Origin of the sequence: Dactylosporangium sp. NPDC050688 (genome assembly GCF_040654515.1) — a bacterium.
Taxonomy (GTDB): Bacteria; Actinomycetota; Actinomycetes; order Mycobacteriales; family Micromonosporaceae; genus Dactylosporangium.
Genome location: NZ_JBFAIC010000062.1, coordinates 1 through 57671, shown reverse-complemented (window position 1 = coordinate 57671; position 57671 = coordinate 1). Strand labels below are relative to the sequence as shown.

Here is a 57671-nt window from a genome sequence, read left to right as displayed (position 1 = left end):
GTCCTGCCCGGCGGCGACCTGCGCGGCGATCTCCCGGGTCACCGCCGCCTGGCGGACGTGGTCCTTGCCGCTGTTGCCGTGGCTGGCGTCGACCACCAGCCGCTGCGGCAGGCCCGCCTTCTCCAGCCGGGCGAGGGCGTCGCCGACCCCCTCCGGGCCGTAGTTCGGACCCGAACGGGCACCGCGCAGGATGACGTGGCAGTCGGGGTTGCCGGTGGTCTCCACGACCGCGGCCCGGCCGTCCTCGTCGACGCCGAAGAACACGTGCCGGCTGGCGGCGGTGGTGCAGCCGTCGATGGCGACCTGCACGTCGCCGTCGGTGGCGTTCTTGAACCCGACCGGCATCGACAGGCCCGACGCGAGCTGCCGGTGCACCTGGCTCTCCGGGGTCCGCGCGCCGATCGCGCCCCACGACACGGCGTCGGCGATGTACTGCGGGCTGGTCGGCTCCAGGAACTCGCACCCGACCGGCAGCCCCAGCCCGAGCACGTCCAGCAGCAGCCGGCGGGCCAGCCGCAGCCCAGTCGGCACGTCGAACGTCTCGTCGAGCCCGGGGTCGTTGATGAGCCCCTTCCAGCCGACCGTGGTGCGCGGCTTCTCGAAGTACACCCGCATCACGACGCACAGGTCGGCCTCGTGCTCGGCGGCCGAGGCCGCGAGCCGGCGCGCGTAGTCGACGGCGGCGACCGGGTCGTGCACCGAGCACGGCCCGACCACCACGAGCAGCCGGTCGTCGGCGCCGGTCACGATCGCGTGGACCTCGTCCCGCGATCGTCGCACGACCTCGGCGCGGACGTCGTCCATCGGTAACTCCGACTGCAGCTCACGCGGCGTGACGAGCGGCCGGTACCCGGTGACGCGCAGGTTGTTGGTGTTCATCGCCGTCTCTTCCTTCAGGTTGAGGCGGGCCCGGTGGTCCAGCCCGCCGTGTGACACGACAAAGGGCAGAGACGTTGGTCTCTGCCCTTGCTGGCTCCGGGTGAATTCAGGTCAGCGCAAATGACCGCCGGCTCCACCCGGAGCCACGGTAAAACGCCGATAACCCTGCATCACGCGGCCATCGTACGCCATCCGCGCGGCTTGTCCACGTGACGGTTGCCTCACAGTGCGCGAAGCTCGACCAGCGTCACGTCCGGCGCGGCGCCGACCCGCACCGGCGGCCCCCAGAACCCGGCACCGTTCGTCACGTACACCGGCATCCCGCCCACCTCGCCCAGGCCCGTGATCACAGGCTGGGACATCCGGGTCACGTAGTGGAACGGCCACAGCTGCCCGCCGTGCGTGTGCCCGGACAGCTGCAGGTCCACGCCCCGCTTCGCAGCCTCGTGCGCCTGCACCGGCTGGTGCGCCAGCAGCACCACCGGCCGCCCCGTGTCCCGCCCGGCGAGCGCCAGGTCGTAGTCGGGCGGGTCGCCGACGGTGCCGCCGGTCGCGTCGTTCACCCCGGCCAGGTCCAGCCCGTCGATCTCCACCCGGGCGTTGCGCAGCACCCGCAGCCCGAGCGTGCCGATGTGCCCGATCCAGTCCTCGTGCCCGGAGAAGTACTCGTGGTTGCCCGTCACGAAGTACGCCCCTCGCCGGCTGCGCAGGCCCCGCAACGGCTCCGCCGCCGCGGCCAGGTCCCCGACCGTGCCGTCGACGAGGTCCCCGACCATCGCCACGATGTCGGCGTCGAGCGCGTTGACGGCGGCCACGACCCGCTCGGTGTGCGCCCGCCCGCGCAGCGCCCCGAGGTGTACGTCCGACACGAGCGCGATCCTGGTGCCGTCCATGCCGCGGGGCAGCTTCGCCAGCGGAATCCGGACGCGCCGCGTGCTGGGCGGCCCGAGCGCACTGACCATGCCGGCGGTCGTGACGCCGGTCGCGGCGAGCCCGGCCACGATGGCGGCGCCGCGCGCGACCAGCAGCCGCCGCTGCCGGTCGACCCCGTCGCCGTCGGCTGCCGCGATCTGCGGGGCAGGTGCACGCCGCCGCACCCGGCCCGCCAACCACCTCGGCAGTTCCAGTGCGACCAGCGCCAGGACGAGGTACGCGACGACGGCCAGCCACACGTACCCGGGCCAGCCGACGATCCGCTCGAGGACCGGCTCGTACCGGCGCGGCAACGCCCGGTTGCCGATCGCCGTCACCACCGCGAGCAACCCGAGCGCCCCCGCCACCCACACCCCGGCGCGCCGCACCCGCCGGCTCGTGCTGGTGTCCCGGACCAGCCGCAGCCAGGCGTACCAGTGCAACACCCCGACGCCGAGCACCACCAGCACCGCGAACAGCATCGGCCGATCATGTCAACCCTCGGCAAGGCCGGTTCACGGGTACGAGCCCCCGCTGCGGCTGGTCGGCGTGGCCGTTCCGCGGCGGCGGGTCCATCGGACAGGCCACCGTGGCGTGGACCCAGCCAGCAGCTATCGCGCCGGCAGGTCAGCGTTGATCCGGCGGGCGACGGCCGGGTCGAGCGGGAACGGCCGCTCCGCCGGCAGCAGCCGCTGCGCCTCGGCGGTCCGTCCCGTCTGCACGAGTGCCGCGATCTTCCGCACGGTCGGCGTGAGGTCGGTCAGTGCGACGACCCAGTCGGCGGCGTACTGGCGGATCAGCTCCCGGCCGATGCCCACCTGGATGCTGTAGTGGTTGAGCGCGGCGCCGCGCAGGGAGCGCTCAGGGTCCCACTGCACGTGGACCCGCGCCTGGGCGAGCGCCGGGTCGCTGGTCAGCACCGCCTCCGACAACGCCCGGTCCCAGCCGTCGCGGGTGATCCGCACCGCCAGGATCCGCTCCTGCCCGGCCTTGCGGCCCCAGTTGCTGCGGTGCATGAGCCACAGCAGCGACGGCTTGATCCACGTCATCCTGGTGAACGAGAACGGCGCCACGAACGTCCCGGCCGCGAGCGCCGCACCGGCCACCGCCGGCGAGTACGCCTGGTACACCACGATCGTGGCCGCGTCGTAGCTCGCCCGGACCTCGCGCATGGCGGTCATCGCCCACCTCCCACCGTGGACGATCGCGCCCGCCGCAGCACCCCGGCAATCCGATTCCCGCCGCCTCGGCCGCGCCTCGAGGCCGCGTCGACCGCGCTGCGCCGCGCGGACCCGTGTCGTGCCGTGCGTCGACCGTGCCGCGCCGCGAGGCCCCGCGCCGCGACCGTGCCCTGCCGCGCCGCGACCGTGCCCTGCCGCGCCGCGACCGTGCCCTGCCGCGCCTCGACCGTGCCCTGCCGTGCCTCGACCGTGCCATGCCGTGCTGTGCATCGACCGTGCCGTGCCGCGCGGCCCCGCAGTGCCTCAGCCGGTCGGCACGAGCTCCTTGGGAGCCGCGCCGCGACCGTGCCCTGCCGCGCCGCGACCGTGCCCTGCCGTGCCGCGACCGTGCCCTGCCGTGCCGCGACCGTGCCATGCCGTGCTGTGTCTCGACCGTGCCGCACGGCCCCGCGCCGCGCTGCGACCGTGCCGCGCCGCGCAGCCCCGCGCCTCGGCCGCCAGCCGCTGGCAGGTCCGACGGGCCCGGTCGCGGGCAGGCAGCCCTGCCCGTGGGGGCTGGTCAGCAGCAGGAGCTCAGGTCGCGGAGCAGTTCGGACGCTGTGGCCGGGTCCAGCACCGAGAACGGCACGGTGTGCTGGCGGGACCACTGGTCGCCGCCCGCCGGGCAGATCCAGACATCCTGCAGCGACTGCTCCGGATACTGGGCCGGGACGCCCATCGCGATGCCCGGGTCGAGCTCGACGATCAGCACCGCCCCGCCGGGCAGGTCACGCTCGACCCGGATCTGGTGACCGCCGTCCTGCCCGGACCGCTGCCAGCCGCGTCGCTCCAGGGCAAGGAGCTTCACCGTCAACGCCTTCCGCCCGTCGAACCGCGCCAGCCGCGTCGCGCCGAGCTCCTGCGGCGTCAGCGCGTGCACGTCGCGGGCGAGCTGCCGGAACGGTTGCAGGATTTCGTAGTCGGCGAACACCTCCGTCCACGCCGGCACGTCGAGGTGCACAGGATGCGCCACCGACACGACCGCGTCGTCGGCCAGGGCGACCGGCAGGTCGTCGACCCCGGCAAGCGTCCGGTCCTCCGCCAGCCGGACCGCAACACCGGCCCCGCGACCGCCCCCGCCGCCGTCAAAGCCGCCGTTGCCCGCGTCGCTGCGACCGTCGAAGCCGCCGCCGTCGAAGCCGCCGCTGGCCGAGCCGCTGCCGGCGCCGTCGAAGCCGATGCCAAGGTCGCTGCCGATGCCCGGGGCGTCGGTGGGCGTGGTCGGGGGCGTGACGAGCCACACCACGCGGCGGGCGATCGGCCACAGCAGCGGGTGTTGCAGGAACACCCGGCGGAACTCGGCGCCCGTCCATCGGCGGCGGGTCACCATGGCCCGCTCCAGTCGCTGCACCTGCTCGGTCGAGACCTTCCGCACGACCTTCTTCATAGTGGTGAAGCGTTGCTGCGCGGCAGGCGCGAGGCGCGGGTCGTCGCTCGCCGCAGGGGCGGGCAGGTCCTTGCGGCGGGCGCCGGTGTCGTCCAGGACATACGCCTTGAGCTGCTCGTCGAAGCCGACCGTGAACCGGCGCGGGCCGTAGTCGAGGGTGAGGGTCGCGTCCGGGGCCAGGTCCAGGTGCGGGACGAGCCGGTCGGCGAGCTGGTCGGCGGTCAGCTCCAGGGTTTCGGCGACCTCGCGCAGTTTCAGCTCGGCCCGGCTCCTGACCGCCTTCGCCTTCATCTTCGCGGCGATGTTCTGCAACTGGATCAGGGCTGCGTCGGTGCCGAGCTGGGCGAGCACGTCGAGGCCGGCGGCGGCCCGCTTGTGGGCTCCCTCATACGGCCACAGCCGCACAGCGGCGGCCAGCTTGCCGGCGGTCTCGTCGTCGCCGAGCACGGCCTGCGCGTCGAGGGCCCAGCTGCCGGCCGGTGGGGCGTCGGCGCTCTCCCACCGCTGCAGCAGCGCCCATGCGAACCCGGCCAGGTCGGACGGCTCGCAGGCGGCCCGCACGTGGGCGATCCCGGCATAGGGGTCGCCCAGCTTCGACAGCATCAGCATCGTGACCAGGTGCCGGACGGCGTCGGCCGGCAGGACGCCGGCCGAGTCGCGCAGCCGGACCGGCGGCAGGATGATCGGGTCGGCCCAGATGGGTGCCGCCGGGATGCGGGGCGGCAGCACGTCGAGCGGGTCGGTGTCGAGCAGGTCGCGGATCGCGGTGCCGGCGGCCGGCCCGTAGCCGTCGGCGGCGGCGAGGACCGTGTCGTGGTGGCCGGCGGCGGCGAGCGCGAGCAGGGCCTGCCCGGCGTGCCGGCGGCCGGTCCCCGGCTTGGCCAGCGCGGCAGGGACGAGCGCCCGCGCCGCGGCCGCGGGATGCCGGCGCAGCCAGTCCAGCGCGATCGTCCGGGCCGCCTTCAGCCGCCCGTGCCAGTCGGCCGCCAGCAGCGCCACCTCCGGCGCGGTGAACAGCAGCAGGTGCGGCCCGCCGTCCAGCGGGCTGCGTCGGGCGATGCGCAGCACGAGCGGCAGCGCCTCAAGCCCGAACCGGGCGACGATCCTGGGCAGCCAGTAGGACGCGCCGGACAGGCGGTCCGGATTCCACACCGGCAGCAGCGGCCGCACGATCTCCTCGGGGCCGTCCTCGAAGAGGTCGGCGGCGACCCAGTCGCTGATCGTGCCGTCGCGCACCTGCCTGGCCAGCTCCTGCGGGTCGTGCCTGGGCGACAGGGTGGCGTGCCGGGCGAGCAGCCGCTCCCGCTCGCCCGCCGGCCAGACGACGGCCGGCTCGTCGGCGCACCGCAGGTCAGCGAGCACGACGGGCTTCACCGCCGCGCGCCGCACCGTCCAGGGCGGCGTCACCAACACTGTCGGCAACAGCCCAGCCGGAACCCCAGCCGGGGAAGCCGTGCCGCCGCAACCGTCCGCTGTGTAACCAGCTGGTGCCAGCTCGGGATGCCGGGCCACGTGCCGCCGCAGCAGCTCGGCGACCCTCGGCCGGTCGGCGGACGCGGCCAGCAGCCGCACGGCCAGCTCCGGGAACCGCTCGGCCGCGGTCTCGACCGCCGCCTGCGCACCCCTGACGTCGAGGCCGCGCAGCAGCTCCTGGAACGCCCGGTCGGTCGGGATCGCCGCGAGCGTGGCCAGCATCGACCGCTGGTGCGCGGCCGAGCCGAAGCCCCGCTCCCGCCAGCGGTTGTAGACGTCGAGGAGGCCGTCGCCGAGGCCCTCCGCGATGGTGTGCATCATGGTCGGGCTGCTCAGCGACCACCAGCCGCCGTAGTCCTCGACCCACGGCCGGATGAGCGCCACCTGCGCCGCGGTGTGCGCCGCCGCCATGAGCAGCTCCGCGTCCTGACGGTCCGTGCGCTGCCGGGCGAGCTCGGCGGCGTCGGCGTCGACCCAGGCGGTCTGCGTCGGGTCGAGGAACGACGTCACGATCCGCCGCTGCAGCGTGCCGGCACGATGCGCGGTCAGCGCCTCGACGACGGCGGCGTGGACATTGTCGGGGGCGGTCGCGATCGCCGCGCGGACCCTGCCCAGCACGGGATCGGGGTGGACGGCCCAGCCGCGGTCCGCGGACGCGCCGCTCGCCCGCTGGATCGACGAGTGCCCCTCGCAGTGCCGCTCGCCGCACTCGCCGTCGGGGACGGGCTCGGGGCCGCGCCGGACGGGGCAGCTGCGGCGGGTCACCATCAGGTCGCTGGCCTCGACCGCCGCGGCCGCGGCGAACGGCAGGCCGAAGCGGGTGATCCAGCCGTCGGCGACGGCCTGACGCTCGAAGGGCGGCGCCTCGCCGGCGCGCAGCAGGATCGTGCCGACCGCCGCGGCTCCCAGCGGGGTCGGCGCCCCGTCGAGCGCAGCCAGCCCTGCGGCGGCGATGCCGGCGTCGGTGCCCGGGTCGGACAGCACCGTGCGGGTCCCCGGCCAGTCGGGCACCTCGCCGGTCACCGGGACCCACGGGACCCGGACGCCGCCGCGTCGAGGATGAATGCTGCGCCGCCACGAGTCGGGCACGGCCATCGCCACTGCTGTCACGGCCGACACACTAACCAGACCCACCGACATTTTCGGCCGCCTCGATGTCCAGGGCGACATCCAAGAGGCCAGCCGCCTCGATGTCCAGGGCGACATCCAAGAGGCCAGCCGCCTCGATGTCCAGGGCGACATCCAAGAGGTCAGCCGGCGCGGTCAGGCGAAGACCGGCGGCTGGCCGGTCGCCTCCAGTACCGACATCCACAGGTCGCCGTCCGGGTCGACAAGGTTGCGGGAGCTGATCGCCAGCGCGATCGGCACGTGCACGAAGCGCCCCCGCCACCGCCCGACGACCATCTCGGTGCGCCCGGCCATGGCGGCGTGCACCGCGGCGTGCGCGAGGCGGATGCAGTACACGCTGTCGTAGGGGTTCGCCGGCACGCTGCGGATCGTGTAGCTCGGGTCGATGTACTTGAGGTTCGCCTCGACCCCGGCGGCGGCGAAGTCGTCGGCGATGCGGTGGCGCAGGTAGCGGCCGAAGTCCTGCAGCCGCACGTTGCCGGAGGCGTCCAGCGTCGTCGCCGAGTCCAGCAGGTACTCCTGCCCGGCGCCCTCCGCCACGACGATCATCGCGTGCCCGCGCTCGACCACGCGGGCCCGCAGGTGCGCCAGGAAGCCGCCGGGGCCGTCGAGGGAGAACGGCACCTCCGGGATGAGCACGTAGTCGGCGTCGTTGTTGGCCAGGGCCGCGTAGCATGCGATGAACCCGGAGTGCCGGCCCATCAGCTGCACCAGGCCGATCCCGTTCGGAAACGCGGTGGCCTCCACGTGCGCGGCCCTGATCGCCTCCGTCGCCTTGGCGAAGGCGGTCTGGAAGCCGAAGGAGCGCTCGATGTACGGGATGTCGTTGTCGATCGTCTTGGGCACCCCCACGACGGCGATGCGCCGCCCCCGCTCCGCGACGACCTCGGCGATCTTCAGCGCGCCGCGCATGGAGCCGTCGCCGCCGATGACGAACAGGACGTTGACCGACAGCTGCTCCAGGCAGTCGACGATCTCGTTCGGGTCCTGGTTGCCGCGCGACGTGCCGAGGATGGTGCCGCCGTACTCGTTGATGCCGGCGACCGCCTCGGCGTCCAGGTCGACGACCTCCCGGCCGTAGCGGGCGGTCATGCCCTGGTACCCGTTGCGGAAGCCGAAGATGCGCCGCACACCGTAGTGGTTGGTCAGCTCCAGGACCAGGGCGCGGATGACGTCGTTGAGCCCCGGGCACAGCCCGCCGCAGGTGACGATCCCGACCCGGGTCTTCGACGGGTCGAAGAAGATCTTGCGGCGAGGGCCGCCGGGCTCGAAGCCGGGCAGCTCGTCGACGGGCACGCCGCGGGCCGCGACGAGCGAGACGGTGTCGTCCAGCAGGACCCGGTCGGACTCGTCGACGTAGTGCTGGGTGGTGTGCCCGGTGCGCAGCAGCGCGGCCAGTGGCGAGTCGATGCGGCTCTCGCCGAGCGTCTTGACCTCGAGCTGGGCCCGTTCGTCGACCATGGCTCCATGCTGCTGGACCCTCGTTTCGTACCGGTGAAATCGGTTGAGCGGGCAGTCGCCGCGGTGGATGGTGGAGCGATGCGAGTCACCTTCCACCGGTTGCCGGACCATCAATGGGCCGACGTGCTGATCGAGCGCGACGACGGCGTGGTCTACCGGATGCACGCCGGTCCGGTGACCGCCCACGCCCCGCACGACCTGGTCCACTTCACCGTCGAGGACGCCCTCGGCATGTCCGACGGCATCTGGGGCGCGATCGCCGGCGGCGTCGTGTTCCGCAGCATGACGCACGTGTCGGGGCGCCGGCCGCCGCACGCCGCCGAGCGGTCCGCGGAGCTGATCCGCGCCAACCGCGACCGGCTGCAGCGCGCCGAGCTCATCGGCGGGTTCGTCGAGCGGGCCGCCGCCGTGCCGGACGCGGACCTGGACCGGCTCGCGGCGCAGCAGGGCGCCGACCCGTTGAGCGGCACCGGCAAGGTCGCGGTCCGGCGGGCCGTCGCGGCGCTGCGGGCCGCGCAGGAGACGTGGGCGGCCCTGCCGGTGGGGGCGCAGCTGACGCTGACCTGGCCGCGGCACCGCCGGATGGTCCCGCTGGAGCGCAAGGTGCAGCGCCGCGGCCCGACGCTGCGGCGGGCGTCCTAGGTGTACGTGCCGGTGTAGCCGACGCCGCGGCACAGCCACAGCAGTGCCAAGGCGAGCAGGAACGAGATCGCCAGCGTCCACGCCGCCCGGCGGGCCACGCGGGTCTGCAGGTCCTCCGGGCCCGCGGTCTTGACCGGCCGCGGGTCGGCGGCGGGCCGGCTGCCGTCCAGCGGGTCGACCCAGCGGGCGGCCTCGGTGGCGAAGCGGTCGCCATACGCGGCGTGGTCGGCGGGGATGCGCCCGGCGAGGCGGACCGGCAGGGCGTCGAAGTCGCCGCCGTCGCCGACGACGATCACCGAGCCCGGCACCTGCCGGCGGTCGAGGGCCTCCAGGAAGAGGACGGTGTGCCCGGTCGCGTCGGCGTCGGTGCCGGTGACCACGACGACGGGCGCGCGCACGGCGGTGGCCAGGTCGGCCACCGTCCAGCCGGCGCCGGACGGGGTGACGACCCAGGCGTCGACCAGCACGACGACCCGGTGGTGGCGGGCGCACAGGTCGGTGACGACCGCGGCGACGGCGTCCAGGCCGGTCCCGGCGGGCAGCTCCACGACCTCGGCCGCGTGCGTGTGGAGCAGCTCGGGCACGGCGCCGAACACGACCGCCGCCGCGGGGCCGTCGGCGGTCGCGGCGAGCGCGGCGGCCGCCACCACCCAGTCGACCGTCGACGAGGTCGGGGTGACGACCCAGGGGCCGCGGACAGGCAGAGACATCGAAAAGGATTCTAGGACCGGGGCGGCGCGGTCGAGCCCCGCACCACCAGGTGTGTGGCCAGCTCGACGTGCAGCGCGTCGAGCTGGTGCCGCTCCAGCAGCCGCACCAGCAGCGACACCGCCATGCGGCCCATCTCCGGCAGCGGCTGGCGCACCGTGGTCAGGTCGGTGGCCTCGGCGAGGTCGATGTCGTCGAAGCCGGTGACCGACAGGTCGTGCGGAACCCGCAGGCCGCGCTCCGCCGCCGCCTGCATCGCGCCGACGGCGGCCTTGTCGTTGAACGCGACCAGCGCCGTCGGCGGCTGCGGCAGGTCCAGCAGCGCGCCGGCCGCGCGGCGGCCCTGCCCGGTGGTGGGCTCGATGGCCCGCAGCAGCTCGCCGTCGGGCAGCACGCCCACGTCGGCGAGGGCGGCGTTGTGCCCGGCCAGCCGGGCGTCGCTGGCCAGCCACTCCGTCGGGCCGCCGATGACGCCGATGCGCCGGTGGCCGAGGCCGACCAGGTGCGCGGTGACCTTGCGGGCGCCGGCGAAGTGCGCCGCCGACACCGACACGATGTCCGGCGGCAGGGTGGTGCGCGGGTCGACGACCACGAACGGGATCCGGCGGCGCTGCAGCTCCACCAGGTCCGAGCCGGGTTCCGGCGGCAGGATCACGATGACTCCGCCGATGCCGTCGTGGCGGTCCAGGTCGCGTAGCAGCGGGGTGCGCTGGGCGGCCTCGCCGGCGGTGAGCACCAGCTGGCGGCCGTGCAGTTCGACGGTCTCCGCGATCGACGACACGATCAGCCCGAAGTAGTCGGTGAGCACGTACGGGCAGCGCAGGTACACCCGGTCGCCAGCCGGGCGGGTGCCGCCGTCGGGCCGCTCCGCGCCGAGCCGCTCCGCCGCATGGCGCACCAGGTCGCGGGTGTGTGGGGCGACCGTGTCGTGGTCGTTGAGCGCGCGGGACACCGTGGCGATCGACATGCCGGTCGCCGCCGCGATCTCCCTGACCGTCACCTTGCGCATCCGTTCCGGTCCCCGTTCCGAAGTTTCTGTGAAGACTCTTGACAGTTCGACGATCCTGGCTGTTCCATGGTTCCCGGCGATGTTACACGGCTCGTTTCATTTGTTACATCCGCTCATCGTGGTCGCGCGCGGCGGCCTGGATGGAAAACCGAGGGACCGGGTCCCGTGACGGCGCCGGTGGGGTGGTCGTCCGGGAGCCGGACGGGTGGGGCGGCCGGTCGGGGCCGGCCGTCCCGCCAGCGGGGGTACGTTGACGCTCGTGCTGTTCATGGTGATCGAGCGGTTCAAGGACGGGCAGCCGCGCCCGGTGTACGAGCGCGCCGCCACCGGCCGCCTGATGCCCGACGGCCTGCGCTACGTCGACAGTTGGGTCGAGGCGAACTTCGCCCGGTGCTTCCAGCTCATGGAGTGCGACGACCTCACGCTGCTGATGACGTGGATCGCCAACTGGTCCGACCTGGTCGACTTCGAGGTCGTGCCGGTCGTCACCAGCGCCCGGGCGGCCGCCGCGCTGCCGCCGGCGGGCCGGTAGGGCTCGCATTGCGACAATGCACGGCATGTCCGATGTGTCTTCGTGACCTCGGTGCCGAGGGCTTGCGGTAGCGTACGGAAGGTCATCCGCGTGTCGTCGTGATCACCTCCGGTGAGGATGCGTACATTGTCGCGCAGACCCGTGTCCGTCCCGCTCGCAGTCGCCGTGGCCGGGGTGTTCGGGGCCGTCGCCCTGGCCGGCTCGGGACTGCTCAGCCCGTGGTGGTCGCAGTTCGTCGACGACCTGGCGCAGTTCGGCGCCGGGCTCGCCGCCACCCTCACGTGCTGGATCACCGCCCGCCGGCACACCGGCGCCCAGCGCCGCTGGCGGCTGTGGATGGGCACCGGCGCCTGCGGCTGGATGATCGGCCAGTTCATCTGGTCCTGGTATCAGCTCTTCCGCGACGACGCGCTGCCCTCGCCGTCCCTCGCCGACGCCGGCTACCTGACCCTGCCGGTCTTCGCGCTGCCGGCCCTCATCGCCCTGGCCGGTGACCGCCCGCCCGCCGAGGGCGGCCCGCGCAGGCTCGCCGCGCAGCTCGTCATGGTCCTCGACGGCCTCATCGTCGTCGGCGCGCTGTTCGTGCTGACCTGGGCCACCTCGCTTGGTGCCGTCGTACGGGCCGGCGCCGGGACCCCGTTCGCCTACACCGTCGCGATCGCCTACCCGGTCACCGACGTGCTGCTCACCGTCATCGTCATCCTGCTGCTGGCCCGCTCCGCCGCGGTCAACCGCCGCCAGTTGTCGATCCTTGGCATCGGGCTGTTCTGCCTGTCGTTCTCCGACAGCGTCTTCGCCTACCTCGTCGCCGCCGGCGCCGAGCGCATGCCGCCGCTGGCCGACGCCGGGTTCATCGCCGGGCAGGCCCTCGTCGCCGTCGCCGCCGCGACCCCGACCCGCGAGCCGCCGCCCGAGTCGCCGAGGCCGCACCACCGGTGGGGGCACCTGCTGCTGCCGTACGTGCCGGTCGCCGGCACCGGCGTGCTCTTCATGATCCAGCTGGCCCAGGGCCGCACGATGGACACCTTCGAGATCGTCGCGGAGACGGCCGTCATCTCGCTGCTGATCATCCGGCAGGCGGTCACCCTGGTCGAGAACGCGGTGCTGCTCGACCGCCTCTCCGAGAGCCAGGCCAGGCTCAGCCACCAGGCGTTCCACGACGGCCTCACCGGGCTGTCCAACCGGGTGCTGTTCCAGGACCGGCTCGGCCACGCGCTCGCCCTGCACCACCGTGACGAACGCCCCCTCGCCGTGCTCTTCCTTGACCTCGACGACTTCAAGGCGGTCAACGACCGCTACGGCCACCACGCCGGCGACCTGCTGCTGCGCCTGGTCGCCGACCGCCTGCGCGGCGCGGTCCGCGACGGCGACACCATTGCCCGCGTCGGCGGCGACGAGTTCGCGGTGCTCCTGGAGGGCGGCGGCGACCCCGGCGTCCCCGCCGAGCGGATCATGACCGCGCTGCGCGAGCCGTTCGACCTCGACGGTGCCACCGTCACCGTCGCGGCCTCCATCGGCCTGGTCGAGGCCGGCACGCACGGCCCGGTGCACACCGCCGACATGCTCCTGCGGCGCGCCGACGCCGCCATGTACGCCGGCAAACGCCAGGGCAAGGGCACCCTCGTGCGGTACCGGGTGGACCTCCCCGACGGCACCGGCAGCTCCGATCTCGCCGAAATGCTCGCCGACACCCTGCGCGACGGGCGCGGCCTGGACGTGCACTACCAGCCGATCGTGCGGCTCAACGACGGCACCGTCGTCGCCGTCGAGGCCCTCGCCCGCTGGACCCACCCGAGCCTCGGCCCGGTCTCGGCCGACATGTTCATCGCCACCGCCGAGGAGATCGGCCTGATCCGCCTCGTCGACGACTTCGTGCTCGACCGGGCCTGCCGCGACGCCGCCGCGTTCCGCGGCCCGTGGGCGAGCATCGCCGTGCACGTCAACACCTCCGCGGCCCGGCTCGGCCGGTCCGAGCACGAGGAGACCGTCCGCGCCGCGGTCCTGCGCCACGGCCTGCCCCCGCACCGGCTGCTGCTCGAGCTCACCGAGACCGCGCAGCTGCCGGACCTGTCCGCCGCCGCCGGCGCGGTCCAGCGCCTCGGCCGCTTCGGCGTCCGCTTCGCCCTCGACGACTTCGGCACCGGCTACAACGCCCTCGCCCAGCTGCACGCCATGCCGGTCGACGAGGTGAAGCTCGACCGCAGCTTCACCCTCGCCGACGGCGGGCGCAGCGAGGCCATCTGCCGCTCCATCGTCTCGATCTGCGCCGGCATGGGTGTGACGGTCGTCGCCGAAGGTATCGAAACCGATCGGCAGGCGGCCACCATGGCCGCGCTGGGCTGCAGATACGGCCAGGGCCACCGCTTCGGGCTCGCCGGCCCGCTGCACGAGGTCGCGCCCCCCGGCGCTCTGGACCCCGAAAACAGTCTGGTGTGACGTAAGGTCCTCTACGTGTTGGGCCTGATCGTCGCCGCGCTGCGGGCCCGGCGTGCCGCCGCGGTCGTCATGTTCGCCCTCGCCGCACTGACCATGGGCGCGGCCGTCGCCGCCGGCACCGTCGCCGGCCGTGCCGAGCGGGCCGCCGCCACCGCCAGGGTCGCCGCGGCCACCCCGGCCGAGCGCACCCTGAGCGTCCGCGGCGCGGTCGCCCTCGGCACCCGGCCCGACGACATCGTCGGCAGGTTCCGCTCCATGATCACCGGCGTGGTGGCGGACCGCACGGTGCTCGGGGTCCGCTACTCCGGGATGCTGCGCGCCGGGTCGCTGCGCCTGGCGGCCGAGCTGCGCGCCGTCGACGGCTTCTGCGGCAACGCCACCATGCTGCAGGGCCACTGCCCCGAGGACGACGGCGAGATCGTCCTCGGCCCCGACGTCGCCCGCCAGCTCGGCCTCACCGTCGGCGACGAGCTGCTGCAGGACGGCGGCTCCGGCACCACCCAGGTCCCGCTCACTCTGGTCGGGCTGTTCGAGCCCGCCGAGCCGCTCGGCTGGTTCTGGTCCGGGCTCGACGGCGTCGCCGCGTACACCACCCGCGGCACCGTCGCCAAGCCCGGCGGCACCGCCGTGGCCACCTACGACGCGTTGCTGCCCGAGGAGGCGTTCGACGACCCGGCGGCGCTCGACGCGACGATCGCCCGGCTGCGCGGCGGCTCCCTCGAGGTGGTCTCCGGCGCCCCGGCCCTGGCCGCCACCGTCGCCGCCGACCGGCACGGGGTGCGCCGCGGCCTGCTCCTCGTCGAGCTGCAGGTGCTGCTGTGCGGCGGCCTCGCGATCGCCGTCGCGGCCGCCTACGCCGCGCAGGAGCGCCGCGCCGACGCCGCCCGCATGGCGATCCGGGGGCTGCCGCCGTGGCGGATCCTCACCGGCACCGCCGGGCAGAGCCTGTTGCCGCTGCTCGCCGGCGGCGCCTGGGCCGTCGCGGTGCGCCCCGCGCTGTGGCCGGCCCTCGCCGCCGGGGTGCTGATTGTCGTCGCCGCCGAGTGGCCGGCGACCCGGGCCGGCGTGCCGGCGCTGCTGCGGGTCGTGCAGCCCCGCCGGCCGCTGGTCGCCGCGACGCTCGAGGTGTGCGTCCTCGCCCTCGGCGCCGCGGCGGTGTTCCAGCTGGCCGCGGAGCCGGCCGCCAACGTGCGCCGGGACACCGGGTTCGGCCTCGGGCAGGCGGCGCCCCTGCTCATCGCGTTGGCGGCAGGTGTACTGGCCACCCGCGCGCTGCTGTCCGCCGCAGGGCTCGCCGGCCGGACCGCGCTCGCCGGCGGGCGGGTCGGCGGCGCCCTTGCGGGGCTGACCCTGGGGCGGCGGCGCACCGCGTACCGGATCGTGCCCGTGCTGGCCGCCGCCACCTGCGTGCTCGCCGTCGCGGCGCAGGACTGGGCCGGCGCCGCGGGCGCCCGCACCCAGCGCGCCGCCGTGGAGGTCGGCGCCGAGCGGGTCCTGCGGATCGCGCCGGTGGACCGGGAGCGGCTCCTCACCGCGGTCCGCGCCGCCGACCCGGGCGGCCGCGACGCGATGGCCGTCGCCATCGGGGGCGGCAGCAGGATCCCGGTCATCGCGGTCGACGGCACCCGGCTGCGCGCGGTCACCGGCACCGACCTGCCGTCGCTGCGCGCCGAGGCGCCCGCGCCGCTGACCGTCACCGGCAGCACGCTGAGCCTGCGGTCGGTCTCGGCGGGCTCCACGGTGACGCTGCTGCTGGCCGGCGCCGCCGAGCGGGTCACCGCCGTCTTCAGACCTCCGGGCGCCGCCCCGGCCGGCCCCGAGCCCGGCGCCGCCGGGGAGCCCAAGGAGTCCACGGTGGACGTCGCGGTGCCGCAGTGCGCCGGCGGCTGCCGGCTCGTCGCGGTCGAGGTGAACCGCGGGCCTGTCGACCTGCTCGAGCTGCGCGCCGACGGGAAGGTCGCCGTCGACGGTGCCACGTTCGGCGACCCGGCCCGCTGGCGGACCACGCTCGGCCGGGCGGTCAGCACCGTCCTGGCCGGCCACCGCGACGGCCGCCTGCGCCTGCAGGACGCCGACCCGCCCAGCGAACGCCCCCGCGACAACCGCCTCTACGTCGTGGACACCCCCGTCCCGCTGCCCGCCGTCGTCGCCGGCAACCCCGTCCTCACCGAGGACAACGACCTGCCCCGGGTGCGGCTCTTCGGCGCCGACCTGCCCGTGACCCCGCACGCCGTCGCCTCCGTGCCGCGCGGCGGCGCCAGCGGCGTGCTCGTCGACCTCGAGTACGCCGCCCACATCGCCGGCCCCTCCGGCGGGCCCGCCGCGGGCGCCGCCGAACGCCTCGAGGTGTGGCTGGGCCCGTCCGCCCCCGCCGACCTGCCCGACCGGCTGCGGGCCGCCGGGCTCACCGTCGTCGGCGACGACAGCGCGGCCGCCGCGGCCACCCGCGCCGGGCGGCTCGCGCCGGCCGTGACCCTGCTCGCCGGGCTCGCCGGCGGCGTGATCGCGCTGCTGCTGGGCGCGATCACCGCCGCCGTCGTCGCCGCCGTCGACCGCCGGCAGCGCGGCGCCGAGCTCGCCGCGCTGCGGCGCCAGGGCCTGCCCGCGGCCACCGCCCGCACCGTGGGCCGGTGGACCTCGGCGGCGCCCGTGCTGGTCGCCGTGCCGGTCGGGCTCGCCGCGGCGGTACTGCTGCGGCTGCTGGCCCCGGCACCGGTACGCCCGTTCGCCGACCGCTGGCCCGTGCCGGTGGCACCGGTGCAGTGGCTCGCCGTCCTCGCCGCCGCCGTCGTGGTCCTCGCCGTGCTGCTGCCGCCCGCCCTGTGGTCCCGCAGCCCCGCCGGCGGCCCGGCCCGTACCAACTCCAACAGCAACGGCGCCCGCGCAGCCTCCCGGACCGGCGGCGCCCGCTCCGGCGGCGCGGCAGCCGGTGATCCAGGCGGCGACCCCGCCGCAGCGGGCCGCGCCGGCGACCCGGACGCAACGGGCGCAGGGAGGTCGCGGTGATCGGGCTCGTCCTGGCGATGCTGTGGTCGCGGCGCGGCCGGGCCGCGACCGTCATGCTGCTCACCGCCCTGGCCACCGCCGGCGCCCTCGCCGCCCCGGTGTACCTCGCCCGCGCCGACGACCGGATCGTGCGCACCGAGGTCGACGCCGCCGCACCGGCCGAACGCACCGTGCTCATCACCGGCGAGGTCCAGTCCTCCGGCGGCGGGGGCATGGCCAAGACGTTCGAGAGCCTCGCCGGCGGCTGGCTCGACACCCCCGGGTACGCCACCGTCTTCTCCGCCCAGTTCACCGTCCAGCCCGCCGAGCTGGAGCAGGCGACCGCCGCCCAGCTCGGCACCGTCGTGTACCGCGAGGGCATCTGCGGGCACGTCCGGATCGTCGCCGGCCGGTGCCTGATGGGCACCGGCGACACCGTCCTGACCGAACGCACCGCCGGGCGTCTCGGCCTGCGCCCCGGCGACACGGTGCCCCTCGCCGGCTCCCGGTACGACTCCGCCAGCGGCCGGTACCTCCCGGCGGGCGCACCGACGTCGCTCACCGTCGTCGGTATCGTCGTGCCCCGCGACGGCGCCGAGCCCTACTGGGGCCGCGCCGGCGGCGCCCGCGACGCGTTCCAGGTCGACCGGCGCACCCTGGACACGTTCGCCCGGCCCAGCGAGCTGCAGTCCTTCGACGCGTACCCGCTGCCCGGCGCCATCACCGTCGAGACCCTCCCGGCACTGCGGGAGTGGGTCACCGCGGCGCAGCAGCGCAGCAGCGACGGTGCGCGGCTCAACACCGACCTCGACGTCATGCTCGACCGCATCGCCGCCCGCCGCGCGGAGGTGCGCGAGACCGTGCCGTTCGCGGTCGCGCCGGTGCTGCTGCTCGCCTGGGCCGTCATCACGCTCGCCGTGTCCACCGTCATCCGGGCCCGCCGCTTCGAGCACGGGGTCATCGCGCTGCGCGGCGTCGCGCGGCCCGGCCGGTGGTGGCTGGCCACGGGGGAGACGCTGCTGTCCGTGCTCACCGGCGCGCTGCTCGGGTTCACCGCCGCCGGCGGCTGGCAGACGCGCGACGCGTGGCCGTACGCGGCGGTCGCGGTCCTCGGCGCCTTCGCCGTCGCGGTCACCGTCGCGCTGCGCACCGTCTCCGCGCCCGTGTCGGCGCTGCTGCGGCAGGTCGACCGGCACACCGCCCGCTGGCGCGGGTTCGCCCTGGAGGGCCTGCTCGTGGTGGCCGCGGTCGTCACCGTCCTGCAGGTCCGCGGCCGCCCCGGTGGCGTCGCGCTGCTCGCGCCGGCCCTCGTCATGCTCGCCGTGGCCGTCGTCGCGGGCCGGGCCGGGCCCGTCCTCAGCGGCCTGGTCGCCGGCCGGGCGCTGCGCCGCCGCGCCCTCGGCCCGGTCCGGCTCGCCGGGGTCCTCGCCGGGTTCCGGCTGGCCCGCCGGCCGGTCGGCGCCCGGCTGCTGGTGCTGCTGACCCTCGCCGTCGGGTCGCTCGCGTTCGCCGCCGCGGCCACCGCCGCCGTCGACCAGCGCCAGCAGCAGCAGGCCGAGCTCGACACCGGCGCGCCGGTCGTGCTCACCGTCGACGCGACCAGCCGCGTCCAGCTGCTGCGGGCCGTGCGTGCCGCCGACCCCGACGGCCGCTCGGCGATGGCCGTCGTGCCGATCCGCCCCGCCAGGGACGGCGCCACCGCGGCCGTCGCCGTCGACGCCTCCCGCCTCGCCGCCGTCGCGCTCTGGCCCACCGGCGCCGGCGCCGCCGCCGACGTGGCCGCGCGCCTGCACCCGCCGTCGCCCGGGACGCCGGTCATCCTCACCGGCGCCGCGCTGACCCTCGACGTCACCGCCGGCCCGATCGACCGGCCCGACATCGTCCTGGCCGCCACGTTCGCCCCGCTGGACGGTCGGCCGACCACCATCGTCGAGCTGGGCACGCTCGTATCGGGGCGGCGGTCGTACACCGCGCCGACCCCGATGTGCACGGGCGGCTGCCGGCTGATCGAGATCGCCGTGCGGTTGCCGTCGTACGTCGGACCGACCGTCGTCGTCACCCTGCACTCGCCGCCGACGACTGACTGGCGCGTCGCCACCGGCGCGAGCGCGACACCCGGCGCCGGCGGGATCACGTTCAGCCTGCCGATGACGACGCAGCCGGACGCCGGCGTCCTGCGCCCCGCCGGCGGTCTCGACCAGCTTCCCGTCGTGACCACGACGGCGGCGCCGGACGGCGTGTTCAAGACGTTCGGCGGCAGGCCCGTGCCCGCGGCGCTGTCCACGGCGACCCGCCTGCCCCGGGTCGGCACCGCCGGCGCGCTGGTCGACCTCGAGTACGCCGACCTCCTCGCCGCCGACGACGGCCGCGCCGACGAGGCCGAGGTCTGGCTGTCGGCGACCGCGCCACCCACCGTCGTCGACGCGCTGCGGGCCCAGGGCCTCACCGTCACCGGCCGCCGCGCCGTCGCCGACACCCGCGCCGCGATCGCCGCCGGCGGCACCGCGCTCGGCCTGCGCTTCTACCTCTTCGCCGGCGTGCTGTCAGTGACCCTCGGCGCGGCGGGCCTGGCCGTCGCGGCCATCGGCACGACGACCACCGACCTGCGCGCCCTGCGGGTGCAGGGCCTGCGCCGTGCTTCCGGGACCCTGGTGGAGCCGCTGGTGGTGGTGGCACTGGTGGCCGCCGCGGGGCTGGCCGGGGTGGTGGCGGCCGGGGTGGCGTGGGCCGCGGTCGGCGGGACGCTGCCCGGGCTGGCGGGGGTGGGGGTGCCGCCGCTGGGGATGCCGGCGGCGACGGTCGCGGGGACGCTGGTGCTGCTGGCCGTCGCGGGTCTCACGGCCCAGGCAACGGCCGCGCGCCGCTGACCGCGTGCCGGCCACGCTGGGAACAGCGCGACACCCCGGCGCCGCCGGCCGCAGGCCGCATGCCCGGTGCGGCCTCCGGAGATGCCCGGTCAGGCAGGGAAGCGGCCCGCGGCCCGTATTGCGGTGCCACCCCGTGCCCGGCCCCGCCAGCAGCGGGGCCGGGCACGTGCGGTCACAGGTAGGCGATGGTGTAGCCGGCGATTTCGGTGTTGGACGGGCAGCGCGCGATCGACGTGGCCCGGCCCGGGCCGGGGACGATCGAGCCGTTGACGGTGAACTGGGTCTGGTTGTAGCGCTCGCAGGTCAGCCGCAGGTACCAGGTCTCGGTCAGGGACGTGCTGCAGGTGGCTGACATCTGGTTCAGCGAGAGGTTCCAGCCGTACACGCAGTTAGTGACGGCGGCCGCGGCCGGCTGGGCGGTGAACGCGAGCACGCCGGCCCCGACCAGCAGTGTGGCCGCGGCGGCGGTGCGGATGCGATGCGCAATTCCCATTGGTCCTCCTCGATATGGCGGTGAAGGTGAGCGTAGCGACCGCGGTGGGTGGCGGAGTCTCATCCAGGTCTCAGCAATCACCGAGAAGATCGACAAGTGTTGGTATGGTGTCCGGCATGCCGACCGCGTTACCCGACGCGCGCCGGATGCTCGCCGGGCTGCTCCGAGCCGCCCGGCCGGCATCGCCGCCGCGGGTCGTCAACCTCGTGGGTCCGCTCGGGATCGGCAAGTCGAGGCTGCTGGCCGAGGTGGCCGCGGCCGCGCCGCGCCGACCGTGGATCTTCGACGGGGCCGACAGTGAGCCGCGGATCCGGGCCGCGCGCCGCCGATTACGTGCCGCCCCGCCCGGCACGGTGATGGTGGTCGCGGCGCGCCGGGCCCTCGCGTCCCGGCCGGCGTGGGGCGGGCAGGCGGCGATCCTGGTCGAGCTGTCGCCGTGGCCGGAGGGCGAGATCCGGGCGCTGGCCGCGGGGCTCGGCCTCGCCGGAGCGGCGGTGGACGTCGTCGCGCGGCTGGCCGGCGGGGTGCCACTGCTGGCCGGGGTGGTCGCGGGGGCGCTGTTGGCGGGAGCGGACCCGGGGGCGCCCGGGGCGCTGGCCGACGCGGCCGCAGCCGTCGTGCTGCGCCGGCTGCGGGTTGAGGCGCCGGGGCTCGATCTCGAGCCGCTCCCCATTCTGTCCACTGTGGATGGTGCAGATGAGGAGCTGCTGGCCGCGCTCGTGCGGGTGCCCCGGGGCGGCTTCGACGGGCTGGCGCGGCTCAGCGTGGTGCGGGCGGAGGCGCACGGGCTCGGCGTCGTCGAGCCGTTCCGGACGGTGCTCGACCTGGCGTACCGCTGGCGGCGACCCGACCAGCAACGACGACTGGCCGCGAGGGCCGCAGCGCGTCGCCACGGGCAGGTCGCGCTCACCGGCGACGCGCGGCTGCGGGCCCGCCTCGCCGAGCAGGTCCTGTTCCTGTCCGCCCGGCCGCACCTGCGCGACGACCTGTTCACCGAGGGGCCCGGACCGATGCGGGTGCGGCCCGCGGCCGCGGACGACGCCTCCGACATGGGGCGCCTGACCCGGCAGTGGTCGGTGACCGAGGGCCTGGACGGCGGCCGTGCCGACCGGATGCTGCAGCGCTGGCTCGACGGCGCAGAGCACGGCTTCCACCTGCTCGTCGACGGTGACGACCGGGCCGTCGGGATGGTCAATCTGACGCCGCTGGACGTCGGCCCCGCGCCGGTGCTCGACTCGTTGCTGCAGCAGCACGCCTCGGCGGTCGTGAACGCGGGCGGGGCGGTGGTGGGGATGATGGCGGTCCAGGAACGTTACGCCCGCTTCCAGCCGCTGCTGGTGCGGCAGATCATGACCCAGGGCATCGCGCGGGGGCGGCTCGTCGTGTCGACGCCGTGGCTGCCGTATCAGCAGATGTGCGCGCGGTTCGGGCTGCGGCGGCTCGGGCAGACGCGCGACGACCTGTACCGGTGCGGGCGGGCCAACGCGGTCTGGGCACGGGCGTTCCGGCCGGCGCAGCTGCCCGGGTGGTTGGGGCGGCTGCAGGCGCCGCCACCGCCGGCCGCCGAGCCGCCGGTGGACACGGTGCGTGCCACGCTGGAGCAGGTGCGGGCCAGGCGTGGGCCGGCGCCGGTCGACGACCGTGTCGTGGCCGCGGTAGTGGCGCTGGGCGGGTCGGCGTCGCCGGTGGACCGCGAGGCGGCGGCAGTGCTCAGCGAGTACTACCTGCGCGGCGCCCGTGGGCACGACCTCGTCGCGTATCGGCTGCACCTGAGCCGGGCAACGTACTTCCGCCGGCTGCGCCAAGGGCTGCTGCGGGTGGCCGAGCTGTTGGATTAGCACTCCGGCCCCAGGGCCGTGCGGTGCGGACGGTGGCGGGAAGGGCACAATCGGTCGGGTGCGGATCAGGGTGCTGGGCCCCCTCGAGGTGCGGGCCGCGACCGGCGCGCCCGTCGAGATCGGTGGCGCGCGCCTGCGGCTCCTGGTCACGCTCCTCGCGCTGGAGGCCGGGCGCACCGTCACCCCCGGCCGACTCGCCGCCGGCATCTGGGGCGACACGCCACCCGGTGACGCCGGCAACGCGCTGCAGTCGCTGGTGTCGCGGCTGCGGCGGGTCCTGCCGGACGGGATGCTGGCCGCCCGCCCGGGTGGGTACCTGCTCGATGTCGCCGCCCGCGACGTCGACCACCTGCGCTTCGCCGAGCTGGTCGAGCGGGGCCGCGCGCTCCTGCCGCAGGACCCGGCCGCCGGCGCCGGGCTGTTGCGCGAGGCCGAGACGCTGTGGCGCGGGCCGGCCCTGGCCGACGCCGGGGACGCGCCGTTCGCGCTGGGCTGGCGGGCCCGGCTGGACGAGCTGCGGCTGGCCGCCGCCGAGGACCGCATCGACGCGGAGCTCGGTCTCGGGGTGCGCGCCGTGGCGGAGCTGGAGGCCATGGCCGCCGCGCACCCGCTGCGGGAGCGGCTGGTCGCGCTGCTGATGCGGGCACTGCACGCCGAGGGGCGCACGGCCGACGCGTTGCGCGCGTACGAGCGCTGCAGGAAGCGCCTCGCCGACGAGCTCGGCGCCGACCCGTCGGCCACGCTGACCACCACCCACCTGGCGATCCTGCGCAACACCCCGGCCGGCCCGCCGGCCCGCGCAGCTCACCCGGCACCCGGGGCCGAGGCGGCGGGGGCGCCGCGGCGGGGCAACCTGCGGGCGCCGCTGACCAGTTTCGTGGGCCGCGACGACGAGGTGCGCGCGGTCCGCGCCCTGGTCGGGCAGGCCCGGTTGGTGACGCTCGTCGGGCCCGGCGGCGCCGGCAAGACCCGGCTGGCCACCGAGGTCGGCCGAGGCCTGCCGGACGCGCCCGACGGCGGGGTGTGGCTGGTCGAGCTCACGAGCGTCACCGGAGGTCCGGCGAGCGGCCGGCGTGACCCCGGCGACGTCGTGCAGGCGGTCTGGACGGCGCTCGGCCTGCGCGACCCGGCCGGCGCCACCGGTCCGGGCCGCCGCGTGAGCGGTCCGGAGCGTAGCGGAGGGGCCGCGAACCATCGGGCTCAGTCCTGGATCACGGCGGCGCCAGAGCGTAGCGGAGGTGACGTCGTGAGCGGTCCGGAGCGTAGCGGAGGGGCCGCGAACCATCGGGCTCAGTCCTGGATCACGGCGGCGCCGGAGCGCAGCGGAGGTGACGTCGTGAGCGCCCCCGACGGGTCGGTGGGGCTGGATCGGTTGGCGGACGCACTGGCGTACCGGCGGATCCTGCTCATCGTGGACAACTGTGAGCACGTCGTCGGCGCCGCGGCGGCGCTCGTGGACCGGCTGCTCGGTGACTGCCCGCACCTGCGCGTGCTCGCCACCAGCCGGGAGCCGCTCGGCATCACCGGGGAGGTGCTGGTGCCCGTCGGGCCGCTGCCCGGCGACGCGCTGGACTCGCCGGCGGCGCTGCTGCTGTCGGATCGTGCGGCCGCGGTACGGCCAGGCTTCCGGCTGGACGGCTCAGCCCTGCGGATCTGCCGGGCGCTGGACGGCATGCCCCTGGCGATCGAGCTGGCCGCGGCCCGGTGCCGGTCGATGACGGCCGCGCAGGTCGCCGACCGGCTCGACGACAGGTTCCGGCTGCTCACCCGGGGCAGCCGCACGGCGCTGCCGCGGCACCAGACGCTGCGGGCGGTCGTGGACTGGAGCTGGGACCTGCTCACCGGCGCGGAGCAGGCGATGCTGCGCCGGCTCGCGGTCTTCCCCGGCGGGGCGACGCTGGAGGCTGCCGCGGCCGTCTGCGACCCCGACGGCACGCTCGGCGATCCCGTCGAGCTGGTCGCCGCGCTGGTGGACAAGTCGCTGCTGGTCGAGGTCGACGGCCGGTACCGGATGCTGGAGACCATCCGCGCCTACGGCCTGGAGCGGCTCGAGGAGCAGGGCGAGACCGCGCGGCTGCGGCGGCGGCACGCGACCTGGTTCCTGGCCCTCGCCGAGCGCCTCGAGCCGGCCCTGCGCACCGCCGATCAGCTCACGGCGCTCGCGCTGCTGTCCGCCGAGCACGAGAACCTGCACGGGGCGCTGCGCCGGGCCGTGGCCGACGGCGACGCCGACCTGGCGGTGCGGTTCGTGCTGATCCTCGGCTGGTACTGGTGGATGCGCGGGCACCGGGTCGAGGGCACCGGGCTGGCCGTCGCCGCGCTCGCGCTGGACGGGCCGACCGACCCCGACGCGCGTGCGATGGCGTGCGGGGTGGCCGCGGTCAACGGCTTCGACGGCATCGGCGACGCCGCCCAGCTGGACGCCTGGTTCACCGAGGCGTTCGCGTACCAGGGCAGCCACCCCATGTTCCGGCTGTTCCGGGCGGTCTCGATGCTGTTCCGCGAGGGCTCGACCCGGGCCACCCTGGACCACATCGGCGTCCTCGCCCGCGACCCCGACCCGTGGCTGGCGAGCCTCGGCGAGCTGCTGCTGTGCCACGCCGAGATGAACCTCGGTGTCCCGTACGACGCCGCGGCGAGCCGCTTCGCCAAGGCCCTGGCGGGGTTCCGGCAGATCGGCGAACGGTGGGGGATGGCCGCGGCGCTGCAGTCCCTCGCCGAGATCCTCGCCCGCCGCGGCGACTACGCCGAGGCCGTCGAGCACCTGGAGGAGGGGCTGCGGCTCTTCGCCGAACTGGGCACGACCGAGGACCGCTCCGCCGCCGAGGTGCGCCTGGCCCAACTGCACGAGCTGCTCGGCCGCCCCGAGCAGGCGGAGCTGGTGCTGGCCGCGGCGCGGCGCACGGCGCTGCAGGTCGGGCTGCCCGACGGGATCGCGTTCGTCGAGTACGTCTACGCCGACCGGGCGCTGCGGGCCGGCCGGCTCGCCGAGGCCCGCCGGCGCTTCGCCGAGGCGAGCCGCGTCCTGGCCGGGGACCGGGCCTCGTCGCAGCTGCTGGCGGCCGTCCACGGTGGACTCGCGGTGGTGCTCGCCCGCGAGGGGAAGCCGGACGAGGCCCGTACCATGGCCGCCGCCGCACTCGAACATGCCCGCGGAGCGTTCGACGGACCCGTCGCCGGCGCGGTGCTCGAGGACGCGGCGGAGGTCATGCTGCTGGACGGCGCCGCCGCGACCGCCGTGACGCTGCTCACGGCCGCCGAGCAGATCCGTGGTGGCCCGGACCGTACCCGGCCGCACCTGGTCGCGCTCGCGGATGCCGCACACGCCGCATTGACGGATGCGCAGCGTGCCGCCGCGGTCGCGCGAGGTCGAGCGACGACGATCGAGACGGCCGCCGATCTTCTGTAAATGGTTTGAAAATGCCCCGGGTCACGGCGCAGTCTGAGAAGCCGCCACAACGATCCGGGGGGATCCCACCATGCGCCTGCTCCGTGACCTCTGGGCCACGTCGCCGCGCCGCACCGGGCTGGTGGTGTTCCTGGTCATCCTCGGCGCCGCCGGTCAGGCCGCCGCGGCAGGTGTGGCCGGATCGGTCCTGATACATCGATCATGGACAATGTTCACGGTCCTCGCCGTGGCCCTCGTCGCTGCCGTGCTCACCGACCTCGCCGTCGGGCTCATCATGGCCAGGCTCACCGCCGACTGGTCCGCCGACGTGCGCCGCCGGCTGTGCCGGGTCGCGTTCGGCCAGGACCTGCCGACGCTGGAGACCACGCCCGTCGGCGAGCTGCTCGACCGCATCGACGGCGACGTCTACCAGGTCGCCTCCGAGGTGCGCGGCAGCGGCGTGCGGATCGCCCAGTCCCTCGCGTTCGGCGTGCTGTCGATCGGCACCACCATGTACGTGTGGTGGCCCGCCGGCATCGCCATGATCGTGCTCGTCGCCGGCCTCACCGCCGTGCTGCGCAAGCCGACCGCGAAGATCGGCACCGCCCGCATGGCCGAGGAGGAGGCATGGTCCGACCTGGCCGCGGTGATGGAGGAGTCCATCCACGGCCAGGACGACGTGCGCACCAGCCTCGCCCGGCCCTACGTGCTGCGCCTGTTCGCCAACCGCGCCAGCGTCGTGCTCGCCCGCGGCCGCCAGGTCTGGACCCGCTCCGGCGCGGTCACCGCCGTGGCTGCCGGTGCCGTGCGCGCCGGCATCGCCGTCATCGTCCTGGCCGGCCTGTGGGCCATGGCCGACGGCCGCATCGACGGCGCCCGGCTCACCGCGGTGTGGCTGCTCGCGCTCGGCTTCGGCGCCACCGTCGAGCACACCAGCCGGATGGTGCCCGAGCTGCAGTACGCGCTCGGCGCCTGGGGCCGCGTCCAGCTGCTGCGCGACTCGCCGCAGGAGCCCACCGGCGGCCTCGAGCCGACCGGGGGCGACCTCGTCGTGCGGGACCTCACGTTCCGCTACACCAAGGGCGAGCAGGACGCCGCCCGGCGCCCCGCGCTGCGCGACGTCAACCTGACCTTCGCCCGTGGCCGCTCCTACGCGCTCGTCGGCCGTACCGGCTCGGGCAAATCCACCCTGGCGAAGGTCCTCACCCGCGCCGTCGACCTGCCGCGCGGCACCGTCTTCCTCGGCGGCGTCGACCTGCTCGACCTCGACGTGGAGGCGCTGCGCCGGTGGATCGCAGTCGTGCCGCAGCGCACCGAGATCCTCGCCGGCACCCTCGCGGAGAACATCGCCCTGTTCGACCCGGCCCTGATCGAGCGCGCCGGGCAGGCCATGGAGGAGCTCGGCCTCACCTCGTGGGTCGCCGAGCTGCCCGACGGCATGCAGACGAAGCTCGGCGAGGGCGGCCACGTGCTGTCCGCCGGGCAGGAGCAGCTGGTCGCGTTCGCCCGCATCGTGGTGCGCGACCCGCAGGTCGTCATCCTCGACGAGGCCACCGCGCGGCTCGACCCGGTCACCGAGACCCAGGTGCAGCGGGCCACGGACCGGCTGCTCGTCGGGCGCATCGGCATCATCGTCGCGCACCGGCTGTCCTCGGTGCGCCGCTGCGACGAGGTCGTGGTCCTCGCCGACGGCGCCGTGGTCGAGGCGGGCCCGCTGTCCTCGTCGTCCCGGTTCGCGGAGCTGCTGGCGGCATCGTCGGTACGGGTGCCCGTCGCGCCCTCCGGCTCCTCCGTCGCCGTGCTCGAACCGGCCCCGCTGGAGGGCTCGCTCGTCTCGTCCCTGGCGGACAAGACGGACCCGCCCCCGCTGCCGAAGCTGCCCAGGGCCCGCACGCTGTGGAACATCTACAAGCTCGCCACCAACGACGCGCGGTACGGCCTGGTCGCCGTCGCCATGTTCTCCTGCATGGTGTTCCTCGGCCTTGACGGCTCGGTGCTGCCGTGGCTGTGGGCCGACCTGGTCGACGGCACCGGCGGCACCCTGTGGCCCGCCGTCGGCATCGTCGCCGGCCTGCTGCTGCCGTTACCGCTGCCGTACTACACCGGCAAGTGGTTCCCCGAGTGGTGGGTCCGGCAGCTGCTGCGCATCAGCCTGCGCCTGGTGCACGGCCAGACCGGCCCGCGCCGGGTCAGCACGCACACCCCCGCCGAGGTCGTCGCCCAGGGCGGCGACACCGAGCGCGTCGTCGTGCTCGCCGACAACCTCATCGACCAGTGGATCTGCGCGTTCGTCCTGGTCACCATGACCCTCGTGTCGGGCTCGCTGGTCCCGGCCGCGTTCATGGCCGCCACGATCGTGCTGTCCGGCCTCGCCGCGTCGCTGTTCGGCCCCGTGCTGAAACGCTCCGCGACGAAGACCGTGGCCGCCCGGGCCGCGTTCGCCACCTCCCTGGTCTCGTCGCTGTCCGCGGCCCGCACCGTCAAGCTCGCCGGCGCGACCCGCCCCGTCCTGGACCACCTCGCGAACCTCGACGCCATCCGCAGCGCCCGGCAGCGCTGGGAGATCTCCATGCAGGTGTGGGCCCGCTCAACCCCCGCGATCGCCAGCGGCCTGCTGCCGATCGGCGCGTGGGCGCTGCTGCTCACCGGCAACCTTTCCGCCGGCGCCACCCTCGTGGCCGTGTCGACCCTCGGCTCGGCCCGCTGGTTCGCGTGGACGACCGCGTCGCTGGTCTCGCAGCTGCCCTCGGCCCGCGTCTGGACCCGCCGCACCGTGGCGATGACCGGCGAGGCCGAGTACGCCGCCGCGGTCCCCGGCGTCGACCTGTCCGAGGGCGTGGCACCGGCCCCGGTGACCCCGCCTCGCCGCCCGCTGCGCCGCCTCGACCTGGACGGCTTCACCGCCGTGCACGAGGACGGCACCGTGGCCGTGCGCGACCTTGACCTCACCGTCTCCCGCGGCGAGCTGGTCCTGGTCGTCGGCCCGGTCGGCTCCGGCAAGTCCTCGCTCCTGCGCGCCCTGGCCGGCATCGTCCACCACACCGGCGCCCTGCGCTGGAACGGCGAACCCGTCACCGAGCCCGAGATGTTCCTGCGCCCCAACCAGATCGGGTACGTCGCCCAGCTGCCCCGCGTGCTGTCCGGCACCGTCGCGGACAACATCCGCCTCGGCCACGAGGTCGACGCGGCCGACGCCGTCTCCACCGCCCAGCTCACCCACGACCTCACCGCCGCGGGCGCCGGCCTCGGCCTGCTCATCGGCCACAAGGGCACCCGCCTGTCCGGCGGCCAGCTGCAGCGCCTCGCCCTGGCCCGCGCCCTGGCCCCGCGCACCGAACTGCTCATCGCCGACGACGTGTCCTCGGCCCTGGACGTGACCACGGAGCTGGCCCTGTGGCGCGCCCTGCGCGACCACGGTGTCACCGTCATCGGCTCCACCTCGAAGCGCGCCGCTTTGACCCAGGCCGACCGCGTCGTGGTCCTGCTCGACGGCACGGCCGCCGCCCAGGGCACCTGGCGCGAGCTGGAGGACCGCTGGGGCCACCTCGCCGGCTGACCCGCACCCGCGCAGGGTGCGGAACCAGCAGCCCACGCCAGGGCAGACCCGCGCGCGGCCCGCGCGGGTCTGCGCCGGTCTGTGGAACCGGCGGCCCGCGCGGGTCTGCGCCGGTCTGTGGAACCGGCGGCCCGCGCTGGCGGCCGGCGCTGCCCCGTGCTGGCGGCCGGCGCTGACCGCGCCGGCGGCCCGCGCTTGCCCGCGTCGGTCTGCGCTGGCCTCTCGCGTTCGCCCGGGTCCGCCCGGGTAACGGTCACTCGCCTGCTGGCCCGCGCCCGCCGCCCGGTGATCGAAGTCGTCGGGTGGTCGTCGGGGTGACCATTCCTGTCCTTGGATCACGAGAGTTGCCCGCGGTCCGGCCTGCTCGCGCCGGTCCGGTCGGCCCGGTGCCTGCCTTGGTGCGGTTCGGTTGTCGGCCCGCGCCGTCGCCCGGTGATCGAAGTCGTCGGGTGGTCGTTGGGGTGGCCATTTCTGTCCGTGGATTACCGGGGGCTGCCCGTGGTCCGGTCTGCTCGCGCCGGTTTGGTCTGTCCGGTGCCTGCCTTGGTGCGGTTCGGTTGTCGGCCCGCGCCGTCGCCCGGTGATCGAAGTCGTCGGGTGGTCGTTGGGGTGGCCATTCCTGTCCTTGGATCACGCGGGCACGGCGGCTGGCGCACGACTTGCGCCTGCCGGACGGTGGTCGGTGTCGGTCGGTGGTCGGTCGGGTGGCCGGATTGGGACTTCGATCATCGGGGCGGTGTCCACAGGATGCGGTTTGAGCTTTGCGTGTGGGCGGGTGTGCGGCAGCGTTGTCGGGGTGGGGGACGGTGGGGTCGAACGGTTCACGAGGGCGCAGCACGGACTGGTCACCCGGGGGCAGCTCACCGCGGCGGGGGTGACCAGGTCGCAACTGCGGTGGCGGCTGCGCACCGGGCGGTGGGCGGTCGTGCTGCTGGGTGTGGTCGCGACGTTCAGCGGGGAGCTGAGCCGTACGCACCAGCTGACCGCGGCGTTGCTCTACGGCGGCGGCGAGGCGTGTCTCACCGCGGCGGCGGCGCTGGGCCTGCACGGCTTCCGCAACGCGCCGGACGAGCGGTGTGTCCGGATCGTCGTGCCGTCCAACCGTAGGGTGCGGTCGACCGGTTTCGTGCGGGTGCACCGTACGTCGCGGGCCGACCCGTTCGTGCGGCTCGTCAGCTCGCTGCGGGTCTCGTCGCCGGAGCGGTCGGTGGTCGAGGCGGCCCGGCGGTGCGCGGATCCGCGGCGGGTGCGGGCGCTGGTTGCCGAGGCGGTGCAGGTCGGGCACTGCACGGTCGAGGATCTGGTTCGTGAGCTCGGCGTCGCGCCGCGGGCCGGGACCGCGGTGTTGCGCAGTGCGGTCGGCGAGGTCGTCGCCGGGGTCCGGTCCGTGGCGGAAGGTGAGGCGCGGGACCTGCTCGCCGGGTCGGCGGTGCTGCCGGGGCTGCTGTGGAACCCCCGGCTGACCGGTGCCGCAGGGGAGATCCTTCCCACGCCGGACGGATGGATCGCCGAGGTCGACGTGGCCTTGGAGGTGGACTCGCGGGCGTACCATCTGTCGCCGCAGGACTGGGAGCGCACCATGCGGCGGCACCGGCGGCTCACCGAGGCCGGTGCGCTGGTGCTGCACTTCTCGCCGCAGGAGATCCGGGCGGCACCGGCGGCGTTCGTGGCTTCGGTCGAGCGGGTCTACCTGATGCGGCTCGCCGCCGCGCACCGCAGCCGCATCGACGCCGTCGCGCGGGCATGACCAACGACACGCACCGAGGGCGCGTCCAAGGGCATGACCAGAGGCCAGCGCCGCGGCTCGGAGATGTGCAGCACGCGGAACAGGCCGGAGGGGCGACGAAAGGCACGGCCGGGAGACCCGTGGTGCCAGCATCAGGGCTGGCGTTGACATCACTGTCAAGGTTTACCGTTGGTCGCATGCGGATCGGGGAGCTGGCGGAGCAGGCCGGCACGAGTGCGCGGGCACTGCGCTACTACGAGCAGCAGGGCCTGCTCAGCGCCCGGCGGAGTTCGAACGGGTACCGGGACTACGACGAGGAGGACCTGCGGCTGGTGCGGGAGATCCGTGCCCTGCTGGAGATCGGGTTCAACCTTGAGGACACCCGGCCGTTCGTGGAGTGCATCCGAGAGGGGCACAGCTCGGGCGCCGAGTGTCCAGCATCGGTCGAGGTGCTCACCCGCCGGCTCGCCGAGATCGACGACTACATCGCGCGGCTGCGGCGGATCCGGGCCACGATCGTGAAGGAGCTGGGCTGAACATGCTGAACGTCACCGATGCCACGTTCGCCGAGGAGGTGCTGGGCAGCGATCTGCCGGTGCTGGTGGACTTCTGGGCCGAGTGGTGCCCGCCGTGCCACCGGCTGTCGCCGGTGCTCGACGAGCTTGCGGCGGAGTACGAGGGCCGGGCCAGGATCGTGAAGATCGACTCGGATGAGAACCCGGAGACGGTGCGGGCGTACGGGGTGATGTCGATGCCGACGCTGAGCATGTTCCGCAACGGGGAGCTGGTGTCGCAGGTGGTCGGGGCGCGGCCGCGCGCGCAGTTGCGGGCGCAGATCGACGGGGCGCTGGCAAACGTGAGCTGAGGCACCCTCATGCCGGGCCCTCGGCGGCCGATGCTGCGAGGGTGCGGGGAAGACTGCGGGAGCGGATGTGGACGTGGTGGACGGTCGCCGGCCTGCTGGCGACCGCCGGCTACTTCACGCTGCCGTACGGTTCCCTCGCCGGCAGCCTGATCTACGACGGGCTCGGCGCCGGCTCGGCGCTGGTGATGCTCGCGGTGGCCCGGGGCCGGCTCGCGTGGTGGCTGTTCGCGGCCGGCACGCTGCTGTGGGCCGGCGGCGACGCCGTCTACAGCTACTACGTGTACGGCCTGCATCAGGACCCGTTCCCGTCGGTGGCCGACGCGCTGTACCTCGGCGCGTACCCGCTGCTCGCCGCCGGGCTGTTCGTGCTGGTGCGGCAGCGGGCCGGACGCAACCGGGCCGCGGTCCTGGACGCCTCGATCGTGGCGACCGGCGCCGGGCTGGTGCTGTGGACGTTCGTCATGCAGCCGATCGCGCACGACGGCACCGTCGGGGTCGGCACGCGGGTGGTGGGGCTGGCGTACCCGGCGTTCGACGCGCTGCTGCTGGTCATGCTCGCCCGGCTGCTGGTGTCCGGCGCGGTGCGCGACACCGGGATCCGGCTGCTGGCCGCCTCACTGGTCCTGCTGACCTGCGCCGACGTCGCGTACTCGGTGGTCACCGCGTACACCTCCTATGACGGCGGGCTGTTCGACGCCGGCTGGCTGCTGTCGTACGTGCTGTGGGCCGCCGCCGCGTTGCACCCGTCGTCGCGGCGGGTGGCGAGGGCGGCTGACGCCGGCGAGGACGCGCTGCGGTTCGGCTGGCCGCGCCTGCTCATCCTGGCCAGTTCGTCGCTGCTGGCGCCCGGGGTACTGCTCGTGCAGGGCGTCACCCAGCCCCGCGACATCGACTGGCTGCCCGTGGGCGCCTGCGCCGTCGTGCTGTTTCTGCTCGTCGGGGTACGCATGGCCGGGCTGGTCCGGCAGGTGCGGCGGCTGGCCGTGCGCGACGACCTGACCGGCCTGGCCAACCGGCGCGAGCTGGAGCTGCGCATCCGCGCGGCGCTGGGCTCACCGGCGAAGGTCGCGCTGATCGACCTCGACGACTTCAAGGCCATCAACGACCGGCTCGGCCACGGCGTCGGCGACCGGCTGCTGATCGCCGTCGCCGAGCGGCTGCGCTCCGTGGCCCGGCCCGGCGACACCGTGGCCCGTCTCGGCGGCGACGAGTTCGCGCTGCTGGTGCCGTCCGGCGACGTGAGCGTGTTCGCCGAGGCGCTCGAGCGGCCGTTCGTGGCCGGGGCGCACAAGCTGCTGGTGCGGGCCAGCATCGGGGTGGCGGACTGCCGCGGCACCGCGGAGGCGTTCGAGCCGTTGCGCCGCGCCGACGTCGCGATGTACGCGGCCAAGGTCACCGGCGGCCGGCAGCAGCACTACGACCCGGCCCTGGACGCCCGGGCCTCGGAGCATGCCGAGCTCGGCGCCGACCTGCGCACCGGCCTCGACGAGTCGCAGTTCTTCATGGTGTACCAGCCGATCGTCGCCCTTCCGTCCGGCGACACCGTCGCGGTGGAGGCGCTGGTGCGCTGGCGGCACCCGCAGCGCGGACTGGTCAGCCCCGTCGACTTCATCCCGGTCGCCGAGCACAACGGGCTGATCATCGAGCTCGGCGCGTGGATCCTGCGCGAGGCGTGTACCCGGATGGCGCACTGGCGCGACACGCTCGGCCCACGGGCGCCGCAGCGGGTCAGCGTCAACGCCTCGGCCCGGCAGCTGTCGGAGCCGGACTTCGCCGGGACCGTCGCCGCGGTGCTCGCCGACACCGGCCTGCCGCCCCGGTGCCTCGTCATCGAGGTCACCGAGACGGCCGTGTTCGACAGCGACACCGCGCTGGACACGCTGCGCGCGGTGCGGGCGCTCGGGGTGCGCATCGCGCTGGACGACTTCGGCACCGGGCACTCGTCGCTCGGCCTGTTGCAGACCGCGCCGGTCGACATCCTCAAGGTCGACAAGTCCTTCGTCGATCACGTCGGTACCCCCGGCAGGCAGGCCGTCATCGCCCGGGCGCTCATCGACGTGAGCAACCATCTGCAGCTGACCGCGATCGCCGAGGGTGTGGAGACCGCGGCACAGGCCGATGAGCTGCACCGGCTCGGCTACCACTACGTCCAGGGGTACCACTTCGGCCGGCCCGCGCCGGATCCGGTGTTCTCAGGCAGCAGCCAGCACGAGCTTGCCGCGTAGACCACTGGTCACTGGAACAGGCCCACCAGCGCGCGGGTGAGGTGCCCGTCGTGGCGGGTACCGGCGGAGCACCCCGACGCGTCGTCAGCGCGGTCACCTTCCGTGGACGCGCGGGAGCACCGAGGTTGAGGGACGCGGAGTGCCCCTTGCCCGCCCTCGCCGCCGTGGATCTGCACTTGGTGGTGTGCCGTACTCAGTGCCCCGTCACTTGTGTGCCGTGCTGGGCATGCGGTGTATGCCGGGGAGTCGAACCCCACGCCTGCCCGCGGCGTGCCAGAGAAAGGAGCCGAATTACCCGCCGGCTCTCGGGTCCGTGCACGCCTCCACGTCGGCTACCTGCTCCGCGTCCCACGTCTCAGTCGAGCAGCTCGGCCTCCCAGTTGGTGCGCTGGATGAGGGTGTCGACCTCGCGCAGCTGCCGGGCCAGATCGTCGGCCTGACCGTGCAGCTCGGCCACCGGCAACGCTGAGATCATCTTCAGCTCGGACCGAAGCTGCCGGTACCCGCGCTGACCCTCGCCCGCCGCGGCGCTCGCCGCCGCGGTCACCACGCTGTGCCGCAGGCGCAGCACGTCCCGCCGGGCCAGCGCGTCGGTCAGCGTGCCGCCCTCAACCAGCGTCGCGGCGTTGGTGCGGTTGATCCGCCGGATCAACGACTCCAGCTCGTCGAGCACCGCACTGACCTCGTCGAGCAGCGCCACCGCATCCTCGGCGGGCGTCTCGCCCTCCTGATAGCGGGCACTGGCGGTGACCCGGGCACGAAGTTGTTCGGCGCGCCGCGCCGCATCCGCACGCAGCGCAAGAGCCTCCGCGAGTTTCACGAGCACAGTATGCCAGCGATGATCGATGAGAGATGCCCGCCCGCAGCGGGCATCCGCACATGCCTGACCGGCGGTGACCAGAAGGCCGTCGGGGGCACATGCACATGCATCTGAACCGGTACGGTGCTCGCGTGACGACGCCGCCCACTCCCGCTGGCCCGAACCCGGACTTCCCCGCGTGGGGCACACCCGACGCCCCTGCGCCCGGCACGCCGACCTCCGGCATACCGGTGTCCGGCATGCCCGCGTCCGGGCCGCCCACTTCCGGCATGCCGACGTACGGGCCGCCCACCTCTGGCATGCCGGCGTACGGGATGCCGGGCGCGTCCGGGATGCCGCCCGCCGGCGCTCCCGGCTGGAGCGCGCCGCCCACCGGTGCCGTCATCGGCGGGCCGGGCACAGGGTGGCCGAGCGGTGATCGGGTCACGCCCGGCAGGTCGAGGAACAAGCTGGTCGTCGTCGGCGTCGTCGCCGGCGTGCTCCTGCTGCTGTGCGGTGTTGGTGGGGTCGCGGCCTTCGTCGGCGGTGACCCCGAGCAGCAGCAGACCTCCTCGGGTGCGGCCGGCGGTGCATCGGCGAGCCCGACGCCGAGCAAGGCACCGGAGCCGTTGACCGCCGCCGCGTACCAGACGCTCCTGACCGAGGCCGACGCGCTGATGGGGCCGGCCTGGCAGAAGGTCGCCGCGGCGAAGAACCAGGCGGCGACGGTCGAAGCCGCACAGGCGCTGGCCGACGCGGTCAAGACGAGCGGGCCCCGGTTCGCGTACGTCACCCCGCCGAAAGAGGCGGCCGCCGGCCACGAGCAGATCAAGCGGGCGTTCGACGCGTTGGGCAGCGACTCCATCGCGTTGACCGGAGACGCGAAGAACGGCGAGATCTGCGCCGGTTCCTCGGCGGTCGCCCAGGTGACCGGCTCGCCGGCGGCGACCTACCTCCGGGAGGCGGTCAAGGCCTTCGGGTCCGCCTTCACGTTCGGCGCGTGGCTGCCGGCACCGGTGGCCCAGCAGACCCGCACGCTGGCGAACGGCACCATGGTGAAGAAGGGGACGCTCAACGGGTCGGGCGAGTTCACGATCAACAACAGCGGCGGCGCGACCGACGTCGTCGTGAGCCTCGTTCCGAACGGCGCCAAGGTCGCGGCCTGGACGGTCTACGTCTCGGCGGGCAAGACGTTCAAGGTCAAGCGGGTCAAGGACGGCAGCTACCAGGTGTACATGGCCACCGGCGTCGACTGGGACGCGGGCGTCGCCGGGTTCACCCGCTCCTGCGAGTTCGAGAAGTTCGCGGACATCTTCGAGTTCACGACCACGAGCAGGCAGTACACCACCTGGGAGATCACCCTCAAGGCCAGCATCGGCGGCAACGCCGAAACCGACTCGGTCGACCCCGGCGACTACCCGCAGTGATCAGGGCCGACGGCGTCCCCCTCGCGTGACCCGGGCGCGACGGCGGCGCCGCCGTGTGCGAGGGTGGGGGCGATCGCGCGGCCCCGGCCGCCGCCGGGGCCGCCTGTCCCGGCATGTCGGAGCGCGGGAAAGCGGCCCACGCGGGCAGCGCACGTGAAGGGACACCATGATCATCGCGGCGCGGTTCAACGGTCCACCCGGGTCCGGCAACGGCGGCTACACGGCGGGGCTCGTCGCGGCGCACCTCACCGGGCCGGTCGAGGTGACGCTGCGCCGCCCGCCGCCGCTGGACACGCCGCTCACCGTCACCGCCGGGCAGGACGCGGCCGGCGGCACGGTGCAGGTCCACGACGGCGAGGCCCTCGTCGCGTCGGCCCGCACCGACCCCGGCGAGCGGCCCGAGGCGGTGCCGGCGGTGCCGTTCGTCGACGCGGTCGCGGCCTCGGCGGCGTACCCGGGATTCACCGCCCACCCGTTCCCGACCTGTTTCGTGTGCGGCCCCGACCGCGGCGACGGGCTGGCGCTGTTCCCCGGCCCGCTGCCGGACGGGCGCACCGCCACCCCCTGGAAGGTCCCGCCGGACGTGTCGCCGGTGCTGGTGTGGGCGGCGCTGGACTGCCCCGGCGGCTGGTCCGTGCTGACGCAGGGCCGCCCGTACGTGCTGGGCCGCATCGCCGCCCGCGTGGACGCGGTGCCGGAGCCGGGCAGCGAGTGTGTGATCACCGGCCGGCACGTCGCCTCCGAGGGGCGCAAGGCGACGGTCCTGTCCACGCTGTACGGGCCGGGCGGCGACGTCCTCGCCCTCGCCCGCGCGACCTGGATCGCCGTGGACCGCTGAGCCACGAAGCCTTCGTCCTGCTGGTTTCGGGACCTTCGGCCCTGAGGACCGCCCCCGGCGCTGCCGATGCTGATGCCGGAAGTGGACGGCGGACGTTGGAGGCGACCCCATGCAACTCGAGGACACGGTACTGGCGCACGAGAAGTGGTTCCTGCAGGACCCTTCGGCGTACACGCCGGACTGGGGGTTCGCGACCCGCCCGGTGACCCTCGCGGTGCTCGCGCTCGTGGTCGCGGCGACCGTCGCGTGGCGGGTCGTCGCCCGGCGCGTCGGCACCCCGGAGCTGACGGTGCTGCGCCCGCTCGGCCGGATCACGCCGTACCTGCCGCGGCTGCTCGCCATCCACCTCGGCGTCAGCCTGCTCGCCCTGGCCGCCCGCGGGTACTTCCTCGCCGCCGACCTGGAGCTGACCGAACTGCCGGCGCCGGCGCTGCTCGCGGTCGTCGAGGGCGCGCTCGGCGTCTGGTTCATCACCGGGTACCGGCTGCGTCCCGCCGCGCTGCTGCTCGTCGTCGTCGGGCCGGTCGCGCTCGCCGCCACCGGGCCCGTCAGCCTCCTGGAGGCCGCCGACCTGCTCGGCATCGCCGGGTTCCTCGCGTTCCTGCCGCCGTCCGGCGACCGGCACGGCGCCGTCGAGGCGGACCCGCGGACCCTGCGCCGGGCGCTGCTCGCGCTGCGGGTCGGCGTCGCCACCGCCCTGGTCACCCTCGCGTTCTCCGAGAAGCTGGCCAACCCGGCGATGGCCCGCGCCACCCTGGAGCACTACCCGCAGCTGGACGTCTTCTCGTACCTCGGCCTGCACGTGCCCGCCGACACGTTCATCCTCGTCGCCGGCGCGACCGAGCTGCTCTTCGGCCTGCTGGTGCTGTCCGGCGCGATGCCGCAGCTGGCGATGCTGGTCGCCGCGGTGCCCTTCAACGCGACGCTGCTCATCTTCGGCGCCCCGGAGCTGCTCGGCCACCTGCCCGTCTACGGCGTGTTCCTGACCCTGCTCGCGTACGGCTCCGACCCGCGCACCGCGGAGGAGGTGCGCTGGCTGCCCCGCCTGCGCCGGACGCACGCCGAAGTGCCGGCGACCGCCTGACCTCGCGCACGCCAAAAGCGGACCCCGGACGGCCGGCACCCTCGGCGGCGGCCGGGGTCCGCCGGCAGGCCGGGCACGCCGGGGTCCCGGGTGGGACGGAATGTCGGGGTCCCCGGCAGGCCGGCACATCGGGGGTCCCGGGTAGGCCGGCACATCGGGAGGGGGTCCCGCGTGGGCCGGCACATCGGGGGTCCCGGGTAGGACGGGCCGAAGGTCCCGCCGATGCGGGCATCTCCGCACTGCCGGCCACCCGCGCGGTGCGCCACCGTTGAATGGACCATCAGCTTCACCGAGGGAGCCCGTCATGCCCGCCATCCAGTACACCGACCGCGGCACCGCCGTGCGGGTCACTCCGGCCGGCCGGGTCCTGACCCAGGCAGTCCTGGCCGCGCTCGGCGCGCCGTCGATCCTCAACACCCAACCGTGGCACTGGCGCATCGACGGCGACACCGCGCAGCTGCGCGCCGATCGCAGCCGCCAGCTGGCCACCATCGACCCCGACGGCCGGCTGCTGACGCTCAGCTGCGGCGCCGCTCTGCACCACGCCCGCGTCGCGCTCGCCGCCGACGGGATCGCCGCCGAGGTGACGTACCTGCCGGACGACGACGATCCTGACCTGCTCGCCACCGTGCGCCACGCCGGCCCGGTCGCCCGCGCCGCGGAGCCGCAGCGGCTGCGCCGGGCGATGGGCATCCGGCGCACCGACCGGCGGCCGTTCGCCGACCAGGACGTGCCCGAGGCCGCCCTGGACCGGCTGCGGGCCGCCGCCACCGCCGCCGGCGCCGACCTGCACGTGGTGCGCCCGCAGGAGCTCGTGGACATCGCCGTCGCCGCCGGTCACGCCGCGGACGCCGAGCGGGCGGACCCGGCGTACCGGGCCGAGCTCGCCGAGTGGGTCCGCTCCGGCGCCGAGGACGGGGTGCCGCCGCAGAGCGCCGCGGCCGCCGGCCCGCGTCCCGTGCCGATCCGCGACTTCACCGGCACCGCCGCCGATCGGGTCAGCGTGTACGCCGGTGGCGAGGTGGCTGACCGCCGCGCCCGGTACGCGGTGCTGGTGGCCCGTGGCGACCAGCCGCGGGACTGGATCGCGGCGGGGGAGGCGCTGTCCGCGGTCCTGCTCACCGCCGTCGGTGACGGGCTGGCCGCCTCGCCGATGAGCGATGTCGTGGAGGTGCCGGCGGCCCGCGCGATGCTGCGCCGGATGCTCGGCGACGTCGGCCACCCGGCGATGGCCGTGCGGATCGGGGTGCCCGCCCGGCTGGACGCGCCCCCGGCGACGCCCCGGCGACCGTCCATGTCGGCCCTCGAGGTCGTCGCTGAGCAGGTCGCCGGCCGGGTCGCCGGTCAGGCCACCGGTCAGGCCACCACGACCGCCACCGAACCGGCGCAGAACCGATGACCTGACCCGGCGCCGGCCCGGCGCCGAGCCGCTCGCCGCCGTCCCGGACGCCGCCCCGCCCTGGACGCCACCAAGCCCAGGACGCCGCCCCGCCCTGGACGCCACCACGCCCAGGATGCCGCACCGCCCGGGACGCCGCCACGCACGCGCCCACGCCCCGGCCGCGGCGGCACGTGAGCGTTGCCACACTCCTGCCCGGCGCACCGGGCGTACCCGTGGTGAACAGTGGAAACTCGGCGGCGCCGGCGTCGGAGGCAGCCGGCCGGAGCAGTGGGACGCAACGTCGCACACCCTCATTCCGTCTTCAGCATGAGTTCGACGGTCGGAAGGGCGTGCGGTGGGCAGGAAGCGCAGGAAGCGCAAAGACCCCCTGTGGGCGAAGTTGCTGCTCGTGGTCGGCGCGCTGCTGCTCGTCACCAGCGGCGGCGGGCTGATCGGCGGCAAGCTGCTGCTCGACCATTACAGCGACAAGATCACCCACGAGGGCGGGCTGGGCCAGGCCGCCGCCGAGGGCAACACCATCGACGGGCCGATCAACCTGCTGCTCGTCGGCATCGACGAGCGGGTGGACAACACCGCGATGGGCGTGCGCGCCGACTCGATCATCATCGCGCACGTGCCGGCCAGTCACGACGCCGTGTACCTGACCTCGATCCCGCGCGACACGAAGGTCCGGATCCCGGTGCACCCGAAGACGCGGTTCGACGGCGGTACCGACAAGATCAACGCCGCGTTCCAGGGCGGCTTCCAGAACGGCGGCGGGCGCGACGGCGGGCTGGAACTGCTCGCCGAGACGGTCAGCGCGCTGGCCGGCGGCCTGAAGTTCAACGGCGCCGCGATCGTCAACTTCGACGGCTTCAAAGGCCTTGTCAACGCGATGGGCGGCGTGCACATGTGCGTCGACGAGCGGGTCACGTCCATCCACACCGGCTGGAACACCAAGACCGGCAAAGAGGGCGTGCCCTACAACTTCGCCAACGACCTGCCCACCACCCTCAAGCCCAACATGCGCCCGCAGATCTACGAGGTCGGCTGCTACGACATGGAGGCATGGGAGGCGCTGGACTACGTGCGGCAGCGCGACAAGCTCGCCAACAACGACGGCGACTACGGCCGGCAGCGCCACCAGCAGCAGTTCATCAAGGCGATGGTGAAGAAGGCGACCAGCGCCGGTGTCATCGCCAACCCGATCAAGGTCACCGAGATGCTCAACAAGATGGGCGACGCGGTCTCCTTCTACAACAACAACATCCTCCTCGCCGACTGGATCTTCACGCTCAAGGGCATCAGCCCGGACCAGATGGTGACCTTGAAGGTCAACAACGGCGACTTCCACTCCGAGACGACCGGCGGCAGGTCGTACGAGATCCTCGATGACACCGCCAAGGAGCTGCTCGCCGCGATCGTCCGCGACGATGTGGGCCCGTTCGTCGCCGCGCACCCGGAGATCGTGAACAACAACGCCGAGCAGGCGGCCGTCGCGCCCGGCGCGACGCCGACGAAGACACCGACGGTGAAGGCTTCCACCCGGTAACCCCCGGCATCTCCGGTTACCCCTGACAATGGGGTGGTGCATGCCGAGACGATGTTGCTGTACGTGCTCGCCGGCGTCGCCGTCATCGTCGCGGTGCGGTGGTTCGCGGGGCGCACGGGGCTGCCCGCCGCGGCGATCCTGCCGGTCATCGGCATCGTCTACGCGCTGCTGCCGGGTCAGAACCTGCCGCTCGAGCCGGAGGTCGTGCTGACCTTCGTGCTGCCCCCGCTGCTGTACAGCGCGGCACTGGACGCCTCGTTGCTGGCGATCCGGCGCAACCTGCGCATCGTGGTGAGCCTGTCGGTGATGCTGGTGTTCATCACCGCGCTCGTCATCGGGTACGGCTTCCACTTCCTGGTCGCGGGCGCCACCCTCGCCGCCGGGATCGCGGTCGGCGCCGCCGTCGCCCCGCCGGACCCGGTCGCGGCGCTCGCCGTCGGGCGCAGGGTCGGCCTGCCGCCCCGCCTCGTCACCATCATCCAGGGCGAGGGGCTGCTCAACGACGCCACCGCGCTCACCATCCTCAGCTTCGCCACCGCCGCGGTGCTCGGCGAGGGCTTCTCCGCGCCAGCCGCGGCCGGCCGGTTCATCGTCGCTGCCGCCGGCGGTGCGGCCACCGGCGCCGCCGTCGCCTACGCCCTGCGGCTGTTGCGCCCGGTCACCCGGGACCCGATGTCCGCCAACGCCGTGTCGCTGGCCACCCCGTTTCTGGCGTACCTGCTCGGCGAGCACCTGCACGTCTCCGGTGTCCTCGCGGTCGTCGTCGCCGGGCTCGTCGTCGGCCACCACGCGCCCCGCGCCGCGTCCGGCGCCAGCCGGCTGCAGACCAGCGCCGTGTGGCGGCTCGTCGACTTCCTGCTCGAGGGCTTCGTGTTCCTGCTGATCGGCCAGCAACTGCCGGAGGTGATACGGGGCCTGCGCCACTACGAGACCTCCACCGTCGTCACCGCGCTGGCCGTGTCCGTCGGGTCGGTCCTGCTCATCCGGCCGCTGTGGCTGCTGCTGACCCAGTCGCTGCCCCGGTCGCTGCACTCCCGCCTCGGCAACGGGCAGCACGCCGAGCGGCTCAGCGGGCGGGAGGTGACCGTCCTGAGCTGGGCCGGGACCCGCGGCGTGATCAGCCTGGCGGCGGTGTTCACCCTGCCCCGCGTCACCCCGGACCGCGACCTGCTGCTGTTCTGCACGTTCGCCGTCGTGCTGGTGACGCTGGTCGGGCAGGGGCTCACGTTCGCGCCGCTGGTGCGCCGCCTCGGCCTGCGCGCCGACGAGATCGACGAGGCCCGCCTGCGCAACGAGGCGCGCTCCGCGTCGGTCCACGCCGCCCTCGACCAGCTCGACGACCTCGATCGGGAGCGGCGCGAGGACCTCGGGCGCCGCGACGCCGACGCCGACGCCGACGCCGCCGAGGCCGAGGCGATCCAGGTCATGCGGGGCCTACTCGCCCAGCGCCTGGCCCGCTACCAGGGCCGCATCGACCTGCTGCAGAGCGCCGAGTCGCCCGAGATGCCGGTGTCGCCACGGTACGAGGCGGCCCTGCGTATCCGCCGCGCGGTGATGGAGGCCCAACGGGAGGAGTTGCTGCGGTGGCGCGACGCCGGCACCCTGCCCGACGAGGGCCTGCGCGTTCTGGAGCGGGAGCTGGACCACGAGGAGCGGCTGCTGCCCGAGCGGCGCAAGTAACCGGGCGGCGGCGGCGGTACCGTCGCAGGATGGAGCGCAGGCGGGTGCTGGTGTCCGGACGGGTCCAGGGCGTCTACTACCGCGACACGTGCCGGCGGGTGGCGGCTGGCGCGGGGGTCGGCGGCTGGGTCCGCAATCTGGCCGACGGCCGGGTGGAGGCGGTGTTCGAGGGTCCGCCGGAGGCGGTCGAGCGGCTCGTCGCCTGGGCGTGGGACGGCCCCGCCGGGGCGGCCGTGAGCACGGTCGAGGTTTACGAGGAGACCCCGGAGGGCCTGGCCGTCTTCGCCGTCCGGTGACCGCCCGGCCCCAGCAGGCCGAGGTGCAGCGCCAGCCGCTCGTCGGGGTCGTCGAGCCTGGCGCCGTAGGCGTCGCGGAGCTTGCGCAGCCGGTACCGGACGGTCTGCGGGTGCGTGTGCAGCGCCTCGGCGGTCGCGATGATCTGGCCCTGGCAGCGCAGCCACGCCAGGAGGGTCTCGGCGAGGACCTCCCGGGACGCCGGGGTGGCCGCCGCGAGGGGCGCGAGGGCGCGGGCGGCGAGCCGGTCCGCGACGCCCGGCTCCCAGGCGGTGAGCAGGGTGACCAGGTGCTCGTCGCAGCCGATGACCCCGTCGGGGAGGGTGCCGGCCTGCTGCAGCTGCAGGGCGCGGCGCGACAGCCGGTGCGAGGTGCGGGCCCGGCGCAGCTCCAGCTCCGGCCCCACCGCCGCGCGCCGCCCGGTGAGCCCGCGGGCGATCGCCGCCGGCACGGCCGCCGCACCCGCCGGCACGGCCGCCGCACCCACCGGCACGGCCGCCGCACCCGCCGGCCCGGCGGGACCGCCCCGGCCGGTCAAGCTGGCCGCCGGGCCCGTCGTGGCGGGACCGCCCGGGCCGGTCAAGCTGGCCGCCGGGCCCGTCGTGGCGGCGGATGCCGGCGGCGCGTCGAGGAGCCGGCCGGGGGAGGGCACGACGATGCTGGTAGCGCCGTCGATGACGGTGGCGATCGCGCCGCCGCCGACGGCCCGCGCGAGGTGCTCGGCGTCGGTGCCCTCGATGCTGACGACCGTCACCGCCGCCGGCAACGGCCAGCGCGCCGCCTCGGCCGCGGCGTGCAGCGCGGTGTCGGCGGGCGGGTCCGGCTGCACCAGCAGCGTGATCAGCCGCCGCCGGACCAGGGCCCAGTCGTGCGCGGCGTCCTGCTGCTCGTCCAGGTACCCCTCGGCGGCCGCGCCGGCGAGCACGTCGACATAGCCGAACAGGGCGTACGCCACGGCGGACAGGTCGGCCCGCTCCAGGGAAGAGGCCGGGTCGCTGACCGCGGACCAGATCGCCCGGGCGCCGACGGTCAGCACCGAGCGCAGCGCGTCGATGTGGTGGCCTTCGCGGTACTCCGTGCGACCCAGCTCGTGGAAGACCGCCCGGGTGCGGGTCAGGTCACCGCCGGCGACGAACGTGTCGAGGAACGCGTCGACGGCGGTCTCGACGCCGAGGGTGAGGCCGCGGCCCTGCCCGCCGGACAGCGACCGGCCCTGGGCGAGCATCGCCGCGCTGACCGTGGCCAGGGTCTGCTCGTGCAGCCGGCCCCGCGACCCGCGCAGGCGGTCACGGACGGAGGGCGTGAGATCGACCGTACACCTCCTGGAATTATCACCGCGGTGACAAAACGATGCCGAGATTCTGCTCCCGGCGCCACGATTCTCGCACGCCGATGCCTAGTCTGATGGCGTGGACGCAGATGTGATCGTGATCGGGGCCGGCCTCGCCGGGCTGGTCGCGGCGGCCGAGGTCGCCGACGCCGGCAAGTGCGTGATCCTGCTGGAGCAGGAGCCGCCGCAGAGCCTCGGCGGGCAGGCATGGTGGTCGTTCGGCGGGCTGTTCCTGGTCGGCTCGCCGGAGCAGCGCCGCATGGGCATCAAGGACTCCGTCGACCTCGCGTGGCAGGACTGGCTGGGCAGCGCCGCGTTCGACCGGGACGAGGACCTGTGGCCGCGCCGCTGGGCCGAGGCATACGTGCAGTTCGCCGCCGGGGAGAAGCGCTCCTGGCTGCGCGCCATGGGCCACCGGCTGTTCCCCGTCGTCGGCTGGGCCGAGCGCGGCGGCGGACCCGCCGACGGGCACGGCAACTCCGTGCCCCGCTTCCACATCACGTGGGGCACCGGCCCGGGCGTCGTCGAGCCGTTCGCCCGCCGGGTCCAGGCCAGCCCGCTGGTCGAGATCCGCTTCCGGCACCGGGTCGACGTGCTGGTGAAGACCGGCGGCACCGTCACCGGCGTCAGCGGGTCGGTCCTGGAGCCCAGCGACGTCCTGCGCGGGCAGGCCAGCCCCCGCACGGTGACCGGCACGTTCGAGCTGACCGCGCAGGCCGTCATCGTCACGTCCGGCGGCATCGGCGGCGACCACGACCTGGTGCGCAAGGCGTGGCCGGCGCGGCTCGGCGCACCGCCGAAGCGCATGGTCGCCGGCGTCCCCGCGCACGTCGACGGCCGGATGCTCGGCATCACCGAGGCCGCCGGCGGGCAGATCATCAACCCCGACCGGATGTGGCACTACACCGAGGGCCTGCAGAACTGGGACCCCGTCTGGCCCAACCACGGCATCCGCATCCTGCCGGGCCCGTCGTCGCTGTGGCTGGACGCCACCGGCAAGCGCCTGCCGGCGCCGTGCTATCCCGGCTTCGACACCCTCGGCACCCTCAAGCACCTGATGGCGACGGGGCACGACTACAGCTGGTTCGTCCTCACCCAGAAGATCATCGAGAAGGAGTTCGCGCTCTCGGGGTCGGAGCAGAACCCGGACCTGACCAACCGCAGCGTCCGGCAGGTGCTGCAGCGGGTCCGCCCCGGCGCGCCCGCCCCCGTCGAGGCGTTCAAGCGCAAGGGTGCCGACTTCGTGGTCGCCCCGACCGTCGAGCAACTCGTCGCCGGCATGAACGACCTCGCCGGCTCCTCGCTGCTGTCCGCGCCGGACGTGCGGGCCGTCATGGAGGCCCGGGACCGGCAGCTGACCAACCCGTTCGCCAAGGACGCGCAGATCACCGCGATCCGCGGGGCACGGGCGTACCGCGGCGACAAACTCATCCGCGTCGCCTCCCCGCACCGGCTGCTCGACCCCAAGGCCGGCCCGCTGATCGCGGTGCGTCTCAACATCCTGACCCGCAAGACCCTCGGCGGCCTGCACACGGACCTGTCCGCGCGGGTCCTGCGGACCGACGGCACCCCGCTGCCCGGCGTCTACGCGGCCGGCGAGGCGGCCGGCTTCGGCGGCGGCGGCATGCACGGCTACAACTCCCTGGAGGGGACGTTCCTCGGCGGCTGCCTGTTCTCCGGCCGGGTCGCGGGCCGCGCCGCGGCGGCGGCCGTCTCATGACCGGGCGCCTGCTTCTGGAACCGGGTGCCCGTTCTGCAATGGGGCGCCTGCTTCTGGAACCGGGGTGCCTGTTCTGTAGCGGGGTGCCTGTTTCTCGGACCGGGTGCCTGTTCCTCTGACCGGGCGTCTGTTTCCGGTCGGGCGTCTGTTTCTTTGATCGGGCGCCGGTTCCTGTGGTCAGGTGTGCCGGAACGCCGGCGCGGTGTCGTCCTTGCGCGGCGCTGCCCCCAGCCGGCTACGTCAGGGGCGGCAGGGCGCGCGCCGGGCCGAGGACCGCGGCGAACAGGTCACCGCGCTCGGCGAGCCGGTCCGGGACGGTCCGGATGGTGAACGCGTCCGGGCGCAGCGCCGGGTCGTCGAGCTCGTCCCAGCCGATCGGGGTCGACACCGGCGCGCCGGGCGCGGCGAGCGGGCTGTACGGCGTGATCACCACCGGCCCGGCCGGCGCCCCGTGGTGCGCGAGGTCGGGCACGACGGCCGCGATCGAGCGCGTCAGCGACCCGACCCACCCGGCCGCGTCACCGGTCGCCGGCACCCAGATCTCGATGCCCCGCGCGCCGGAGACCTTGACACCCGCGGTCACGCCGAGGTGTTCGAAGGCGGTGCGGTACAGCCGGGCCAGCGCCAACTGGTCTTCCCACCCGGTGCCGCCCAGCCCGATCGCCGCCGCGCCGGTAACGGGCACGTGCCACTCCAGGGCGCCGGCGGCCGCGGCCCACACCAGCGCCGCCGGCTCGGTGATCGTCAGCGAGGTGAGCCAGGCCGGGGCGTGCCGCGGCGGCCGGCGCTGCCAGGACCCGGCGGTGCCGGCGCCGCGCGGGAAGCGGCGCAGGTGCAGGGCCCGCCCGGTGACGTGGGGCAGCACGGTCGGCGCCATGCGGGTGGCGTACCGCAGCAGCTCCCGCCTCGTGACCGGCGGCCGCCCCGGGAACAGCACCTTGTCCGGCTCCGCGATGCGCAGGTCGCGACCGAACACGTGCCAGGTGCCGCCGTCGCCGATCCCGTCGAGCGCGCGCAGCTCCTCCCGGCCCGCCTTCAACGGCCGGGCCCCGGTGTGCGGATCCCAGAGCCGGTCGGGGTCGGTGAGCACCTCCTCGCTCGTGCGTCCACTGAGGACGGAGCGCGGATGCTCCTCCGGATCCCAGCCGTCGACCGCGTGCTCGTCGCGCTTGTGCAGCATCAGCCAGTCGTCCTTGCCCGACCCCGGCCGGTGCGTCCGGATCAGCACGAACGTGCCCCGCAGCTTCTCGCCGTGCAGCCGCGCGTGCAGCTCCCCGCCGGCGACCGCCGCCGCCGGATCCGGGTCCTTGTACGGCTCCCACGTCCCGGCGTCCCACACGATGACGTCGCCGCCACCGTACCCTCCGGCGGGGATGACCCCCTCGAAGTCGATGTAGTCCATCGGGTGGTCCTCGACGTGGAACGCGGCCCGCCGCACCTTCGGGTCGAGCGTCGGACCCTTCGGCACCGCCCAGCTGACGAGGACCCCGTCGATCTCAAGCCGGAAGTCGTAGTGCAGCCGGGTCGCGCGGTGCCGCTGCACCACGAAACGCCGCTCACCAGCCACGACCCCCAGTCAAACACACCGCGGCCGGGCTGGCTGCGTGGCGAGCCGCCGCCGCGTGCCGCCTCAAGCCCACGCCGCCGCGTGCGCGTCGCAAGGCCCCGCCGCCGTGTGCCGTCTCAAGGTCCCGTCGGCCGGGCGGTCATCGTGCCGCCGCGGCCGGATCCGGCACAGGAAGGACAACGACGGGGCCATCGCGGGCCGGCAGCCGCGGATCGGCCGGGCTCGGCTGCGGCCCGGCCAGGGCCGGGGGTGGCTGCGTCGCGCCCGGTTGCGGCTCGGCGACGGCGGGGGATGGCTGTGTCGCGCCCGGCTGCGGGTCGGTGGGCGGGACCGGTGGGACAGCAGGGTCCGTGGACGGTGCTTCGGGCCGGATCACCCAGCGGGCGACCGCCGCACCGGCCACCGCGGCCAGCACCACCGCGCCCGGCAGCAGAGCCAGGCCGTCAGCGGCCCAACTGCTGCCGGCCACCACGAACAGCACGTTCGCCACGAAGATTGACAGCATCAGCGAACCCGCCACGACCGGCACGCTCAGCGCCGGCGACGCCAGCACCACGGTGGTCCAGACGGCGGTGCGGGCCCGGCCCCGGCGCGGGCCACGCAGGATCGCGGCCGCCAGCACCATCATCGGGGCGGCGAGCAGCACCCCGGCCTCGGTCCAGTGGTTGGGCACGCCGGCGCCCGTGGCGGCGCCGGCGGCGCCGAGCAGCAGGGCCGGGGCGATGGTGGCGGACGCCAGCCAGGTCCGCGACAGGGGGGTCTGGCGGGCCGCGGCGGCGGCGTGCACCGCCACGACCGCGAACGCCGCTGCCAGGACCGCGGTCGTCGCGGCGAGCCCGGCCGGCAGGAACGGATGGTTGACCGTGGGGGTGCCCTGGCCGAACAGGATCGGCCCGCAGCAGGCGGCGGTGAGCGCCGTCCAGCCGAGGCGGCGCCGGGCCACCAGCGGGTCGACCTTGTGGCGGCGGCCCGCGACCCGCCAGGACAGCACCGCCGCGACCGCGGCCGCGGTGAGGGCGGTGCGCAACCCGCCCGGTCCGGTGACGCCGGCGCGGGCGAGGACGCCGTCGGCGACGAGGAGCAGCACGGTCTGCGCGGCCGCGGCGGGTGCCACGGCCCGCCGGTCGGCGGCGGCGAGCAGCAGGCCGAGCGCGGCCAGGGCGATGCCGGCCCAGCGCAGCTCGGCGACCCACATGTACAGCTCGCCGTCGCCGCCGGGCATCGGCGCCGTCTGGCCGACCAGCGGCATCGCCGGGGTGAGGACCGCGAGGGTGTACGCCCACGCGAGCAGCCCACCCGCCAGACCCACCGCGCCGGCGACGGTGGCCGGTGCCGGCAGCCGCAGTGGCGCCGGGGTGCCCGCGGGCGCCGCGACCGGCCGAGGTGCCCGGGGGTGTGCGGCGCCCAGGCCGTACCCGATGGCGATGCTGGTCAGGAGCAGGAGGTGGGACGGGAATGCGTTGGTCGCGTTGAGCAGCGCGATGCCGTCCGGCGTCTGCGTCCACGACGGGCCGGTCCACGCCGTGCCGGACACGAGCATCGGCGCCCAGCCCAGCGCCGCCCCAGCGCCCGCCCCGGACACGAGCATCCACGGCAGCGCGGCGGCCGCGACGGCCAGCTCCACGACCAGCGGCACACCCACGACGGCGACCGCCGCCGCCAGCAACCAGCGGACGGCCGGACCCGCCGGCGGCGAGCGGCGGGCGCGCCGCGCACCCCGGCCCTCCGCGCCCCGGCCCCCCGAACCTGGGCCCTCAGCGACCCGGACCACGGCGACGGCGAGGGCTGCGGCGAGCACCGCCCAGGCGACCGCGCCGGCGCACAGGCTCACGGCGAGGGCGCCACCGTCGGGGACGCCAGCACTCTGCGCCCCGACCACCAGCAGCGCGAACGCGACGGCCAGGGCGGCGGGCGCGGCGGCGGCCGGGCCGGCTGCGCCGAGGCGCCGCAGCCCCGCCAGCCCCACCTGCATGCGCCGGCCGAGCCACCAGGCGGCGGCGGTGAGGACCAGCAGCGGCGGCACCGACGTGCCGACGGTGACGGCGGTGCCGGCCGGCCAGGTGATCTCCACGCCGGCCAGGCCCAGCAGCCACTCGGACAGGGTGCGCAGGACACCGCCGGCCGGCCCGGCCGCCAGCACGCCGAACAGCACCAGCACCCCGATCGGCCGCAGCGCGCGGCTCACCTCGGGCAGGCCCTCCCGCCAGCCGCGCGGCACGCCGTCCTCGTCCTCGACCGGCGACGCGGCGGCCAGGCTGAACGCGAACCGCAGCTGCCCGAGCGCCCGCCGGCCGGCGCTGCCCGGCTCGGCGCGCAGGGCGTGCAGCTCGGCGGCCCACTCCCGGGCCTGCTCCTCGCGCACCTCGGCGGGCCAGCGCCGCGCGGCCAGCCGCAGCAGCGCCTCGGCGAGCCGGTCCGCGGCCGTCACGCCTGCCCCGCCACAGTCCGCGGCGCAACGGGAGCGCCAGGCAATCCAGGTGAACCGGGTGCTCCCGGAAGGATGTAGGTGCCCGGTTCGAGGCGCTCCCGCAGCTCCGCGACCGCGGTCCGCGCGGTCACCACGCCGTCCGGGGTCAGCCGGTAGTACCGCCGGGCCGGGCGCCCGGCGGAGACCGGGTCCACGTCCTCCCAGTGCGCCTCCACCCAGCCGGCCCGTTGCAGGCGCAGCAGGATCGGGTACAGCGTGCCGCTCGGGTGCCCTGTGACCCGCATGAGGTCCAGGCCGTACCGATCCGCGGCCGGGTCGGCGAGGAAGGCTGCCACCACCTTCGCCACGGCTACCGTCATCCGCACCGATGTCACCATGGCCGGCACTCTACATAGGTCTGAGCCGTTTCTCTACATAGGGGTACCTCAGAATCGTAGGTCTGCCAGGTACCGGTAGCCGTTGCGGGCCGTGGTCAGCGCGTCGGCCGGGGTGCGTGGCGGGGTGCCGGCGTCGTCGCGTTCGACGATGTACTCCACGAGGCCGGCCTCCCGCGCGTGCTGGAAGATCCGGCCGAAGTCGATCAGTCCGGAGCCGGGGTCGCTGAACGACGCCGCAGTGTCCATGTCCTTCACGTGGACCTGGCGGATGCGGCCCCGGTGGCGCTGGATGAGGTCGACCGGGTCGGCGGTGCCCCGCCAGGCCCAGAACAGATCGACCTCCAGGTGCACGAGGTCGGGGTCGGTCTCGGCGGTGAGAATGTCGTACCCGGTGCGGGAGCCGCCGTCCTGCCGGACGAACTCCAGCTGGTGGTTGTGGTAGCCGAAGTCCAGGCCGGCCCGCTTGGCCAGGGCGCCGGCGCGGTTGAGGTCCCGGGCGAGGGCGTGATACTTGGCGCCGTCGCGGATCGGCTGGCCGGTGGCGGGGTCGATGCCGAAGAACGGGTGGACGATGAAGCGGTTGCCGACGATGTTGGCGTCGTCGAGGGCCCGCTGCCACGCCGTGGCGTCCCATGGCTGCGGGACCGCGACGTGGCCGGAGGTGGCCTTGAGGCCGGCGGCGTCCAGCGCGGCGCGGAACTGGGCGGCGGTGCGGCCGACGAACCCGGCATGCTCGACCCGGGTGTACCCGATGGCGCGCAGCTCGGCGAGGCTGGCGGCGAGGTCGGCGCCGAGCTGGTCGCGCAGCGTGTAGAGCTGGACGCTGATCCGGTCGAGCGGCACCCGCGAAGGCCGGCGCCCGCCGGCGGCAGCGTCGGCGGCATTGCCGGCAGCGGGGGCGGCCGCGGCCGGGGTGGCCAGGAGTGGGGCGGCGAGCAGCGGGGTAGCGGCAGCGAGCAGGTTGCGCCGGCTGACGGGGGAGCTGGGCATGCGGTGCACTTCCCTCCGGTGCGTCAGGGACTTCATATATTTGAATCTTTCTATATTTGAATCCGGCGTTTGTCACGGGGCAGGCAGCAAAAAGGGCACCCCGGCAGGGTGCCCTTCTCTGATCCGGAGGTCAGGCCGGCGTGGTCTCGCCGCGCAGGTCGCGCTGGCGCGGCAGGTCCGCGTCGTCGCCGCGCAGCCAGCCGACCGCCGTCGCGCGGTCGGGCAGCACCACGAACAGGTGCAGCAGGCACAGGGTGTGCATCATCCGCCGCATGAACGGCGCCAGCCCGACCAGGCAGGTGTGCCCGCCGGCCTGCGCGGCGCGGTGGCGGGCGGCGACGAGCAGCCCCAGCACCGAGGAGTCGAGGGTGGTGACCCGGCTCATGTCGAGGATCAGGTGGCCGGGGCGGTATCCGGCGGGCGACAGCGCGGCGCGCAGCGCCGGTCCGACCTCGATGTCCAGGTCGCCGCTGAGTGCCACCACCAGCGCCTCGTCGGCGACGGCCCCGCTGACCCGCGGGTCGGTCGGCACCGCCGGGGCGGGCTCGGCGGCGACGTCGGAGGCCGCCGGCGTCGACGGGGCATCCCCGGCGAGCCAGCCGACCGGGTCGGCGTCCGCCGATGCCAGCGGCACCCGGGAGCAGCGCCCGCAGCTGTGCGGGCCGGTGGCGAGCCGGGCGCCGGTCCAGCCGTGCCGGCGGAACAGGCTCCAGACGAGGTCCCAGTTGTGCATGGTCGCGCCGAGCCCGGCCACGCTCTGGCCGCAGGCGTCGCAGATCAAGGTGAAGTCGGTGCCGTCAGGTGTCGTCGCCGCGGTCACGGTCGCCGCTCCTCTCACTGAGCTGAGTCCGATCAGTTCACTGGGTCTTCGTCATCATGTCCTGTCCGTCGACCTCCGGGACCATTCGTAACACGTGATTTACATGCGCGATTTGCAACGTTCGTCTGACACGGGGGGACGGCGCCCGCAATGTGAGTCTTCCTCCGGATGTCCAGACCTGCCGATGGATGTCCAGGAGCATGCCGATGGCAGTGGCGTCGATGAACGGGCAGTCGGACAGATCGACGATCAACTGCTCGGGATGCAGGGTCAGCGCGTCCTCCAGCAGGGCCCGCACCCGCGGCTCCGACCGGGCGTCCAGCTCCTCGGTGACCATGATCTCGACGAGCGGCGTTCCAGGGGCGTCGATGCCGGTGTGCATGGACTGAGCCTCCGCCGCGCATGTGGCGGGTGTTCCGCGGAACTATGACAGTTGTATGACAACGCACCCGGCCTGGCATGATGCAGTGGTGGCAGGTGTACTGGTCATCGAAGACGACGATCGGATCCGGCTGTCGTTGATGCTCGCGCTGGAGGACGAGGGCTACACGGTGCGCGGCGTGTCCAGTGCCGAGGACGGCCTGCTCGCGCAGCGGGCGGAGCCCGCCGACACGGTGCTGGTCGATCTGATGCTGCCCGGCGTCGACGGCTTCGAGTGCATCCGCCAGCTGCGCCGCGACGACGACGTGCCGATCGTCGTGGTCAGCGCCCGCGACGACACCCACGACATCGTCGCGGCCCTGGAGGCCGGCGCCGACGACTACCTGGTGAAGCCGGTCGCGGTGAAGGAGCTGTCGGCTCGCCTGCGCGCGCTGCGCCGGCGCGGCCGTGCCGTGCTGACGGCCGTGTCGACGCTCGTCTTCGGCGACCTGGAGATCCTGCCCGAGGCCGGCGAGGTGCGGCTCGCGGGCACGCCGGTGGCGCTGACCCGCACCGAGTTCCGGCTGCTGTGCGAGCTGGCCGAGCACCCCGGGCTGGTGCTGACCCGCCAGCAGCTGCTGCAGCGGGTGTGGGACTACGACGTCGGCGACGAGCGGCTGGTCGACGTCCACGTCGGCCGGTTGCGGCAGAAGATCGAGGACGACTCGCGGACGCCCCGGCGCCTGGTGACGGTCCGCGGCATGGGCTACAAGCTGCAGCGATGAGGAAGGCGGGGCTGCGCACACGGGTCATCGCGGGATTCGCCGCGGGTGCCCTGGCGCTGTCCGCGTCGATGGCGTTCGTGTCGTACGAGCTGACCCGCGGCTCACTGCTCGCCGGCCGGGAGCGGGCCACGATCCGGGCCACGGCGTACGACGCGCGGATCATCACCGCGAGCCTCAACGGCGAGCGCCCCGACGTCGTGGCCGTGCTCAAGTCGCTGGACACCGGCGGCAACCGGCGCACACTGCTGCGCCGCGACGGCAGCTGGTACACACGCAACGCCGACCCCGCCGCGGCCGACGCGGTGCCGCCCGCGCTGCAGCAGCTCGTCGAGCAGGGCGGCCAGGGCGCGCAGTGGGTGCGGGTCGACGGCGTGCCGGCGCTGGTCATCGGGGTGTCGCTGTCGCCGACGACGGCCCTGTACGAGATCGACTACCTGCGCGAGCTCGACCAGACCCTGCGGACCCTCGCCTGGGTGCTGGGCCTCGTCGCGGCCGCGGTCGCGGCGGCCGGCGCGGGCCTCGGCTGGTACGCGACTCGGTACGTGCTGCGCCCGCTGCGCTCGGTCGCCGACGCCGCGCAGGGCATCACCGACGGCGACCTCAGCGCCCGCCTCGACCCGGCGACCGACCCCGACCTGACGCGGCTGACCACGTCGTTCAACGGGATGGTCGACCAGCTCGCCCGCCGGCACGAGCGGGACCGCCGCTTCGCCGCCGACGTCAGCCACGAGCTGCGCTCCCCACTGCAGACCCTGGCCGCGTCCGCCAGCGTCCTGCACCGGCGCCGCGCCCACCTCGACGAGCGGACCGCGCTCGCGGCCGGCCTGGTGGTCGAGGAGATCGGCCGGTTCCAGCAGCTCGTGGACGACCTGCTCGAGCTGGCCCGCAGCGACCAGCCGGCCCGCCGGGCGCCCGCCGACCCGCACGAGCTGGCCCGCCGGGTCGTGGAGGGGCAGGGGCTCGACCCCGACCTGGTCGAGCCGGCCGGTGACGACGCGTCGCGGTGGCTGGTCGACCGGCGGCGCCTCGAGCAGATCCTGGCGAACCTGCTGGACAACGCGGTACGCCACGGCGGCGGGCCGGTCGCGGTCCGGCTCACCTGCGTGGGCGGGACCGGCCGGGTCGAGGTCGACGACGAGGGCCCGGGGGTCCTCCCCGGCGACCGGCTCGTCATCTTCGACCGGTTCGTGCGGGGCCGGTCGGCGGGCGCCCGCGGCGGCGGCGACGGCACCGGCCTCGGGTTGTCCCTGGTCGCACAGCACGCGGCGGCGCACGGCGGCCGGGTCATGGTGCTGGACCGTCCCGGCGGCGGGGCCCGCTTCCGGGTCGAGCTGCCCGGGGCCGTGCCGTGAGGCGCGCCGCCGCTGTCGTGCTCGCCGCGGTGGTCGGTCTGACCGGCTGTGGGGTGCCCGACGAGGACCGCCCGCGGCCGCTCGATCCGTCGCTGGCCATCGGCAGCCCGCCCGCGCAGGCCGCCACCGGCAGCTCCACCGGGTCGGTCGTCGAGCGGCTGTACCTGGTGCGCGACCAGCAGCTCGTGGCGGTGGAGCGGCGGGTCGGCGCGACCGCGGACGTGGCGGCGCTGCTCGCCGACCTGGTCGCCGGCCCCAACGACGCCGAGCGCAACGAGGGGCTGTCCAGCGCGCTGACGGGCACCGATCTCATCGCGGGTGTGCGGCTCGTCGACGGGACGGCGGAGGTGTCGTTCCGGCCGCAGTCGGGTGGGCGTACCGACGACATCCTGGCGATCGGGCAGATCGTGTGCACCCTGGACGCCCGCACCGACGTGGACACCGTGCGCTTCCTGCTCGACGGTCAGGTGCTCAAGGTGCCCCGCGCCGACGGGTCGCTCACGGAGCTGCCGCTGACGGTCGCGGACTACCGGACACTGATCACCGAGCGGTGAGCGGGGCCCGCTTCACTCGCCGGTCAGGCGGTCGATCACCAGGTAGTAGCGGTCGATACCGTTGATCAGCTTGGCCAGCTGGGCGAAGTCGACGGGCTTGCGGAAGAAGTGCTCGGTGGGCACGCCGAAGTCCCGCAGCATCTGCTCCTCGAGCGGCGAGCTGGTCAGCACCACGACGGTGAGGTCGGCGAGGCGGGGGTCGCCGAGGATCCGGTCGAGCACGACCCGGCCGTCGACGCCGGGCAGGTTGAGGTCGAGCAGGACGATGTCGGGCGTCGGCGCGTGCGCGTGCTCGCCGCGGCGCTCGAGGTAGTCGATCGCGGCCAGGCCGTCGCCGATCACCGTCACGTCGTTGCGCAGCCGGTGCTCGCGGAACTCGTCGAGGGTGAACGCGACGTCACCGCTGTCGTCCTCGATGAGGAGGATGCGAGCGAGTTCGGGCGGCCCGTCCCCGGTCATTGGCCTGCCTCCAGAATGTTGCATTACTGCAATCTTCTCGGCACACGATAGTGCACCCCGCCGCCGGTATCCACCGTGCAACGATGTCCCGATGACCACCCCCGGGGGAGACGAGGCGCTCGTGCGGGCGCTGCTGGCGGTCAGCCGGAGCATGGTGGCGCTCGTGGTGCGCAACCTGGCGGCGATCGAGGCCGACGTGACGCTGCCGCAGTACCGGGCGCTGGTGCTGCTCGCCACGGCCGGGCCGCAGCGCAGCGCCGGGCTGGCCAAGGAGCTCGACGTGGCGCCGTCGACGCTGACCCGCATGTGCGACCGGCTCGAGCGCAAGCACCTGGTGCGCCGCTTCCACCGCGACCACGACCGCCGCTCCACCTGGCTGGCGCTCACCCCCGCGGGCCGCGATCTGGTCGGCGTGGTGATGCGCGAGCGGCAGCGGGAGCTGTCGGCGATTGTGCGGCAGGCCCAGGTCGAGGCCTCGCAGGAGTGCCTGGACCTGCTCGACCGCATCGTCGAGGCGTCCGGCGAACTGCCCGACACGGTCTGGTGGGAGCGCTGGGAAGTCTCGGCGGACCCGGTCGACGGCGTGATGCTGCCCTGATGCGCGATCCTGTGCTGCCCCTGGTCACCCTGTACACGCCGCGCCTCCTGCTGCGCCCGTTCGCCCCCGCCGACGCCGTAGACGTCCACGCGGTCTGGCAGGACGCGCGCTTCATCGACACGGCCCCGCTCGGGTACGCGTACGCCGGCGCCGACTTCGACACCGCCCTCGCCTGGTGCAGCAGCGGCATCGAGGAGCGCCGCCGCACCGGCAAGGGCATCGGGTTCGCCGTCGTGCCCCGCGACGGCGGCCGCCTGGTCGGGCACGTGTCGCTGTTCGGCGCGGACTGGACCGCGATGACGGCCGAGATGCACTACTGGACGGCCCCGTGGGCCCGCGGCCGCGGCGTCGCGGCGGAAGCGGCCGCGGCGGTGGCCCGGTGGGCGCTGACGGAGCAGGGCTTCGCCCGCATCGCGCTGCAGGCGGCGCCGGGCAACACCGCGTCCCGGCACGTGGCGCAGCGGGCCGGCTTCCAGGCCGAGGGCGTGCTGCGCAACGTCGCGGTCTCCCGCTCCGGCCGCCACGACCTCGTCATGTACAGCATGATCCCGTCCGACCTGGAGCAGCCTCCGGCAGGCCCGTGACCGTGTGCTCTCTCCCGCCCGGACATCCATTGACTTCCATACATTCATACAGTTCCATGCGTCTATGAAAAAATTGATGCGTCTGCTCGCGGCGGCGCTGCTCACGGTCGGGGCATCAGCGGGGGCGGTCCTCGTGACCGCCGCACCCGCACACGCCGACGCCTGCTACACCTGGAGCGGCGTCCTGGCGCAGGGATCGTCGGGAGAGGCGGTCCGGCAGCTGCAGATCCGCGTGTCCGGCTACCCCGGCTCGGGCGCCGTCCTCGGCATCGACGGCCAGTACGGCCCCGCCACGAAGTCGGCGGTGGCCCGGTTCCAGGCGGCGTACGGCCTCGCCGCCGACGGTGTCGCCGGGGCCGCCACGTTCGCCAAGCTCTACGCCCTGCAGGATGACGACTGCACCCCGGTCAACTTCAGCTACGCCGAGCTCAACAACTGCAACAGCACCTGGGCCGGCGGCAACGTCTCCGCCGCCACGGCCAAGGCCAACGCCCTCGTCACCATGTGGAAGCTGCAGGCCCTGCGGCACGCCCTCGGCGACCAGTCCATCCGGGTCACCAGCGGCTTCCGCAGCGTCTCGTGCAACAACGCGGTGGGCGGCGCCTCGTCCAGCCGCCACCTGTACGGCGACGCCGCCGACCTCGGCGCCGGCCCCCACTCCCTGTGCACCCTCGCCCAGGCCGCCCGCAACCACGGGTTCGCCGGCATCCTGGGCCCCGGCTACCCCGACCACAACGACCACACGCACGTCGACGGCCGCCCGAGCCGCTTCTGGTCCGCCCCCAACTGTGGCGTCGCCAGCCTCACCGGCGGCCTCGACCCCCTGGGCGACTAGGGCTGCCGCCGGCGCTGCCTGCGCCGGGCGAGCGGCAGCCTCACGCGTGCCGGCATCCGGTGGTCGCCGGCCCGCCAGCCGGACCACCGTGGTGATCCAAGTCGCGTCCTGGCCGTCCGGACGGCCA

At 74.8% G+C, this 57671-nt stretch carries 44 protein-coding genes (1 of these 44 running past the window's edge); 26 read left to right on the top strand and 18 right to left on the bottom strand.

Translation table 11 applies throughout. From position 1 onward, the window contains the following. The 6 genes from AB0H83_RS40050 to AB0H83_RS40025 form a co-directional block, all read right to left on the bottom strand. Positions 1-879, bottom strand: the 5' portion of a protein-coding gene (locus AB0H83_RS40050; protein WP_360104980.1) for a 3-deoxy-7-phosphoheptulonate synthase. It extends 165 nt beyond the left edge of the window; the window shows 879 of its 1044 coding nt (coding positions 1-879); the start codon lies at positions 877-879; the stop codon falls past the left edge of the window. Between the two features lie 221 nt (positions 880-1100). Further along, positions 1101-2273, bottom strand: a complete 1173-nt coding sequence (locus AB0H83_RS40045) for a metallophosphoesterase (RefSeq protein WP_360104977.1) — start codon at positions 2271-2273, stop codon at positions 1101-1103. 129 nt (positions 2274-2402) lie between these two features. After that, the gene (locus AB0H83_RS40040) at positions 2403-2972 is read right to left on the bottom strand and encodes a DUF4291 domain-containing protein (protein ID WP_360104974.1); all 570 of its coding nucleotides are present in this window, start codon (positions 2970-2972) and stop codon (positions 2403-2405) included. 559 nt (positions 2973-3531) lie between these two features. Then, entirely contained in the window at positions 3532-6981 is a 3450-nt protein-coding gene (locus tag AB0H83_RS40035; protein ID WP_360104971.1) for a DUF4132 domain-containing protein, read from the bottom strand. Between the two features lie 10 nt (positions 6982-6991). Continuing rightward, positions 6992-7117, bottom strand: a complete 126-nt coding sequence (locus tag AB0H83_RS40030) for a hypothetical protein (protein ID WP_360104968.1) — start codon at positions 7115-7117, stop codon at positions 6992-6994. A 17-nt stretch (positions 7118-7134) separates the two neighbouring features. Next, positions 7135-8460: an ATP-dependent 6-phosphofructokinase gene (locus tag AB0H83_RS40025; protein WP_360104965.1), complete on the bottom strand. Its 1326-nt coding sequence runs from the start codon at positions 8458-8460 to the stop codon at positions 7135-7137. Positions 8461-8538: 78 nt separating this feature from the next. Between AB0H83_RS40025 and AB0H83_RS40020 the strand changes: the two genes are divergently transcribed. After that, positions 8539-9102, top strand: coding sequence for a hypothetical protein (locus tag AB0H83_RS40020; protein ID WP_360104962.1), 564 nt, complete (start codon positions 8539-8541; stop codon positions 9100-9102). Here the strand turns inward: AB0H83_RS40020 and AB0H83_RS40015 are convergent. Together AB0H83_RS40015 and AB0H83_RS40010 are read right to left on the bottom strand one after the other, a co-directional pair. Further along, positions 9099-9812 carry a hypothetical protein gene (locus AB0H83_RS40015; protein ID WP_360104960.1) on the bottom strand — a complete coding sequence of 238 codons (714 nt, stop codon included), beginning with the start codon at positions 9810-9812 and terminating at the stop codon, positions 9099-9101. The genes AB0H83_RS40020 and AB0H83_RS40015 overlap by 4 nt on opposite strands. Positions 9813-9823: 11 nt before the next feature. Further along, positions 9824-10819, bottom strand: a complete 996-nt coding sequence (locus tag AB0H83_RS40010) for a LacI family DNA-binding transcriptional regulator (protein WP_360104957.1) — start codon at positions 10817-10819, stop codon at positions 9824-9826. A gap of 268 nt (positions 10820-11087) precedes the next feature. Here AB0H83_RS40010 and AB0H83_RS40005 point away from each other — a divergent pair, with 268 nt between their 5' ends. The 4 genes from AB0H83_RS40005 (at position 11088) to AB0H83_RS39990 (ending at position 19639) form a co-directional block, all read left to right on the top strand. Next, a complete protein-coding gene (locus AB0H83_RS40005; protein ID WP_360105012.1) occupies positions 11088-11351 on the top strand; it encodes a DUF3303 family protein in 264 nt (87 codons plus the stop codon). A 141-nt stretch (positions 11352-11492) separates the two neighbouring features. After that, a complete protein-coding gene (locus AB0H83_RS40000) occupies positions 11493-13787 on the top strand; it encodes an EAL domain-containing protein (protein WP_360104954.1) in 2295 nt (764 codons plus the stop codon). A 15-nt stretch (positions 13788-13802) separates the two neighbouring features. After that, the gene (locus AB0H83_RS39995) at positions 13803-16793 is read left to right on the top strand and encodes a hypothetical protein (protein ID WP_360104951.1); all 2991 of its coding nucleotides are present in this window, start codon (positions 13803-13805) and stop codon (positions 16791-16793) included. Continuing rightward, positions 16790-19639 carry a hypothetical protein gene (locus AB0H83_RS39990; protein WP_360104949.1) on the top strand — a complete coding sequence of 950 codons (2850 nt, stop codon included), beginning with the start codon at positions 16790-16792 and terminating at the stop codon, positions 19637-19639. The genes AB0H83_RS39995 and AB0H83_RS39990 overlap by 4 nt, the downstream gene beginning before the upstream one ends. A 172-nt stretch (positions 19640-19811) precedes the next feature. Here AB0H83_RS39990 and AB0H83_RS39985 read toward each other — a convergent pair whose 3' ends face one another. Next, positions 19812-20132: a hypothetical protein gene (locus AB0H83_RS39985; protein WP_360104946.1), complete on the bottom strand. Its 321-nt coding sequence runs from the start codon at positions 20130-20132 to the stop codon at positions 19812-19814. A gap of 116 nt (positions 20133-20248) precedes the next feature. Between AB0H83_RS39985 and AB0H83_RS39980 the strand changes: the two genes are divergently transcribed. From AB0H83_RS39980 to AB0H83_RS39950, 7 genes are all read left to right on the top strand, one after another. Further along, entirely contained in the window at positions 20249-21970 is a 1722-nt protein-coding gene (locus AB0H83_RS39980) for a hypothetical protein (protein WP_360104943.1), read from the top strand. Positions 21971-22028: 58 nt separating this feature from the next. Beyond that, positions 22029-25379, top strand: coding sequence for a BTAD domain-containing putative transcriptional regulator (locus AB0H83_RS39975; RefSeq protein WP_360104940.1), 3351 nt, complete (start codon positions 22029-22031; stop codon positions 25377-25379). A 70-nt stretch (positions 25380-25449) separates the two neighbouring features. Then, entirely contained in the window at positions 25450-28914 is a 3465-nt protein-coding gene (locus tag AB0H83_RS39970; RefSeq protein WP_360104937.1) for an ABC transporter ATP-binding protein, read from the top strand. 796 nt (positions 28915-29710) lie between these two features. Continuing rightward, positions 29711-30661, top strand: a complete 951-nt coding sequence (locus AB0H83_RS39965; protein WP_360104934.1) for a hypothetical protein — start codon at positions 29711-29713, stop codon at positions 30659-30661. A gap of 176 nt (positions 30662-30837) precedes the next feature. Next, positions 30838-31176: a MerR family transcriptional regulator gene (locus AB0H83_RS39960; RefSeq protein ID WP_360104931.1), complete on the top strand. Its 339-nt coding sequence runs from the start codon at positions 30838-30840 to the stop codon at positions 31174-31176. 2 nt (positions 31177-31178) lie between these two features. Beyond that, on the top strand, positions 31179-31505 hold the full coding sequence (gene trxA, locus AB0H83_RS39955; RefSeq protein ID WP_360104928.1) for a thioredoxin: 327 nt from the start codon (positions 31179-31181) through the stop codon (positions 31503-31505). Between the two features lie 41 nt (positions 31506-31546). After that, the gene (locus AB0H83_RS39950) at positions 31547-33730 is read left to right on the top strand and encodes a bifunctional diguanylate cyclase/phosphodiesterase (protein ID WP_360104925.1); all 2184 of its coding nucleotides are present in this window, start codon (positions 31547-31549) and stop codon (positions 33728-33730) included. Between the two features lie 355 nt (positions 33731-34085). On the opposite strand, the gene AB0H83_RS39945 is transcribed toward AB0H83_RS39950, so the two are convergent. Further along, positions 34086-34550 carry a DIP1984 family protein gene (locus AB0H83_RS39945; RefSeq protein WP_360104922.1) on the bottom strand — a complete coding sequence of 155 codons (465 nt, stop codon included), beginning with the start codon at positions 34548-34550 and terminating at the stop codon, positions 34086-34088. Positions 34551-34681: 131 nt separating this feature from the next. Here AB0H83_RS39945 and AB0H83_RS39940 point away from each other — a divergent pair, with 131 nt between their 5' ends. From AB0H83_RS39940 to AB0H83_RS39910, 7 genes are all read left to right on the top strand, one after another. Beyond that, the gene (locus tag AB0H83_RS39940) at positions 34682-35956 is read left to right on the top strand and encodes a hypothetical protein (protein ID WP_360104919.1); all 1275 of its coding nucleotides are present in this window, start codon (positions 34682-34684) and stop codon (positions 35954-35956) included. 166 nt (positions 35957-36122) lie between these two features. Beyond that, positions 36123-36794, top strand: a complete 672-nt coding sequence (locus AB0H83_RS39935; protein ID WP_360104916.1) for a hypothetical protein — start codon at positions 36123-36125, stop codon at positions 36792-36794. 109 nt (positions 36795-36903) lie between these two features. Further along, a complete protein-coding gene (locus AB0H83_RS39930; RefSeq protein WP_360104913.1) occupies positions 36904-37878 on the top strand; it encodes a hypothetical protein in 975 nt (324 codons plus the stop codon). Between the two features lie 304 nt (positions 37879-38182). Next, positions 38183-39277, top strand: coding sequence for a nitroreductase family protein (locus AB0H83_RS39925; RefSeq protein WP_360104910.1), 1095 nt, complete (start codon positions 38183-38185; stop codon positions 39275-39277). Positions 39278-39614: 337 nt separating this feature from the next. Further along, entirely contained in the window at positions 39615-40811 is a 1197-nt protein-coding gene (locus tag AB0H83_RS39920) for an LCP family protein (RefSeq protein WP_360104907.1), read from the top strand. A gap of 36 nt (positions 40812-40847) precedes the next feature. Then, positions 40848-42491, top strand: a complete 1644-nt coding sequence (locus AB0H83_RS39915) for a sodium:proton antiporter (RefSeq protein WP_360104904.1) — start codon at positions 40848-40850, stop codon at positions 42489-42491. A 29-nt stretch (positions 42492-42520) separates the two neighbouring features. Further along, positions 42521-42787 carry an acylphosphatase gene (locus AB0H83_RS39910; RefSeq protein ID WP_360104901.1) on the top strand — a complete coding sequence of 89 codons (267 nt, stop codon included), beginning with the start codon at positions 42521-42523 and terminating at the stop codon, positions 42785-42787. On the opposite strand, the gene AB0H83_RS39905 is transcribed toward AB0H83_RS39910, so the two are convergent. Then, positions 42742-44010 carry a helix-turn-helix domain-containing protein gene (locus AB0H83_RS39905; protein ID WP_360104898.1) on the bottom strand — a complete coding sequence of 423 codons (1269 nt, stop codon included), beginning with the start codon at positions 44008-44010 and terminating at the stop codon, positions 42742-42744. The genes AB0H83_RS39910 and AB0H83_RS39905 overlap by 46 nt on opposite strands. Before the next feature lie 184 nt (positions 44011-44194). Between AB0H83_RS39905 and AB0H83_RS39900 the strand changes: the two genes are divergently transcribed. Continuing rightward, positions 44195-45835 (top strand): FAD-binding dehydrogenase, encoded by a 1641-nt coding sequence (locus AB0H83_RS39900; protein ID WP_360104895.1) that lies wholly within the window; start codon positions 44195-44197, stop codon positions 45833-45835. Positions 45836-46070: 235 nt separating this feature from the next. On the opposite strand, the gene AB0H83_RS39895 is transcribed toward AB0H83_RS39900, so the two are convergent. The 6 genes from AB0H83_RS39895 to AB0H83_RS39870 all read right to left on the bottom strand — a co-directional run bounded on the left by AB0H83_RS39895 (position 46071) and on the right by AB0H83_RS39870 (position 52399). Continuing rightward, a complete protein-coding gene (locus tag AB0H83_RS39895; RefSeq protein WP_360104892.1) occupies positions 46071-47402 on the bottom strand; it encodes a DNA polymerase ligase N-terminal domain-containing protein in 1332 nt (443 codons plus the stop codon). Between the two features lie 139 nt (positions 47403-47541). After that, the gene (locus AB0H83_RS39890; RefSeq protein WP_360104889.1) at positions 47542-49830 is read right to left on the bottom strand and encodes a hypothetical protein; all 2289 of its coding nucleotides are present in this window, start codon (positions 49828-49830) and stop codon (positions 47542-47544) included. Then, positions 49827-50207, bottom strand: a complete 381-nt coding sequence (locus tag AB0H83_RS39885) for a PadR family transcriptional regulator (RefSeq protein WP_360104886.1) — start codon at positions 50205-50207, stop codon at positions 49827-49829. Before AB0H83_RS39885 ends, AB0H83_RS39890 begins: the two co-directional genes overlap by 4 nt. 48 nt (positions 50208-50255) lie before the next feature. Then, entirely contained in the window at positions 50256-51197 is a 942-nt protein-coding gene (locus AB0H83_RS39880) for a sugar phosphate isomerase/epimerase (RefSeq protein ID WP_360104883.1), read from the bottom strand. Between the two features lie 130 nt (positions 51198-51327). After that, the gene (locus tag AB0H83_RS39875) at positions 51328-52017 is read right to left on the bottom strand and encodes an STAS domain-containing protein (RefSeq protein ID WP_360104880.1); all 690 of its coding nucleotides are present in this window, start codon (positions 52015-52017) and stop codon (positions 51328-51330) included. Between the two features lie 37 nt (positions 52018-52054). Continuing rightward, complete coding sequence (locus AB0H83_RS39870) at positions 52055-52399, bottom strand: STAS domain-containing protein (protein WP_360104877.1); 345 nt, start codon at positions 52397-52399, stop codon at positions 52055-52057. An 88-nt stretch (positions 52400-52487) separates the two neighbouring features. Between AB0H83_RS39870 and AB0H83_RS39865 the strand changes: the two genes are divergently transcribed. Genes AB0H83_RS39865 through AB0H83_RS39855 form a run of 3 tightly spaced genes read left to right on the top strand, consistent with a single transcriptional unit; the run spans position 52488 to position 55068 of the window. Further along, positions 52488-53162 (top strand): response regulator transcription factor, encoded by a 675-nt coding sequence (locus AB0H83_RS39865; RefSeq protein ID WP_360104874.1) that lies wholly within the window; start codon positions 52488-52490, stop codon positions 53160-53162. Next, entirely contained in the window at positions 53159-54514 is a 1356-nt protein-coding gene (locus AB0H83_RS39860; protein WP_360104871.1) for a HAMP domain-containing sensor histidine kinase, read from the top strand. Before AB0H83_RS39865 ends, AB0H83_RS39860 begins: the two co-directional genes overlap by 4 nt. Next, on the top strand, positions 54511-55068 hold the full coding sequence (locus tag AB0H83_RS39855) for a GerMN domain-containing protein (RefSeq protein ID WP_360104868.1): 558 nt from the start codon (positions 54511-54513) through the stop codon (positions 55066-55068). The genes AB0H83_RS39860 and AB0H83_RS39855 overlap by 4 nt, the downstream gene beginning before the upstream one ends. A 12-nt stretch (positions 55069-55080) precedes the next feature. On the opposite strand, the gene AB0H83_RS39850 is transcribed toward AB0H83_RS39855, so the two are convergent. Next, complete coding sequence (locus AB0H83_RS39850; RefSeq protein ID WP_360104865.1) at positions 55081-55527, bottom strand: response regulator; 447 nt, start codon at positions 55525-55527, stop codon at positions 55081-55083. A 91-nt stretch (positions 55528-55618) separates the two neighbouring features. Between AB0H83_RS39850 and AB0H83_RS39845 the strand changes: the two genes are divergently transcribed. From AB0H83_RS39845 to AB0H83_RS39835, 3 genes are all read left to right on the top strand, one after another. Continuing rightward, entirely contained in the window at positions 55619-56125 is a 507-nt protein-coding gene (locus AB0H83_RS39845; protein WP_360104862.1) for a MarR family transcriptional regulator, read from the top strand. Next, positions 56125-56709: a GNAT family protein gene (locus AB0H83_RS39840; RefSeq protein WP_360104859.1), complete on the top strand. Its 585-nt coding sequence runs from the start codon at positions 56125-56127 to the stop codon at positions 56707-56709. The genes AB0H83_RS39845 and AB0H83_RS39840 overlap by 1 nt, the downstream gene beginning before the upstream one ends. 76 nt (positions 56710-56785) lie before the next feature. Further along, entirely contained in the window at positions 56786-57544 is a 759-nt protein-coding gene (locus tag AB0H83_RS39835; protein WP_360104856.1) for a D-Ala-D-Ala carboxypeptidase family metallohydrolase, read from the top strand. Positions 57545-57671: the final 127 nt, after the last annotated feature.

Coding starts and splice junctions, on each gene's coding strand:
- AB0H83_RS40045 (WP_360104977.1), bottom strand. CDS start 2,273: ATGCTGTTCGCGGTGCTGGTGGTGCTCGGCGTCGGGGTGTTGCACTGG.
- AB0H83_RS39850 (WP_360104865.1), bottom strand. CDS start 55,527: ATGACCGGGGACGGGCCGCCCGAACTCGCTCGCATCCTCCTCATCGAG.
- AB0H83_RS39880 (WP_360104883.1), bottom strand. CDS start 51,197: ATGCCCAGCTCCCCCGTCAGCCGGCGCAACCTGCTCGCTGCCGCTACC.
- AB0H83_RS39980 (WP_360104943.1), top strand. CDS start 20,249: ATGCCGACCGCGTTACCCGACGCGCGCCGGATGCTCGCCGGGCTGCTC.
- AB0H83_RS39935 (WP_360104916.1), top strand. CDS start 36,123: ATGATCATCGCGGCGCGGTTCAACGGTCCACCCGGGTCCGGCAACGGC.
- AB0H83_RS40015 (WP_360104960.1), bottom strand. CDS start 9,812: ATGTCTCTGCCTGTCCGCGGCCCCTGGGTCGTCACCCCGACCTCGTCG.
- AB0H83_RS40040 (WP_360104974.1), bottom strand. CDS start 2,972: ATGACCGCCATGCGCGAGGTCCGGGCGAGCTACGACGCGGCCACGATC.
- AB0H83_RS40005 (WP_360105012.1), top strand. CDS start 11,088: ATGGTGATCGAGCGGTTCAAGGACGGGCAGCCGCGCCCGGTGTACGAG.
- trxA (WP_360104928.1), top strand. CDS start 31,179: ATGCTGAACGTCACCGATGCCACGTTCGCCGAGGAGGTGCTGGGCAGC.
- AB0H83_RS39845 (WP_360104862.1), top strand. CDS start 55,619: ATGACCACCCCCGGGGGAGACGAGGCGCTCGTGCGGGCGCTGCTGGCG.
- AB0H83_RS40025 (WP_360104965.1), bottom strand. CDS start 8,460: ATGGTCGACGAACGGGCCCAGCTCGAGGTCAAGACGCTCGGCGAGAGC.
- AB0H83_RS39985 (WP_360104946.1), bottom strand. CDS start 20,132: ATGGGAATTGCGCATCGCATCCGCACCGCCGCCGCGGCCACACTGCTG.
- AB0H83_RS40010 (WP_360104957.1), bottom strand. CDS start 10,819: ATGCGCAAGGTGACGGTCAGGGAGATCGCGGCGGCGACCGGCATGTCG.
- AB0H83_RS39970 (WP_360104937.1), top strand. CDS start 25,450: ATGCGCCTGCTCCGTGACCTCTGGGCCACGTCGCCGCGCCGCACCGGG.
- AB0H83_RS39860 (WP_360104871.1), top strand. CDS start 53,159: ATGAGGAAGGCGGGGCTGCGCACACGGGTCATCGCGGGATTCGCCGCG.
- AB0H83_RS39885 (WP_360104886.1), bottom strand. CDS start 50,207: ATGGTGACATCGGTGCGGATGACGGTAGCCGTGGCGAAGGTGGTGGCA.
- AB0H83_RS39870 (WP_360104877.1), bottom strand. CDS start 52,399: ATGCACACCGGCATCGACGCCCCTGGAACGCCGCTCGTCGAGATCATG.
- AB0H83_RS39910 (WP_360104901.1), top strand. CDS start 42,521: ATGGAGCGCAGGCGGGTGCTGGTGTCCGGACGGGTCCAGGGCGTCTAC.
- AB0H83_RS39960 (WP_360104931.1), top strand. CDS start 30,838: ATGCGGATCGGGGAGCTGGCGGAGCAGGCCGGCACGAGTGCGCGGGCA.
- AB0H83_RS39840 (WP_360104859.1), top strand. CDS start 56,125: ATGCGCGATCCTGTGCTGCCCCTGGTCACCCTGTACACGCCGCGCCTC.
- AB0H83_RS39905 (WP_360104898.1), bottom strand. CDS start 44,010: ATGCTCGCCCAGGGCCGGTCGCTGTCCGGCGGGCAGGGCCGCGGCCTC.
- AB0H83_RS39835 (WP_360104856.1), top strand. CDS start 56,786: ATGCGTCTGCTCGCGGCGGCGCTGCTCACGGTCGGGGCATCAGCGGGG.
- AB0H83_RS39930 (WP_360104913.1), top strand. CDS start 36,904: ATGCAACTCGAGGACACGGTACTGGCGCACGAGAAGTGGTTCCTGCAG.
- AB0H83_RS40020 (WP_360104962.1), top strand. CDS start 8,539: ATGCGAGTCACCTTCCACCGGTTGCCGGACCATCAATGGGCCGACGTG.
- AB0H83_RS39925 (WP_360104910.1), top strand. CDS start 38,183: ATGCCCGCCATCCAGTACACCGACCGCGGCACCGCCGTGCGGGTCACT.